Here is a 54880-nt window from a genome sequence, read left to right as displayed (position 1 = left end):
CGCTCGCCCTGGCGTGCGCTGAGGTACCGCAGCATGCGCTGGTGGTCCGTCGCCAACTTCGTGTCGAACGCCGGTACGTGGATGCAGCTCACCGTGCAGAACCTGCTGGTGCTGCAGATCACCGGGTCCGCCGCGGCGACGGGACTGTCCATGTCCGTGCAGGCGGCGCCCGCCCTGCTGATCAGTGTGCTGGGCGGGGCCGCCGTGGACCGCTGGCCCCGCAAGCTGACGGCCGCCGTGAGCCAGGCGCTGCTCGGCGTGATCGCCTTCACCACGGCCGTGCTGGTCGCGCTGGACCGGCTCGACATGACGTCGCTGCTGGTGCTGGCCGCCGTCACGGGTGTCGTCGCGACCGTGGACAACCCGGCGTGCGCGCTGCTCGGCAACGATCTCGTCCCGGCCGAGGACGTGCCCTCGGCCATCGGGGTCGGGGCGCTGGTGCACCAGGCGGGCCGGCTCGTGGGGGCGGCCCTCGCGGGCGTGGCCGTCGGGTTCCTCGGCACGGCCGCCGCGTACTTCGCGAACGGGTTGTCGTTCCTGTTCGTGGCGTCGGTCATCCCGTTCCTGCGGCCGGCGGCCGGGGCGGTGCGGCACGAGGCCGCACGGCCCGAGCGGCGTGCCCCGGACGCGGAGATGACCGTGCGGGAGGGGCTGGCCTTCTTCGCGCGCCGGCCGCGGCTGATGGCGCTCGCCGGCGTGACCGGCATCAGCGCGGTGTTCGGCCGCAACTACGGACTGACGCTGGCCGTGCTCGTCACGGGGCCGCTGGCGGGCGGCGCCGGTTCCTTCGGCACGGTGTCGACCGTGCTGGCGGTCGGAGGCATCCTCGGCGCGGTACTCGGCGCCCGGCTGCGCCGCCCGTCGGTGCGGCTCGTGGGCGCGCTGGCGGCCGCCGGCGGGCTGCTCCAGGTGGTGGCGGGCCTGTCACCGTCGCTGGTGGTGCTGATCGCGCTGGTGCTGCCGATGGCCGTGGTGGAGTCCGTCTCCGACACCGCCGGTACGGCCGTCCTGCAGACCGACCCGCCCGCCCACCTGCGGGGCCGGGTGCTCGGGGTGTGGGGCAGCATCGGCACGGTGTGGAGCCTGGGCGGCCCGCCCGCGCTCGGCCTGCTGATGGAGCTGGCCGGGGCCCGTGGCGCCCTGGTCACCGGTGGCCTGCTGATCGCGGCCGCGATCGGCACGGGCCACCTGCTGCACCGCCGCCGCGTCCCGGCACCGGTCCTGCTCCGCACGGGCGAGACGGGAGCCCCGGGCCGGCCGGCCCTGAGCACGGCGGCCTGAGCGGACCCGGGCGGGGCAGGACGTCGAGTCCCCCACCGACTCGGGGAAGCCCGGTATTCCGCCCCGCCCGCCCCGCTGTCGCCGGCGGAGTCGACGCGGGGGCTGCGACGTCAGGACCCCGAGCGGCGCGCCGCGCCCACCGCCGCCTTCGCCGCCCGGCGCGTCAGCAGGGTCGTGGAGCGGCCGTCCAGGTACGGGAGGACCACGGCCTGCCCGCCCCAGGTGCGCAGGACCTCGGCCTCCGGGAGGTCCTGGACGGAGTAGTCGCCGCCCTTGACCCACACGTCGGGCCGCAGCCGGGCCAGGACCGCCTCGGGGGTGTCCTCGTCGAAGACCACGACCGCGTCGACGCTGCCCAGCGCGGCGAGGACGCGGGCGCGGTCCGCCGCCGGGTTGAGGGGACGGCCCGGGCCCTTGCGGCGGGTGACGGAGGCGTCGGAGTTCAGGCACACGATGAGGCAGTCGCCGATGCGCCGGGCGCTCTCCAGCAGCCCGACGTGACCGGCGTGCACCAGGTCGAAGCAGCCGCCGGTGGCGACCACCGTGCCGCCCCGGGCGCGGACGCTCTCCGCGAGGGCGAACCCATCGGCCGCCGGGTCGTCCGCCGGCCCGCGCGGCGGCTCGGTGCGCCACAGGTCCGGATTGCCGGCGCCGCCCGCGGCGACGAACGCGGCCGCCTCGGCCACGGCCCGTTGCAGCGCCTCCTCGGGCAGCAGCCCGTCGGCCAGGGCGGCCGTCGCCGTCGCGGCGAAGCAGTCCCCCGCACCGCACGGGTCACCGGCGGCCCGGTAGGGCACCGGGACCAGCATCGGCGTGCCGGTGCCGGGCCGGGCCAGCAGCACCCCGCGCTCACCGAGCGTGACGGCGACGCCCGCCGCGCGCCAGCGCTCCGCGAGCCGCGCGGCCCGCTCGGCGTACGCGCCCAGGGACGTCTCCCCGGCTCCGGGGTGCAGGGCCCGCGCCTCGGCCGCGTTGGGCGTGACCAGGCGGGCTCCGGGTACGGGCGGGTCGCCCTTGGGGTGCGGGTCCCACACCAGCGGGGTGCGCCGGGCGGCGTCCTCCAGGTACTGCCGCAGCGCGCCCGCGGTGTGGCGGCCGTAGTCGGCCACGAGGATCGCGTGGGCATCGGCGAGGGCCCTGCGGACCTCGTCGTCGGGCTCGCCGGGGGTGCCGCCGCCGCGGTCGATGCGGACGACGGGCCGGCCACCGGCGAGGACGCGGGTCTTCACGGGCAGGGTGCCGTTCAGCGGGATCTCCAGCAGCCGGACCCGGCCGCGCAGGTCGCGCCGTACGGCCTCGCTGGCGTCGTCGTCGCCGAGCGCGGTCACCAGGACCACGTCCCGGCCGCCCCGGGCCGCGAGCGCCGCGGCGAGGCCGGCTCCTCCCGGATGCCGCCGGTCGGCGGTGACGTCGACGACGGGGGCGGGGGCGTCCGGCGCGAGCCGGGTGGACACGCCTTCGATGTCCTCGTCGAGGAGGACGTCCCCGACGACGGCGATCGGCTGTGGGCCGTTCATGAGGTGCTCCCCCGGGTGAGGACGGTGCGCCGTGCGAGGGGCGTGGCCACGGCCGTGTCGAAGCACTCGCAGAGCAGGTGGACCGCGACGAGATGGGTCTCCTGGACGTTGGCCGTGCTGTCCGCGTCCACGCACAGGGCCTCGTGGGCGGCCTCCGCCAGGGGGTTGGGGCCGCGCCCGGTGAGGGCCCAGACGCGCAGGCCGGCCTGCCGGGCGGTGACGGCGGCCGCGACGAGGTTGGCGCTGCGGCCGGAGGTGGACAGCAGGAGGAGGACGTCGCCGGGGCGGCCGTGGGCGGTGACCTGGCGGGCGTAGACGTGGTCGAAGCCGTAGTCGTTGCCGATGGCGGTCATGCTGGACGTTTCGGCGTGCAGGGCGATCGCGGAGTAGGCGCGGCGTTCGCGGCGGTAGCGGCCGACGAGCTCGGCGGTGAGGTGCTGGGCCTGGGCGGCGCTGCCGCCGTTGCCCGCGGCGAGCAGCCGGCCGCCGTCGGTGAGGACGTCGGCGAGCCGGGCGCCCCAGTCCGCGATCCGGTCGAGACCGTCCCGGCGGAACCGGCCGAGGGCCTCCTCCAGTGACTCGCAGTGCAGACGCGCGGCGTCGAGGGCGGGGTGCGCGGGGAGTTCGCTCATGCGGTTCGGGCGGGCCGTCGTGGGGACGGCGGGCCCACACCTCCTTCGGGCTCTGGGCGGGCCGGCCGGTTCAGCCGGCGCCGGTCGCGGCGGGCTCGGCGTCGAGGACCTCGCAGTAGGACGCCTCGGTGGCGGCGGCGACCCGGTCCCAGCCGTACCGGCTCAGCACCCGGCGGCGGCCGGCCGCGCCGCAGGCCGCGCGGGCGGCCGGGTCGGCGAGCAGCCCGGCCACGGCTCGGGCCAGTGCGTGCGGGTCGCGGGGCGGGACGAGCCGTCCGGTGCCGGGGTCGGCGACGGTGTCGAGCTGTCCGCCGACGGCGCTGGCCACGACCGGCACGCCGCAGGCCATGGCCTCCAGCGGGACGATGCCGAAGGGCTCGTAGTCGGCGGGGCACACCACCACGTCGGCGGAGCGCAGCAGCGCCGGGACGTCCTCACCGGCCACGGCGCCGGTGAAGCGGACCCGGTCGGCGACGCCCGCGTCCCGGGCGATGCCGCGCAGGCGGCGGACCTCCGGGTCCTCGTCGAGCCGGTCGGCGGGCGGCCCACCGACCACGACGAGCTCGGTGCCGGGCAGGTCGGCCAGGGCCGTGACGGTGACCGCCGCGCCCTTGCGCGGCACGAGCCGGCCCAGCTGGAGGAGCCGGTGCGGGTGCGGGCCGCGGGGTGCGGCCGGTCCCTGCGGGGTGAACCGGTCGGGGTCGACGCCGCACGGCACGATGGCGACCTTGTGGGCGGGTATGCCCATGCGGGCCAGTTCGACGACTTCGTCCCGGCAGGTGGCGATGACGAGGTCGCACCCCAGGCCGACCTCGATCTCGCCGGGTATCCGCTCGGGCGGGCTGGTGTCGGCGAGCCGCTGGTGCCGCTTCTTCACCGTGCCGAGGGCGTGGTACGTGTGCAGCAGGGGCAGCCCCCGCGCGCGGGTCGCGCGCAGCGCGGCCAGGCCCGACATCCAGTAGTGCGAGTGGACCAGGTCGGGGGCGCGGCTGCGCCAGGCGCGGGTGAGATAGCGGCCGAACTCGTCCATGTGCGGCAGGAGGGCGTCCTTGGGGAGCGGCTCGGCCGGCCCGGCGGGCACGTGGTGCACCTCGACGCCGTCGCGCAGCGCCACCCGGGCGGGCAGGCCGGGCGCGTCGCGCCGGGTGTAGACGGTGACCCGGTGACCGCGGTCGGCGAGGGCGCCGGCGAGGCAGGCGACGTGCACGTTCTGCCCGCCGGCGTCGACCCCGCCGAGGGTGGCGAGGGGGCTGGCGTGCTCGGAGACGAGCGCGATGTCCAGGACACCGGGGGCGCGCGGGTCACCGCCGAGCGGCCCGGCCGGGAAGGGGCTGAGGGACGGGGTCATGAGCACACCTCCGTGATCAGGCGCTCCCAGTCGGCCAGGAAGCGCTTGAGCCCGTAGCGTTCGAGGGCCGCCTGCCGGGCCCGGGCTCCGTCCGCGGCCGCCGCCTCGGGTTCGTGGAGGTAGCGGCGGGCCGCGCGGGCCAGGACGTCGGGGCGGGTGGAGAGGGTGCCCGCGCCCGGCGGGACGGCCTCGACCGCCTCGGTCGTGGCGAGCGCCAGCACGGGCATCCCCAGGTGCATGGCCTCCAGCAGGGACAGGCCGAGGGAGGTCCAGCGCACCGGGTGCAGGTAGACACGGCGTTCGGCCATGGCCGGGTGCAGCTCGGCCTGCGGCAGGTCGGCCGTCCGGCAGCGGTCGGACGGCAGGCCGAGGTGTCCGGCCAGCCCTTCGGTGCCCATGCCGAACACGTCGAGGGGCACGGCCTCGGCCAGGACGGGCAGCAGGTCCGTGCCGGTGTACCGGGCGCGGCGCACGGGTTCGTTGACGACGACGGCGGCCCGGGCGAGGCGGCCGGTGTAGCGGTGGCCCGGGTCGACGATGCCGTGTTCGATGACCGCGGTCCGGGTGGTTCCGCAGTCCCAGAACAGCCGGTTGAAGTGCGTGACGTGCACCAGCGTCAGATCGGCGCGGTCGGCGCACGGGTGCCGGGTGTCCGGGACGTCGCCGTCGGGTGCGTTGTGCTCCAGGTACACGGCGGGCACGTCCCGGCCCGGGCGGCGCCCGCCGAGCCAGCGCTCGGCCAGCTCCCGCTCGTGCGGCCGCTGCAGGAGCACCAGGTCGACGGGCGTGTCGCGCAGTTCCTCGGGCGTGACCTCGCGGACCGAGGCGGGCCAGGAGAAGGTGCGGGCCCGGCCGAGGCCGTCCGGGTCGCGGCCCGGGGTGACCGGGACGAGGTAGGTGTGCGGGCCCTGGACGAACGCGGTCGTCCAGGAGCCGTGCACGTGCCACAGCAGGATGTTCATACGGTCGCTCCTCGCTCCGTCTGTTCTCCCTGGTCCACCGCGTCGCCGGTGAGGGCCGCCACGGCGGCGAGCACCTCCGCGTCGCCGATGCCGTCCAGGCAGGGGTGTCCCGGCACCGGGCAGTGCCGCGCCCTGGTGTCCGCGCACGCGGCGTGCGGGTCACCGAGCAGGAGGTGCGGGACGCCGTAAGGGGCCCACCGCTCGGCCGGTACGACCGGTGCGAACAGGCTGACGACCGGGGTGCCCACGGCGGCGGCGAGATGCGCCGGGCCGGTGTTCCCCGCGACCACCGCCCGTGCCCCGGCGAGGACCCCGGCCAGCTGCGGCAGGTCGGTCGCGCCGCCGAGGTCGAGGGCGTGCCGGCCGGCGACCTGGGCGGTCAGCTCGCGTTCGGCGCGGCCGCCGGTGACGACCACCCGGTAGCCCTCGGCGGACAGCGCGGCCACCGCCCGGGCCGCCCGGGTGGGGCTCCAGGCCCGCGCGGGCACGGCGGCGCCCGGGTGGACGACGACGTACGGGCCGGGGCCGGTGAGGTGGGACGTGCGGGGTGGTGGGGTGACGCGCAGCCGACCGTCGTCACCGGGCGGCAGGGCGAAGCCCGCGGCGCGGGCCAGGTCGAGGGCCGCGCTCACCTCGTGGCGGTGCGGGAGCCTGCGGTGCCGCAGGTCCAGCAGCGCGCCCGGGTAGTCCTCGCTGTCGGCGGCGACGCGGGAGACACCGGCCAGCTTCAGCAGCAGGGCGACCGGCAGCGGGCTCTGGTGGTACGACACGAGCACCAGCGCCCGGTCGAAGCGGCCCGCGGCGAGCGACGCCATCAGCCGCCGGGTGGCCGCCCGCGTCACCGGCGTGGGCTCCAGACCGACCCAGGGGGCGTCGTAGGTCAGCACGTCGTCCACGCCGGGCAGCATCCGCCCGGCCGCCGCGCCCTGCGGCCCGCACAGCAGCGCGGTGTACGAGGACCCGGCCGCGACGGCCCGTACGGCGGGGCCCGCGAGCAGCACGTCACCGGCGCTGTCGAGACGCACGACGAGGGTGCGGGGCGGGCGGCGCCGGGACCGGAACGGATTCATCGCGCGCCTCCCTCGGGCCGGGGCACGGCGGAAGCCCGGCCCACGGCCGCGGACGCCCGTGCCGCGGCCGGGCACCGCGTGGAGCGCCACCGCGGCGCGTCCGGCACCGGCGCTTGAGCGCATAGGGCTCGCCGCCGTCCCGGGGTGTCCGGTCGCGACCGGGCTGCGGTCAGGGCACGGCACGGCAGCACGCCCCGTCGCGACCACGCCGACGGTGGCAGCGGGCGTCGCGGCGGGCCCGGCCGCATCCACTGCCCCGGCGACGACCGGCCCCGGAGGCGCGTGCCGGGGCGGGGGGCGGGGGGCGGCAGCGGTCGGCCTCGCCGCCGGGCACGGGGCGCGGTGAGGTCGATGAAGGCGGCTGCCCGGGCAGGCGGGGACGGCGGGGTGCGGTCGTCGGTTGCGCACGCCCCGAGGAGCCGGCGGGGGCCGATGGCACGGTTCATGACCGCAGCCGTTCCTTGACCGGCGGGCGGGGCGTGGCCGTGGGCTCCGTGGTCCCCGGCGCCGTGTGCGGGCGGGCCGTGCGGTGCGCCACGCGTCCGCGCAGCCAGTGCCAGGTCGCGGCGGGCGGGACGAGGGCGCTGGTGACGGCCATGGTGAGCACCTCGTCGCGGGTGCGGGGCCCCGGCAGGATGCGGGCCAGGGCGAACTCGGCGGTGCCGGCCAGCCAGGCGGCGGTGCAGGCCCCGGCGAGGCGGTGCCGGCCGAGCAGGGCGCAGCCGACGGCCGTCACGGCGGCCCCGGTGACGGCGAGGTGCGCGGGCAGGCGCCCGCGCGACGCGCCGGCCCGGCGCCACCAGTGGCGGCCGTGCAGCCGGGTCATCAGGACGTCGTCGGCGTTGCCGGCCTGGAGCCGCACGGAGATCCAGCGCCCGGCGGGCCGGACGGGATGGGTGGTGGTGCGCCGCCCGCCGGTGAGGGTCCAGCCGGCGTCGAGCATCCGCAGGGCGAGGTCGGCGTCCTCCCGGAAGGCCCGCCGGAAGCGTTCGTCGAAGCCGCCGACGGCCAGGAGCGCGGCCCGGCGGTAGGCCATGTCGGCGGTGATCCAGTGGGCACCGGCGAGCCCGGCCGTGTTGCGTTCCCAGTCGGTCGGGCGGCGGTCGGACGGCAGGGGCACCTCGATGCGGGCGGTGATGCCGGCCGTCCGCTCCGACGCCGCGGTCAGGTCGAGGATCAGGTCGTCGCCCCAGGTGGGTCCGGGCACGACGTCGTCGTCCAGGAAGACGATCCAGGGGACGTCACCGGCGGCGCGCCAGCCCAGGTTGCGCGCGGCGGCGGGCCCGCGCGCCCCGCCCGGTACGACGACGGTGCGGGCGCGCAGGGCGGGCGGGACGTCGGCGGTGAGGGCGACCCGTGCCGCCTCGGGCCGGTCGTCGACGAGGACCACCCGTACCGGCCCGGGCCCCGCCGCCTCGGCCAGGGCGTGCAGGCAGGCGCTCAGACTGGGCCGGCCGAGGGTCGGGATCACGACGGCGTACTCGGCGTCCCGTGCGGCGCCGCCCGGGGCGGTCATCGGGGACCTCCCGCGGCGTCGGAGCGCAGGCCGTCGCGGTCGCCGGTGCGGAAGAGGTCGCCGCGGCGGATCGCGTACGGGCCGATGGCCAGCAGGTCGACGGGCGAGGAGCCGAAGCACTCCAGGGCGTCGCGCGGGTCGTCCACCATGGGCCGACCGGCCGTGTTGAGGCTGGTGTTGACCACCACGGGCAGCCCCGTGAACCGCTCGAACGCGCCGAGCATGCGGGCGACCAGGGGTTCGCGGCCGGGGTCGACGGTCTGGATGCGGGCGGTGCCGTCGACGTGCACGACGGCGGGGATCCGCTCCCGCCAGGCCGGGGCCACGTCGTGCACGAACAGCATGTACGGGCTGGGCAGCGGTCCGTCGAAGATCTCGGCGGCACGGTCGGCCAGCACCATGGGCGCGACGGGCCGGAACTGCTCGCGTCCCTTGACGTCGTTGAGGCGCTCCAGGTTGCCCGCGTGCCCGGGGTGGGCGAGCAGGGAGCGGTGGCCGAGGGCGCGCGGGCCGTACTCGGAGCGGCCCTGGAACCAGGCCACGATGCCGTTGTCGGCGAGGGCCCGGGCGACGGTCTCGGCGATGTCCGGGGGCCGTTCGAAGGGGACGGCCGCCGTCTTGAGCCAGGCGCCGAGCTCCGCGTCGGACCAGTCCCGGCCGAGGTCGGCGCCGGTCATGGGCTCGGGCCGGTCGCCCTCCACCGCGGACAGCAGCAGGGCGCCGCCGAGGGCGGTGCCCGCGTCGCCTGCGGCCGGCTGCACCCACACCCGGGAGAAGGGGCCCTCGCGGGCGATACGGGAGTTGGCGACGCAGTTGAGGGCGACGCCGCCGGCCAGCGTGAGCACGCTGTCGTGGGTGCGGCCGTGCAGCCAGCGCACCAGGTCCAGCAGGGTCTCCTCCAGCACGGCCTGGGCGCTGGCGGCGACGTCGGCGTGGTCCTGCGTCCACGGCTCGTCGGCCCCGCGCGGCGCGCACAGTTCGTGCCAGGGCACCGCGTCGGCGTGGAAGCCGCCGTCACCGGTGGGGTACACGTGGCGGCGCAGTTCCGTGAGCATGCGCGGGGTGCCGTGGGAGGCGAGCGCCATCACCTTGAACTCGTCGGAGGAGCGCAGGAAGCCGAGGTGCTCGGTGAGTTCCTCGTAGACCAGGCCGAGCGAGTGCGGCAGTTCCTGGCTGTGCAGGGCCTCCAGCCGGTCGCCGACGCGGCGGGCGGCCAGGTGGGAGGCGCGTTCGCCGCGGCCGTCGAGGACCAGGACGGAGGAGTCGCCGGCGTCCGGTGCGGCGAAGGCGCCGGAGGCGGCGTGCGCCATGTGGTGCGGCACGAACCGCACGAGACCCGGGTCGAGTCCGGGCAGGGCCGCCGCCAGGAACCCGGGGGCCTCCCGGGCGTAGGTGAGCCGCAGGTGGTCCCACGGGTCGTCCAGGCCCATGGCGTCGGCGGGCCGGGCGAGCGCCGGGTCGAAGGAGTAAGTGACCGCGTCGAGGTCCTGCGGGCGCAGCCCGGCCCGCTTCAGGCACCAGGCGGCGGCCTTCTCCGGCAGCTCCCAGGCGGAGAAGGGCAGGGGCCGCTTGCCGTGCTTGCGCCGGGAGAACCGCTCTTCCTCGGCGGCGGCGACGGTCCGCCCGTCGACGACGAGGGCGGCGGCGGGGTCGTGGAAGAGGGCGTTGATTCCGAGGATGCGCATGGGGGTGGCGGGCCTTTCGGCGGTGGGGACGGGACCGGGCGAGGCGCTGCGCGCGGAGGGCCGGGGCGGGTCAGTCGTCGGTGCCGTCCTCGCGGAACCAGGCGATCGTGCGTCGCAGCCCTTCCTCGGCGCGCACCTGCGGTTCCCAGCCGAGCTTGTCGCGGGCCAGGGTGATGTCCGGGCAGCGCACGGCCGGGTCGTCCACCGGGCGTTCGATGAAGCGGATGTCCGAGGGGGATCCGGCCAGTTCGACGACGAGGCGGGCCAGGTCGAGCATGGTGATCTCGGCCGGGTTGCCGATGTTGACCGGGCCGCGCATGCCGTGGGCGGCCGCGGCGAGGATGCCGCGGACGGTGTCGTCGACGTAGCACAGCGACCGGGTCTGGCGGCCGTCACCGGTGACGGTGAGGGGTTCGCCGTCCAGGGCCTGCCGGACGAAGGTCGGCACGGCGCGCCCGTCGTGGCCGCGCATCCGGGGGCCGTAGGTGTTGAACAGCCGCACGATGCAGGTGTCGGTGCCGTGGGTCTCGGCGTGGGCGGTGGTCAGGGCCTCGCCGAAGCGTTTGGCCTCGTCGTAGACGCTGCGTGGCCCGACGGGGTTGACGTTGCCCCAGTAGCGCTCGTCCTGGGGGTTCTGCTGCGGGTCGCCGTAGACCTCGGAGGTCGAGGCCAGGACGAAGCGGGCCCGGTTGGCGTGCGCGAGTTCCAGGGCGTTGCGGGTGCCGAGGCTGCCCGCCTCCATGGTGTGCAGCGGCAGCCGCAGGTAGTCCGCCGGGGAGGCCGGGGAGGCGAAGTGCAGCACGAGGTCCGGCGGGCGCTTGATCCGCAGCGCCTCGGCGACGTTGGCCTGCACGAGCGTGAAGCCGGGCCGCTCCAGCAGGGGCGCGATGTTCTCCGGCCGGCCGGTGCTGAAGTCGTCCACGCAGGTGACGGCCGCGCCGGCGTCCAGCAGGGCGGTGCACAGATGGGAGCCGACGAACCCGGCGCCACCGGTGACGACGGCGTGTTCCCAGCTCCGCGAGAAGTCGGTGGTCATGTCGGTCTCTCCTCCGTCAGCGGCGTCACGGCACGGCACGACGGTGGGAAGAAACCCGGGCCGCCGAAGGTGGCCGGAGGCCGTCGAGCCCACGCTCAGCGTCCGCCCAGGGGGGAGACGGGGCACGGTCGCCTACGGCAAACCGGTGAGTCACGGAGAGTGAAGGACCGGGCGGAGGAGCCTCGCGGCCGGGATACCCGCAGGTCAGGCGAGCGGGGTGCGACCCGGGTGCCGACAATGCGGGGGTGCGCCCCGGCCTCGGGCCGTGAGAGGGCGGCCCGGCCTCAGGCGATGAGAGTGCGGCCCGGCCCTCAGGCGATGAGGGTGCGGCCGGGGTTCAGGCGGTCGAGGAGCTGGTGGTGGTGCAGTTCCACGACGGGGGCGAGCAGGTCCGGGTGGCGCAGGAGGGCCGCGGCGCCGCGGTCACCGGCGTCGGGCGCGACGAGCCGGCGGAACTCGGCCGGCGAGCCGGTGCCGTGACCGCTCTCGGCGAGCGCCGCCACCGCCCGGGCGGCCAGTTCCGGGTCGGTGAGCAGACTGGCCGCCCAGCTGGCCACGACCTCGTCCACCCAGGTGCGCCAGGCGTGCGCGTCCTCGTCGTCGCCCGGGACCGTGTCGGCGCCGGTGATCGTGTCGGCGCCGGTGATCCAGTCGAGCCGCGCGGATCCGCCGGGGCCCGCCATGCCGAGCAGGGCGGCGTCCATCTCCGTCGGGTACCGCAGCCACGCGGCGGCCGTCACGGCCTGCCGGGCCTGCACCTCGCAGAGGGCGGAGGCCAGGGCGCCGCCGGTGGCGGGGAAGGCGCGCGTGAGCCACTGGGCGGTCGCCGCTATGACGGGGGAGAGATCTGCGTGCACTGCCGGGCCGTCCGAGGGGAGGGGGCGGGGTCTGGTCGTAGACGGTAACCGCCGCTCGCCGGAACCGGACGTGATCGGGACCTCGTCCATGGCGTGGCCTCGGCCACATCGGCCGGGCCGCGTCACGGTCGCTCCGGGCGCCGCTCCGGCGTCCGCCACCGGCAGCGGCCGGATGCCGGAGCCGGCCCAGGATCGTTTCGCGGGCGGGCCGGCCGGGCACCCGGCCCGCGTGTCGCGTCAAGGACCCGGGGGCACCGGCCGGGACCGGACCCCGAGGTTCCGGCCCTCGGCGCGTGTCCTGCGCTTCGACGGGTGGATCGCGGGGGTCGGCACGGCGTCCGGCACCCGGGTCGTGCTCGGGCACTGGCCCGGCTCGCCGTTCGGCCCGTTCAGCGACCTGATGGTCGAGGAGGCCGACGGGCACCGCCTGCTGCTGGCGCCCTCGCGGGAGACGGCGGACTTCGTCGCCGGTACCTACCTCTTCGACGAGGTGCGGGTCGTGCCGGTCCGGGTGCGGATCACCGGCCGCCGCCACTGGACGGTCAGCGCACCACCCCTCGACCTGCGGTTCAGCACCGGCCGGAGGGCGCTGGCCGGTCTCGCGCTGCGGGCCGTGCCCGGCCGGGTCGCCACCAGCCCGGGGTGGCTCGCGCTGTGGGACCGGCCCGCCCGGCTGCTGCTCGGGGCAGGCACGCACGGCGGCGTCCGGTCCGGCCGGCACCAGTGGTACGGCGCCCGCGACCTGCACCCGGTCGTCTCGGCCACCGTCGCGCGTGAGGGCCGCGACCTCGGCGCCCTCGCCCCGGTCGAGCCGCCCGTGCGGTTCGGGTCCGGTTCGACCCCCCGCCGGCCGTCCCTGGTCCGCATCACCACCCACGTGGCCGTGGCACGGGACGGAAGCAGCGCCTGAGGAACCCGTCGCGGGCGTGGCGGCCGGACTGCCGCCGTGACCGGGCCCGGCGGCTGCTCACCAGAAGCGGCTGCTGAGGGCGGGCTGGTGCGCCAGCTCCACGGCGTCGCGCAGCCGCAGGGCGACGCTGATGGTGGCGCGCAGCGCGGAGGGACGGACGGTCTGGGCCGTCTCGGTGGCGAGGACCAGCAGGCAGGCCGCCGCCTGCTCGACCACGGACAGCGGCAGGGTGAAGTCGCTGTCGGCGGCCGCGCGGAACGCCTTCAGAGGGACGGCGGCCCCGTCGATGGCCCGGTGCGCGGCCTGCTCCAGATGCTGTGCGGCCTGTTCGCACACCGGGGCCGGCAGGGCGATGGTGCGCTGGAACGGTGAAGTCGTCATGACCCGACTGCTCCCCCGGCGGCGGCCGGTTCTGTCGACGCGGAAGGGGATTTCACCGTCCCGCGTGACGCGGCAGCCGGACGGGCAGGCGGGTGGCCGTAGCCTGAGGGGTCATCGCGTGTGGCCTGGAGAGGGAGGACGGATGACCGCCCGTTCGGATGTCGTGACCCGGCTGACCGGGCGGCCGGTCAGCCGGGAACGGGAGCTGTCCGGGTCCCTCGCCGAGGTCACGCTCGACGACGGGCGGGTCGTGGTCGTCAAGCGGACCGAGGCGCCGGGCGCGGCGCGGGCCGAGGCCGCCGGGCTGCGGTGGCTGGCCGCGGCCGGGACCGTGCGGGTGCCGGCCGTCCACGGCGACGAGGGGGCCTGGCTGGTCATCGACCGGGTGCCACGGGGGCGGCCGGGGCGGGAGGCGGCGGTTCGGTTCGGCCGGGACCTGGCCGGGTTGCACGCCGCCGGGGCGCCCGCGTTCGGGGCACCGCCGCCCGGCGGTCCCGCCGAGGCGTACATCGGGCTCGCCCCCCTGCGCAACGAGCCCGCCGGCGACTGGCCCGGGTGGTACGCCGGGCAGCGCGTGCTGCCGTATCTGCGGCGCGCGGTCGACCAGGGCACGCTGCGGCCGGGCGAGGCGGCCGTCGTGGAACGGCTCTGTGACCGGCTGCCCGAACTGGCCGGGCCGGCCGAGCCGCCCGCGCGGCTGCACGGCGACCTCTGGAACGGCAACGTGCTGTGGGCGGCGGACGGGGACGTCCGGCTCATCGACCCGGCCGCGCACGGCGGGCACCGCGAGACCGACCTGGCGATGCTGCGGCTCTTCGGCTGCCCCCACCTGGAGGCGGTGCTGGACGGCTACCGGCAGGTGGCGCCGCTCGCCGACGGCTGGACGGAACGCGTCGGCGTGCACCAGCTGTTCCCGCTGCTGGTGCACGCCGTGCTGTTCGGGCGGAGCTACGCCGAGCAGGCCCTGTCCGTGGCCCGCTCGGCCGTGACGCGCTGACCGGTCAGCGCGTCACCACGTGCCGCTCGTCGGGGACGCAGTGGGTCATGGTGAGGCCCTCGACGTCGCGCGGCTGGTTCTTGCCCAGCCGGGACAGGCGCTCCCGGTCCTCGTCCGTGAGGTCCTGGCTCGCCAGCGGCTCCAGGCCGGTCACGTCCTCCGGGCCGATGCCGAGCCCTTCGCCGACCCTGAGGCCCAGGTCGTTCTCGACCAGCAGGAAGTGCCAGACCATGCGCTCCTGGATGGCCCGGTCGCACTGGGACAGCTGACCGATGAAGTTCTTCACCAGGTCGTCGCGCTCCCAGTCCTCCATCAGCAGGTACCGCTGGCCGGCCTGGAGGTAGTCGTTGGTCCGGGGGATGCGCTTGCGGGTGAGCCGGCCGGTGATCTCGGGACCCTGCTCGTCGTGCGTCGGGTACTGGGCCTCACGCAGGCCGCCGGTGATCGACGGCTCGTAGTTGACCTGCGGGTTCTCTCCGCCACCGTCCTGGTGGTAGGCCATCTGCCCGTCGCGCTGGTTGGTGCGCACGTCGGCGTTCCTGGCCTGGTTGACGGGGAGCTGCAGGTAGTTCGGGCCGACCCGGTAGCGCTGGGTGTCGCTGTAGGAGAAGGTCCGGCCGACGAGCATCTTGTCGTCGGAGAAGTCCAGGCCGTCGACGAGGACACCGGTGCCGAAGGAGATCTGCTCGTTCTCGGCGAAGAAGTTCTCCGGCATGCGGTCGAGCACCATCCGGCCCACCGGCTTCGGCGGGAACTCCTGCTCGGGCCAGGTCTTGGTGTCGTCCAGCGGGTCGAAGTCGAGCTCGGGGTGGTCGTGGTCGTCCATCATCTGGACGAGCAGCTCCCACTCCGGGTGGTCACCGCGGGCGACCGCCTCGTACAGGTCCTTCGTGGCGTGGCCGAGGGTGTCGGCCTGGACGTTGGCCGCGTCCTCCTCGGTCATGCTGCGCACGCCCTGCTTGGGCATCCAGTGGTACTTGACCAGCTTGGTCTCGCCCTCGGCGTTGACCCATTTGTAGGTGTTGACGCCGAAGCCCTGCATGTGGCGGTAGTCGGCGGGGATGCCGCGCGGGCTGAACAGGTTGACCAGCATGTGCATGGCCTCGGGCGTCTGCGACATGAAGTCGAAGATGCGGTTCGGCTGCTGCTCGAAGGTCACCGGGTCGGGCTTGAGGGCGTGGATGACGTCCGGGAACTTGATGGCGTCGCGGATGAAGAAGACGCCGAGGTTGTTGCCGACCAGGTCCCAGTTGCCGTCCTCGGTGTAGAACTTCACGGCGAAACCACGCGGGTCACGGGCGGCCTCGGAGGAGTCCCGGCCACCGATGACGGTGGAGAAGCGGACCGCCACGTCGGTGCGCTTGCCGCGCTCCTGGAACAGTTTGGCCCGGGTGTAGCGGCTGATCGGCTCGTCTCCCCAGGTGCCGTACGCCTCGAAGTGGCCGTAGGCGGTGACGCCACGGGCGTGCACGACGCGCTCGGGGATGCGTTCCCGGTCGAAGTGGCTGATCTTCTCCAGGAACTGGTAGTTCTCCAGCGTGGCCGGGCCGCGGGCGCCGACCGTGCGCTGGTTCTGGTTGTCGTAGACCGGATGGCCCTGGCGGTTGGTGAGGACCTTGCGGTCGTCGCCCGGAGCGGGACCGGTGCCGGATACGTCCGTCATAAGCAGGGACTCCTTCGGCTCGGGGCCGGCGGCCGGCCGGGGCGGCGCCGCGAGCGGCCGCCCGGCCGGTCATGGCGGAACGCCCGGGTACCCGGCGGGCGGGGATCACTCACACGAGCCGGGCCGGGACCTCGCGCCCGTCCGGCCGGGTCCGTGCCCGCGCACGAACGGCTGCTCCCCGCCGTCGGCGCATGCCATGGTGACGACTCCACGGCTCCGGCATCGCGGTTTCGGGCACCGTGGCATCGGCCCCCGGCCGTCGGCTCGCGCGGGCACCGGCCGTCGGCTCGGGAGGAGAGGGAGGAGAGGGCATGCGGCACGTCCACTGGATCGGGGGCGGGAGCGGAGCGGGCAAGTCCACGGTCGCCCGCCGTCTCGCCGAGCGGCACGGCTTGCGCCTGTACTCGACCGACGACGCCATGGCGGACCACGCGCGCCGCACGACCGCCGAGGAGGCGCCGCTGCTGCACGCGTTCCTGGCGATGGACATGGACGAGCGGTGGGTGCACCGCTCCCCCGAGGAGATGCTGGAGACGTTCCACTGGTTCCGGGGCGAGGGATTCGGCCTGATCGTCGAGGACCTGCGGCGCATGCCGGCCGAGCCGTGTGTCCTGGTCGAGGGGTTCCGGCTGCTGCCGCACCTCGTAAAACCCCTGCTCCCGGAGCCGGGGCACGCGGTCTGGCTGCTGCCGACAGCCGCATTCCGCCGGGCCGCGTTCCGGAGCCGGGCGGCGACCGTGGGGAGCTTCACGGAGCGGACCGGCGATCCGGGACGAGCGGAACGCAACCTCGCCGCGCGGGACGACCTGTTCACCCGGCACCTGCGCGACGAGACCGCACGGCTCGGGCTGCCTTCCCTCGTCGTCGACGGCACGCTGACGGAGGACGAGCTCACCGAGCGGGTCGGTGACGTGTTCGGGCTGTGAGCCGGTACAACCCCCGCCCGCCGTGAGGTGTCTTCTCCACCGTGGGGACAAACCCCTTCAACTCGTTCCGACGGGGGAACACATGAGCCTGACCCGCAAGCCGACCCGCCGCGGAGTGACCGCGGCCCTCACCGTCGCCATGGCGACCGCCCTGGGCGCCGCCGGCGCCGGCGCGTCGAGCGCCGGCACCAGCGCGCCGCAGACCCGCCAGATCGCCTCGTCCACCCTCGGATCCGACTACCGGATCACGCTCACCGCGCTGCGTTCCACGGAGGACGAGTACGCCGCCTCCGTGCGGCTGCAGGTCTTCACGCAGTCCGGCGGCGCCTGGCAGGAGTCGGACCGCGTGACCGTGGGCGACGTGGACGGCTGGTTCTGGTACCCGCTCACCGGCAAGGGCGCCGTCTGCGAGTTCTCCACCGCGAGCACCGAGCCCGCCCCGCTGACGGTGAGCCTGCTGCTCACCCCGTCCCTGGGCTGCTCGGAGCCGGCGCACTACACGGTCAAGGAAGGCAGGGTGTACGCCGGCTGAACAGCCCCGGCACAGGAAGCGGCCCGGACCCCGCCGGGGTCCGGGCCGCTCGCGCGGTGGGTTCAGCCCTCGCTGAGGCGTGCGCGCAGCAGGTTCTTGCCCAGCTCGGCACCCTTGCGGCTGTCCGCCTGGGCCTTGCGGAACAGATCCGCGACCTCGGTGTCCTTCGCGCGCTCCGCGTCCTGGATGTAACCCTCCAGTCGCAGGGCGTTGCTCAGGCACGCCTCGACGTACCAGATCAGGTTGTAGTCCTTGTCCTGCGTACCGGTTGCGCCACCGGTCTCCGTCTCGCTGGTCATTCGGACCTCCTTCTCCGTGGAGCGGACCTCTTCAGGCGCCGGACGGGTACCCGGCCTCCGACGGGACACACAGCCCGTAGTCGTGACGTTCGCTGATTTTCCGGCCATCGTCGGCCGGTCAGACCGGCACGCACCGCCAACTCCCCTCCCCCGTACGGCAATCCCGGACAGTTGCCGCAGATGCGAACAGTCACCGATCAGTTTCGTAGAGAAGTGGCGCTCCACCGTGCGAGACCGGTCGATGACGGTGTGTACTGTGCTGCGGGTGGTTCGCCAGAGCGCCATGAGCACCGCCCTGCCCGGCTCCCTACTGGAATCGACTCGATGATCGACATACCGGACCTGGCCGTCGGCGGTCTCGCCTTCGGCACACTGTCCGCGTTCGCCCTCGGCGGCGGACTGCTGCGCGCACGGCGGCAACTGGCCCTGCAACGGGCGAAGACGGCCGCCCTGCGCGCCCGACTCGACGGGACGTCGAGGGCGTTCACGGCGGAGGTGGAGCATCTGGCGGCCCGCCGCGTGCCGGCGGCGGCCCGGCAGGCGGCCCATCCGCACGTCACCGTGCCCGGCCCGCTCAACCCGCAGCTGACCGAGTCGCCGCTGGGGCTCGCGCTGGAGCAGGTGCTCAAGGGGGTGCACGCCGAACTCGCCGCGCAGCGCACCCGGATCGACGCGGCCGCGCAGGCCGGGATGCGGGGCGCCACCCGGGAGATCCAGGCGGCGCTGTACCGGCTGCAGGACGCCTTGCGCGGACTGCAACAGCGTTACGACGACCCGGAGTTGGCCCAGACCCTGTTCGAACTGGACCACGAGAACGAGCAGTCGCTGCGCCGGGCGCAGGTCGCCGCGGTGGTGTGCGGGGCCTGGGTCGGGCTCGCCCGCGAGGAGTCCCATCTCGTGGACGCGGTGACGGGTGGTCAGGCCCGGCTCGCGGGTTACCGGCGCGTCCGGGTCCACAACCATCTGGAGGCCGGGACGGCCCTGGTATCCCACGCCGTCGAGCCCGTCGCCATCATCGTCGCCGAGCTCCTCGACAACGCGCTGCGGCACTCCGCGCCCGACACCGAGGTCGTGGTCAACCTGGAGGCCGTCCACCACGGGGTCTGCATCACCGTCGACGACGCCGGCCTCGGCATGTCGCAGGACGAACGGGCCCGTGCCCAGCGGATGGTGGCCGGTGACGAGCCGATCCTGCTGACCGAGCTGGGCGACCCGCCGCGCATGGGGCTCGCCGCCGTCGGCCAGCTCACCCGGCAGTTCGATTTGAGCGTGGACCTGTCCTCTCCGTCGCCGTACGGCGGGGTGCGGGCGGTGCTGCGCGTCGACAGCCACCTGCTGACCCGGATCGACCCCGAGGAACTGCCGCCCGCGGCGAGCGCCCCCCGCTCGACCCGCGCGGCCCGGGACACCGGGGGCGGTGCGCGCCCCGCGGCCCCGGCCACACGGGCCCCCGCCCCACGGGCCGCGGCCACCCCGGACCCGGCCGGACCGGCCCGGGCGGCAGCGCCGGAGCCCCCGGCCGCCACCCCCGACCACGCCCACGGCACCCTGCGTGACGACCCCGTCCCGGGCCACGACCACGACGGCCACCACGACGCCTCGCGGGAGGCAAACGCAGGCCTGCCCCAACGGCGGCGCCGCGGCCGGGCGGCGGCACCGGCCGGTCACGCCGTCGAGGTCCCCGCTCCCGGCGCACCGCAACGCAGGCCGCGTCGGCCCGAGGAGGCCGCGGCGGCCCTCGGCGCCCTCCAGTCCGGCACGGCGGCCGCGCGGCGATCCGCCGCCCGGTCGAACACCGGGCCCGTCCCGGCCGTACCCGAGAACGACCAGGCGGCGGCCACGGCCGGCACAGCGGCCCACGACGCCACCGGCCACGACCGCACCGGCCCGGCCGACCGGACCAACCCGAAGGACCGGAGCGACCGTACCGGCCGGATCGACCGGTACGACCAGCCCGACCGGAACGACCGGAACGACCACGAAGGGGGAACGGCTCGATGAGCGGCCGCGCGACGGGGGACACGGCATGGGTGCTCGAACCGGTTCTGGAGGTGCCGCACGTCGTGGCCGCCGTCCTGCTCACCCGGGACGGGCTGGTGACCGGCTGGACCGACGCGCTGTCACAGCCGTCGGCCGAGCGGGTCGCGGCGATCACCAGCACGGTGCAGGGCGCCTGCCGCACCGCGGCGGCGGCGTTCGCGGACACCGACCGGGCCGACATCCGGCAGGTCGTCATCGAGTCGGACCACGGCTATGTCCTCGTCGTGCCGACGGACCACGGCACCTGCGTGGCCGCGTACGGCGATCCCGAGGTGCGCCTGGACCTGCTCGCCCACCGGGTGCACTCGCAGGTGGCGCGGCTCGGCGAGAAGGCGATGGCCGCCGGGCCACGGGGTGCCGACGGCGACGCGCCGGCATGACCGGCCGCCGCGGCGGCCGTCCCCTGGTTCCCGCGTACCTGTCCACCGGCGGGGTGGCGCGGCCCAGCCGTTCCCACCTGGAACGGCTGTCGGTCCTCACCCGCGGCGGTGGGCCGGCTCCCGCCGATCTGCCCGCCGCCCAGGCGGCCCTCCTGGAGGAGCTGGGGCACGGGTCGCTGACGGTGGTGGAGGCCGCGGCCCTGCTGCGGCTGCCCGTCTCCGCGGTGCTGGTGCTGGCCGCCGACCTCCTCGACCGCGACCTGGTACTGGCCCGCGCGCCGATCCCGCCCGCCCGGCGCTTCGACCCCGACCTGCTGAAGAGAGTGGCCGATGGCCTCCGCGACCTCAAGCACCATTGACGACCGGCCCGCAGGGGCGGACGTCCATCTCCCGGACACCGCACGGGACCTGGTGAAGATCCTGGTCACCGGGCCCTTCGGGGTGGGCAAGACCACCCTGATCCGCTCCGTGTCCGAGATCCGCCCGCTGCACACGGAAGAGGTCCTCACCGAGGCCTCGGCGCAGGTGGACGATCTCGCCGGGGTGCGCGACAAGTCGACCACCACGGTCGCCATCGACTTCGGCCGGATCAGCCTGCCCGGCGGCATCGTGCTGTACCTCTTCGGCACCCCCGGCCAGGAGCGCTTCCGGGAGCTGTGGGACGACATCGCCTACGGGGCCCTCGGCGCGCTCGTCCTGGTCGACGCCCGCCGCATCGACGCCTCCTTCGACGTGCTCGGACTGGTGGAGGAGTCGGGACTGCCGTACGCGGTCGCCCTCAACTCCTTCCCGGACGCGCCCCGGCACCACACGCCCGAACAACTGCGCGCCGCCCTGGACCTGGAGCCCACGACCCCCATGGTGACCTGCGACGCGCGGGAGGCGGACTCCTCGGTCGACGCCCTGCTCGCGCTGGTGCAGCACCTGATCGACCACCACCCCCCGGAGCCCCGGTGACCCACCCGTCCCCCGCCGAGCGGGCGTTCTCCCTGGCGGCACCCGTCCGTCTGTGGGAGGACGGCTTCGCCCGCGACCCCTACTCCTGCTACGCCGCCCTGCGCGCCCAGGGCCCGGTCGGCTGGGCCGAACTCGCGCCCGGGGTACCGGCGTACGTCGTCACGGACCGGCGGGCGGCGCTGGACCTGCTGCACGACACCGAGACGTTCTCGCACGACCCGCGGCCGTGGGAGGCGACCGTCCCGGACGACTCTCCGGTGCTCGGCATGATGCGCTGGCGGCCCAACACCCTGTTCGCCGACGGCACCGCCCATCTGCGCTACCGCACCTCGCTGATCGACGCCTTCGACCTGGTGGAGCCGCACGACCTGCGGGCCCGGGTGCACCGGGCGGTGCACCTGCTGGTGAGCCGGTTCGGGCCGCGTGGCGAGGCCGACCTGGTGGGCGAGTTCACCCGGCCGCTGATGGCGCTCGTCTTCAACAGCCTGTTCGGGCTGCCGGACAGCGCCGGCGACCGGCTCGACGCCGCCCTCGGCAAACTCATCGAGGGCGGCGCCCAGGCGGCGGCGGGCGAGGCCGAGTACGGCGGGTACGTGCTGGAGCTGATCGCGGCCAAGACCGAGCGGCGCGGCGACGACCTGACGAGCTGGCTGCTGGACCATCCGGCGGGGCTGACCCCCGAGGAGGTCACCTGGCAGGTGTTCCTCACCCTCGGCGCGGGCCACGAGCCGACGGCGAACCTGGTGTCCAACGCGCTGTCGCGGATCCTCGGCAACCCGGCGTTCTACTCGACCCTCACCAGCGGCGCCCGCCCCGTGACGGACGCGGTGCTGGAGGTCCTGCGCCACGAGACGCCCCTCGCCAACTACGGCATCCACTACGCCCGCAGGCCGGTCACCTTCCACGGCGTGTGGATCCGGGCGGCGGTGCCGGTGGTGATCTCCTACGGTGCGCTCGCGCACGCCGCCGAGCAGGAGCGCGGCGCGGAGCGGCATCCGTCCGACGCGTCCCACCTGTCCTGGTCGGCGGGACCGCACGCCTGCCCGGTCAAGCAGCACACCCTGCTCATCGCCACCGAGGCGATCGAACGGCTCACCCAGTGGCTGCCCGACCTCGAACCGGTGCTGCCCCGTGAGCGCCTGAGCTGGCGGCCCGGGCCGTTCCACCGTTCGCTGACGGCGCTCCCCGTCCGTTTCAGCCCTCGCTCCCCCGACCAGCCTGGAGGACGACCGTGACCGACCGCATCGCTCTCGACCCCTTGGGCGCCGACATCGCCGCCGAGAGCGCCCGGCTGCGCGCCCTCGGCCCGATCGTGCCCGTGGAGCTGCCGGGCGGCATCCCCGCCTGGGCGCCCACGCGGTACGACACGCTGAAGGAACTCATCCTCGACCCGAGGGTCAGCAAGGACCCGCGGCTGCACTGGCGACTGTGGCCCGAGCTCGCCGCCCGTCCCTCCTGGGCCTGGATCCTGGGCTGGGTGGGCGTGGTCAACATGCTCTCCACGTACGGCTCCGACCACGCACGGCTGCGCCGGCTCGTGGCATCGAGCTTCACCCACCGGCGCACCGAGGCGATGCGGCCCCGGGTGGAGGCCGTCACGGCGGAGCTGCTGGACGCGCTCGGCACGGCCGGCGACGAGGCCGTGGACCTCAAGGAGAGGTTCGCCCACCCGCTGCCGATGCGGATCATCTGCGAACTGTTCGGTGTGCCCGACGCGTTGCGGGAGGACACGGTCCGGCTGGTCGCGGCCATCATGGACACCTCCGACCCGACGCCGGAGCACGCGGCGTCCGTGCAGAAGCAGATCGGCACGGTGCTGCCCGCGCTGATCGCGCACAAGAGCGCGCATCCCGGCGACGACCTGACGACCGAGCTGATCCGGGTCCGGGACGAGGACGGCGACCGGCTCAGCGAGGAGGAACTGCTGTACACGCTGCTGCTGGTGATCGGGGCCGGTTTCGAGACCACCGTGAACCTCATCGGCAACGCCGTCGTCGCCCTGCTGCGCCGCCCGGAGCAACTGGCGGCGGTGCGGTCAGGGGCGATCGGCTGGGACGCGGTCGTCGACGAGACGCTGCGCGCCCACCCGTCGATCGCCTCGCTGCCCCTGCGGTTCGCGGTCGGTGACCTCACTGTCGGCGACGTGCGGATCCCGGCCGGTGACGCCATCATCACCACGTACGCCGCCGCGGGACTCGATCCCGACCACTACGGGCCGGACGCCGGCACCTTCGACGCGACGCGCGGCGCCGACGACCACCTCTCCTTCGGGATCGGCGTCCATCGCTGCATCGGGGCGCCGCTGGCCCGGCTGGAAGCCCTCACCGCGCTGCCCGCGCTCTTCGACCGCTTCCCGGACCTGCGCCTGGCCGCCGGCGACGAGGGGCTGCGGCAGGTGCCGTCGTTCATCGCGTTCGGCTGGCAGGAGATCCCGGTCCGGCTGCGCGGCTGACGCGGCCGGACGCCCGGGCGGTGCGCGGGAGCGCGACCGGTCCCCCGTTCCGGTCGTGCCCCCGCGATGCGTCGAACCTACGTGCAGGTCCGACGCCTTGTGAACCGTGTCGATGCCCGTTGCGCGCTCAGCAGGGCTCACCCGTGCACAGCCGAGTCCGAAAGGCACTGTTTCGTCCCGCCGGAACCAGGTCGACCGGTTGCCCGGGAGGCAAGGCCGCTCAGATGCACGGGTGCAGGCGCGGCAGATCGAGGTCGCCCACGGCGAGGTGCGCCAGCACCACCTCGTACAGGTCGCTCCCGGCGGCCAGCAGCCTGCGCTCCAGGAGCGGTTCGGCGCCGCGGACGTGTTCGCGCACGGTCTGCGCGTGCACGCCCAGCGCCAGCGCGGCCCGTTCGGCGTTGCCACCGGCGGCGATCCAGGCGCGCAGCGTCCGGCGCGGGTTCCTGGCGTCCGCGTCCAGGCGGCCCAGCAGGTCCCGGGCCCAGGTGCGCAGGGCGGGCCCGGACAGCAGGTCGGCGAGGTGCGGTCCGGGGGCGCGGGTGTCGCTCGCGGGCGGGACGTCGGCCAGCCCGATCTGCGTGTTCAGCGCCAGCAGGACCACGGCCCGGACGGTGAGGTCGGTGAAGTCGGTGCCGAGCAGGCTCTCGACGCGTTCCATGCGGGCACGGACGGTGTTGCGGCTGACGCCGAGGACCTTGGCGGCGGCGACCGCGGTGAACTCCAGGCCGAGGCGGCTGGTCGCGAGGAGCTCGGCACGCGTGTGGTGCGGCAGGGTGTCGAGCGGGCGCAGCAGACGGGCCGTCCAGGCGCGCAGCGCCGCCGGGTCCATCAGGCGTTCGGGGTGGGTGCGCTCGGTGTACACGGCCGTCTTGTCGGGCCGGACGTGCGCGACGGCGAGGGCGCTGACGGCCTGCCCGTAGGCGGTGGCGGTCCGGGCGAGGCTCTGCCGGACGCTGCCGCCGAGATAGGTGTCCCGGTGCCGTCCGACCAGGGCCTTCAGCGCGTCGCCGGTGGTCTCGCGGGGGCCGACGACGATCACGTGCCCGTCCATCGCCGGGCAGCGCACGACCAGGGCGTTCTCCCGGGTGTGGTCGAGGCAGTCCTCGACGATGCGGTCGCGGGCGGCGGGGTCGGACTCGACGACGTACACGCACGCGGTGTCGGCGTCGAGGAGGCCGGGCCACAGCCCGGCGGCGACGCGGCGGGCGGCCACGGTGTCCTCGACCATCAGCAGTTGCAGGATGGCCAGGCGCAGGTCGGAGGTGGCGCGCCGGAGGCGGTGCCCGGCGGCGGCCGACTCGTGGGCCGTCAGCAGCAGCTCGATCACCTGGGCGGTGTGTGTGACGACCTCGGAGGCCCGCCGGTCGAAGGGAGCGGGCCGGGAGACGGCCAGCACACAGGCGTCCGAGGGGTGTTCCACCCGCACCAGGCGCAGGTGCTCCTCCCGGGTCTGCCAGGCGGCGGAGGCGATCCGGCCGGCGGCGATGTCCGTGACCAGGTCCTCGTCGAGGGGGAGCCGGGTGCCGGCGACGAGGTTCCCGGCGGCGTCCCGCAGGGCCACCGAGCCCTCCACGGCATCGGCGAGCCACGCGACGACCCTGCGCACGTCCCGTCCGGCCGGCCGCAGATGCTCCAGGAGCTCCTGCGCCCACGCCGGACCCGCTCCGGGCCGCGTCCGGTCTCCGTCCTCTCGGCCAGCCATGTCGGCCTTCCCCTCCCTCCTCGCACCGCCTCCGGCGCACCGGTCGGGGACGTTACCCCAGCCGTCGCCGCATCCCCGCCCGCGGGCCCGGCACCCCGCCCTGCGCCACCGGCCCGCCCGGGCGGCATAAGCTCGGCGGATGGCGAAGTACTACGACGTGCACCCCGACAACCCCCAGCCGCGCACCATCGGCCAGGTCGCCGACAGCATCCGCGCGGACGCCCTTGTCGCCTACCCCACGGACTCGTGTTACGCACTGGGCTGCCGCCTGGGCAGCCGGGACGGCATCGACCGGATCCGCGCGATCCGCAAGCTGGACGACCGGCACCACTTCACCCTCGTGTGCCAGGACTTCGCGCAGCTCGGCCAGTTCGTGCGTATCGACAACGACGTGTTCCGCGCGATCAAGGCGTCGACGCCCGGCAGTTACACGTTCATCCTGCCGGCGACCCGTGAGGTGCCGCGCATGCTGCAGCACCCCAAGAAGAAGACGGTCGGGGTGCGGATCCCCGACCACGTCGTCACCCAGGCCCTGCTCGCCGAGCTCGGCGAGCCGCTGCTGTCCAGCACTCTGCTGCTGCCCGGCCAGGACGAGCCGATGACGCAGGGCTGGGAGATCAAGGACGAACTGGACCACGTCCTGGACGCGGTGGTCGACTCCGGTGAGTGCGGCACCGAGCCGACGACGGTCGTCGACTTCTCCGGTGGGGAGGCCGAGATCGTGCGGCGGGGCGCGGGCGACACCTCGCGGTTCGAGTAAAGGGCGCCCCACGGGCCGTTCAGGCCCGGACCGTCGGGCGGGGGGCGGGCGGAATGCCCCGGATACGCCGTGCCACGATGACCGGGATCCGCCCGGTCACGCGGACGGGTTCCCCGCCCCCCACCCCCGCAGAGAGGCAGCCCAGCCATGACCGCCGTACAGGGAACCGACGTCGACATCCCCACCCGGGACGGCACCGCCGACGCCTATCTGGCCCACCCGGCCGACGGGGCCGCCCACCCGGCGGTCCTGGTCTTCATGGACGCCTTCGGCCTGCGCCCGCAGCTGCGGTCCATGGCGGACCGGCTGGCCGGCGAGGGGTACACGGTGCTGGTGCCCAACCTGTTCCACCGTGCCGGACGGGCCCCGCTGTTCGACCTGCCCGAGTTCATCGATCCCGGGGCGCGTCCGGACCTGTTCGAGCGGATCACGCCGGTCATGCGGACCCTGACGAACGACCTGGCGATGCGGGACGCCGACGCGTATCTGCGCTGGCTGGCCGAGTCGCCCGTGGCGGCCGGCGGTCCGGTGGCGCTGACCGGCTACTGCATGGGCGCCCGGCTGTCGCTGCTCACCGCGGGCACCCATCCGGAGCGGGTCGCGGCCGCGGCCGGTTTCCACGGCGGGCGGCTGGCGACGGACGCGCCGGACAGTCCGCACCTGGTGGCGGGCAAGGTCACCGCCGAGCTGTACTTCGGCCACGCCGACCAGGACCCGTCGCTGCCGCCCGAGCAGATCGAGCGCCTGGAGGAGGCCCTGACCGCGGCGGGCGTGCGGCACCGCTGCGAGGTGTACACCGGCGCGCCGCACGGTTTCACCCAGGCCGACACGGCGGCCTACCACGAGGAGGGCGACCGGCGGCACTGGGCGGCGCTGCTGGACCTGCTGAAGCGCACCTTCTGACCCCTCTCGCGGGCGGGACGTGGGCCGGTGAGTCGCCGACGTCGTTGCTGCCGATGCTGCTGGGGCCCGTCGTCTTCCCGCTGGCGGCCGGTGTCGTGGTGCTGTTCGATCCGCTGCTCGTCCTCGGGAAGCGTCCGGCCGCACCCGGGCCCGGCGGCCCGGCCGTCGTCTCCGCCCCGCCGTCGTGCCCTGCGCGGCACCGGACGGCCCCACCGTCCCGCGGACGGTGCGAACCCGCCCGACTGCGGTGCCCCGCACGGTTGTTACGGTGCACCGGTGCCCGACTCCTCACGTGACACCCCCGAAGGCGCCGGCTGGGGATCCGCCCGACGCGGCGCGTATCAGCGGCTGTTGCCGCACCGGACCGAGAAGATCTCCTGGCTGGATCCCCGCATGCTGTGGGCGGCCCGCAACGGTGTGCTGGCCTCCTGGTTCGGGGACCCCACCGGCCGGACCCGGGCCCGCTGGGTGGCGCAGCGCGAGGCCGCCGGGGCACCGGCCGACAAGGTCGTCCGCCGCGAGGACCCGGACCGGTTCTCCTTCCTGGTCATCGGCGACACCGGCGAGGGCGACGACCCCCAGTACGCCGTCGTGCCGGGCCTGCTGAAAGCAGGTCAGGACACCCGCTTCGCCGTCCTCGCCAGTGACGTGATCTACCCGGTGGGCAGCGCCGACGACTACGGCCCCAAGTTCTTCCGCCCGTACCGCGACTACCCGGCGCCGATCTACGCGATACCGGGCAACCACGACTGGTACGAGGACCTCGGCGGTTTCATGCGGGTCTTCTGCGGCGACACCCCGCCCCTGCCTCCCGAGCCCCGGCCGCGCCCGCTGACCCGGGCCTGGCTGCGGTCGCTGCTGTGGCACCGGCCGCGTCCCGACGACGGAGAGCGCCTGGCCGAGGCCCGCGCGCTGCGTCCGGCCCCCGGCCAGCAGGCCGTCCAGCCTGGCCCGTACTGGGCGATCGACGCCGGGCCGGTCCGGATCGTCGGCATCGACACCGGTCTGCTCGGCACGGTCGACGCCGCGCAGGGCGCCTGGCTGCGCGAGGTCTCCGCGGGGCCGCGCCCGAAGATCCTGGTCACCGGTTCGCCCCTGTACGTGGACGGCCGGCACGAGCCGTGCGCCATCGAGGGCGGCGGCACGGTCGACGCCATCGTCCGCGACCCGGCGCACCACTACGTGGCGGCGATCGGCGGCGACATCCACAACTACCAGCGCTATCCCGTCCGGCTGGACGACGGGCGCACGCTCCAGTACGTCGTCGCGGGCGGCGGCGGGGCGTTCATGCACGCCACCCACACCATCCCGCGCGTCGCCGTGGCCGGCGTCACCGAGGACGACTTCCGCTGCTACCCGCTGCGCGGCGACTCCCTGGCCTTCTACAGCCGCCTCTACGGCCGCCGCCTGCGGCTGCGCCGCTTCTTCACGCTCACCGAGGCGGAGGCGACGGCCGTGATCGCCGAGCGGCTCGGCATCCGGCCCGCGCGCGCCCCGGGCACACCGACCCGCGTCACCCGGCGGGCCCGGCTGGTCGCGGGGCTGCTCGGCACCGGCAGCCGTCCCGACAAGGCCCGGCGGTTCCGGCTGCCCGTGCGGAAGATCTACACGTCGTTGTTCTCGCCCAGTTCGGCCACGTACAGCCCACCGTTCTTCAAGTCCTTCCTGCGGCTGGACGTCTCGCCGGAGTCGGTCCGGCTGCGCTGCTACGCGGCCACCGGCAACCGCGCCCAGGAGGTCGACCCGCCGGTCGAGGACGAGGTGACGATCCCGCTGCGCTGACGTCGCGGGAACAGCCGGGGCCCCCCTCGGGTTGGCACAGCCATATGCCATTGAAGGTTCAATGATGGAGGGCCCGTGCCACCGACTCCGCGACCGCTGCGCAAGCTGGGTTTCCTGACCATCGGCCTGTTCGACGAGCGGGATCCGCGCCGGGGGCACGAGTCGACGCTGGAGATCATCGAGCTGGGCGAGCGGCTCGGCTTCGACAGCGCGTGGGTGCGCCACCGCCATCTCCAGTACGGCGTCTCCTCCCCGGTCGCCGTCCTGGCCGCGGCCTCGCAGCGCACCCGCCGCATCGAGCTGGGCACCGCGGTCATCCCCCTCGGCTGGGAGAACCCGCTGCGGCTGGCGGAGGACCTGGCCACCGTCGACCTGCTGTCCGGCGGCCGTCTCAACCCGGGCGTGAGCGTGGGCCCGCCGATGCACTTCGACCAGGTCAAGGGCGCCCTCTACCCCGACACGGCCGACGCCGAGGACTTCGGCTACGGCCGGGTGGAGCGGCTGCTGGACTTCGTGCGGGGCGAACCGGTGACGGACTTCAGCGGTGTGGAGGGGTTCGAGGTCTTCTCGGACCGGGTGCAGCCGCACTCCCCCGGTCTCGGGCGGCGCCTGTGGTACGGCGGCGGCAGCCTGCGCTCGGCCCGGTGGGCGGGCGAGCACGGCATGAACCTCCTCACCAGCAGCGTCGTGAAAGCGGAGGCGCCCGAGGGGCCCTACGACTTCGCGGAGATCCAGGCGGCCCAGATCCGCGCCTTCCGGGCCGCTCACCCCGACGGCGAGGCCGCCCGGGTCTCGCAGGGCCTGGTCGTGATCCCGACGGACTCCGCCTCGGCCGGGCAGCGGGCCCGGTACGAGGAGTACGCCGCGCGCCGCACCCCACGCACCGCCGAACCGCAGGGCCCGGCGCGGCTGTTGTTCGCGCCGGATCTGGTGGGCACCTCGGCGGAGATCGCCGAGCGGTTGCACGCGCACGCCGGGTTCCGTGAGGTGGACGAGGTGGCGTTCGCGCTGCCGTTCACCTTCGCGCACGAGGACTACGTGCAGATCCTCACCGACATGGCGACGAAGCTGGGCCCGGCGCTGGGCCGGCGGCCTGCCGCCTGACAGGTCACCACCGCCCCGGCTCGCTCCCGGTGATGGCCTCCGACGGGGTGCCGTCCACCCCGGCCGGCACGTCCCCGGCGAGCATCACGCGGTGCATGATCCGCGGATGGTCGAGGTGGGCCGTGTCGCCGGGGGCCAGGTGCATGGTGGCGCGGTTGTCCCAGAACGCCACACTGCCCGGCTCCCAGCGGAACCGGACGGTGTACTCGGGCCGGACCGCCTGCTCCAGCAGCAGCTCCAGGATCGCGCCGCTCTCGGGCCGGGAGAGGCCGGCGATCTGCTCGACGTAGTAGCCGTTGACGTACAGGATCCGCTCGCCCGTCTCGGGGTGGACGCGCACCAGGGGGTGCAGCGAGGCGACCTGGCGGTCCAGCAGGTGACGGACGTAGGCGTCGTCGCCGGGCCGGGGCTGGTAGCCGACGCCGAGCCGGTGCTCGGCCCGCAGCCCGTCGACGAAAGCCCGCAGGGGCGCGGAGAGCCCGGCGTACGCGGCCGCCAGGTTCGCCCAGGTGGTGTCACCGCCGTAGGGCGGGACGGTCTCGGCGCGCAGGATCGTCGCGGCGGGCGGGTCGACACGGGCGCCGTGGTCGCAGTGCCAGCCGCGCAGCAGGGTGTGGCGACGGCGCCGCAGCCACTCGTCGTGCTCCATGCCGAACCGTCCGCCCAGCTCCAGCCGGTCGGCGGTCGTCTCGATCTCCGGGAAGTCCGGCGGCGAGGCCGTGCCCCGGCGCGGCAGCACCACCGGCTCCCCGAACCGCCGCGCGAACGCCACGTGCCCGGCGTGGTCCAACCGCTGGCCGCGGAAGAACACGACCTTCCACCGCAGCACCGCCGCCCTGATCGCGGCGACGACGGTGTCGTCGAGCTCGCCGGCCAGGTCGACGCCGTGGATCTCGGCGCCGATGTACCCGGCGACCGGCCGCACCTCCACCCCGGCCTCCCGCGCCGCCTCGTCCGTCGTCCGGCTGTCCGTCGTCATGCGCACTCCGCTGGTCGTGGTCCGGGTCCGTCCCGAAGATCGTGACAGCGATCCCCGCCGGTGGCGACACCGCCTCAGACGGTGAACTCCCGGATCACGACGTCCCGGAACACCGCCCTGCCCTCCATGGTGAACAGCGCGAGCCCGGTGTCCACCAGGTAGGGGAAGGCCGCCGTCGAGTGCGTGTACCGGCCGTCGTCCACGAACATCTCCACGGACGTGCGGTCCACCAGGATCCGCAGCCGCACCGCGCGCCGGGCCGGGTCGAAGGGGCTGCGGCTCTCCTGGAAGCGGCCGGTCATGTCGGGTGACACCGAGGGGCGGCGGTTGAGGAACGCGTAGTCCCGGTGGACACCCGCGTCGATGTGCCGTACCCCGTCCGGGGAGCGCCTCAGCTGCAGCCCGGCGCCCGCGAGCTGGTCCCAGGTGATCTCGCAGGTCACTTCGTAGGCCGTGCCGCGGTGGTCGAGGAGCCGGGTGCCCTCCACCTCCAGGTCGCCGAGCCGCACCGTGCGCGTCACGTACCGGTCGAGCGCGGCGACCGGCCGGGACGCCAGGTGGTAGGTGCCGTCGCCTCCGCGCCGCAGCGTCACCTCCCGGACGATCGAGTCCGTGCCGTTGAAGCCGTCGCTGTCGATGGTGGGTGCGATGTGGGCGTAGTCCCAGTTGTTGAGCCAGCCGATCGCGTACCGGGTCCCTTCGTCCACCGTGCCGTCGGCGGCGTGCCGGTCGAAGGTGACGGCCCCGTACCAGTCCCAGCCGTGGTCGAGCCACTGGGGATCGGCCGCGTCGGCGGTGAAGGCGGTGCCGTCGAAGGAGCCCGTCCAGTAGGCGTAGGTGTTCGGCAGCCCGGCGCCCTTGCCGTTGGCGCTCACGCCCAGCACCCACTTCGCCGTGCCGTCCGCGGCGCGGATGCGGAACAGGTCGGGGCACTCCAGCACCCCGATGCCCTGCCGCACGAAACCGCTCACGTACGTCCACGACCTGAGGTCGGCGGAGTGGTAGAAGCCCACCTTGTCGTTCTCGGCGAGGGCCATCACCCACCGGCCGCGTTCCTCGTCGCGGATCACCTTCGGGTCGCGGAAGTCGCGCACGCCGGGGTTGGGCAGCACCGGGTCGGTGCCGTGCGGGGCGAAGGTGCGGCCGCCGTCGGTGGAGTAGTACAGGTACTGGGCCTGGTCGGTCGGTCCGTCCTGCGGGGACATGGTCGCCAGGACCACCACCGCCCCCGCCCCGAAGCCCGCCGTGTTGCCGCTGTCGACCACCGCCGAGCCCGACCAGACGTCGCCGTTGGGGGTCGTGTCCTTGGGCACGGCGATCCCCCGGTCGGTGAAGGAGACCAGGTCACGGCTGGTGGCCAGCCGCCAGGCGGTGCCGATCTCACCGGCGAGGTAGTCGGCGTTGTGCAGGTAGTAGTAGTGGTACTCCCCGTCGATCCACACCGGGCGCTGCGGGTCGTTCTTCCACTGCCCGGGCACGGTGAAGTGGTAGGCGGCGCGGTAGCTCGCGACGGCCGTGCGCGGTTTGGCCACGGCCGGGTCCGCCGCGGGCAGCAGGGCTCCGGCGGCCCCCACGGCCGACCCGGCGAACAGTGCTCTCCTGGTGATCCCGCCCATCACAGACCTCGTCCCTCTCGTCGGAAACGGTGGCTCATGGGTTCAGGACTTTCGGACCTAACTCGTTAAAGGTCAAGCGGCCGCACGCCTTGACAGCTCCCCTCCACCCTCACATCATCTGGGGCATCAACCCACGGCTAACACGAGTTAGGCCCCTGACACGATGACCGACTCGCACCTCACCCGCCGGGCCCTGCTGCGGTACGGCGCCTACGGCGCGGGGGCCGCCGCCCTGGCCGGCACCGCCGCGAGCTGGGACCGGCTCACCGGAGCCGACATCCCCGGCCGGGACGACGGCTCCCTCGTCGTCGCCACGCTGGGCCCCGCCTACGGGCCGGAGGCCATCCGCACGCTCCAGGAGGGCTTCGCAGAGCTGCACCCCGACATCAGGCTGCGGATCAACGCGGTGCAGGCCGTCGACTGGTCGGACTTCTTCGCGAAGATCCTCACCCAGGTCGCCGCCGGCACCGCCCCCGACCTCGTCTACGTCGCCACCGAGGGCGTGCAGCTGTTCGCCCGGCGCCTCGGTGTCGCGCTGGACAAGTGGGTGCAGCGGGACGCGGCCGAGCTGAAGGAGTACTTCGCGGACGTCCACCCCTCGCTGGTGGAGTCGATGATGTACGAGGGCAGCCTGTACCAGCTGCCGGTGGAGTTCAACGCGGCCGACATGTACTTCAACCGGCAGGTCCTGAAGCGGGCGGGCGCCGCGTTCCCCCCGGCCGACTGGACCCGCGACGACTTCACGGCGCTGCTGCGGAACATGAAGAGGACGGGCGGCGCGCGCTTCACGCCGTACTTCTGGACCAACCGGCTCTGGGGCGGCGTCGTGCCCTGGCTGTTCGCCAACGACACCAATCTGCTCGCCGAGTCCAAGGCCCCCGGCGGCCGGTGGCTCTGGGACGGCTTCTACCCGGCCGGGCAGCGCACGGGCCGCGGCGGCGGCTTCCGCTGGACGACACCGCAGGCCACACACGACCGGGTGGAGGAGGTCTACGACTATCTGGCTTCCCTGATCCAGGACGGTCTGTGCACCCGCCCCGAGGGCGGCAACGGCCAGAACCTCATCGGCGTGTTCTCCACGGGCCGGGTCGGCGTCACCCCGGCGGGCGGCTTCTGGGCGGGCGGCCTGCACCTGGCCGGCATGGACCGCGACGGGTTCGACGTGCAGTACTTCCCGCGCTGGCGCACCCAGCGCATGCAGTACGGCGCGGCCGGCTACGCGCTGCTGCGCACCTCGACGATGCAGGACGAGGCGTGGGAGTTCATCAAGTACGCCGCCCGCAGGGACACCCTGGAGCGGCTGTTCGCCACGAACCAGACGACCCCGGCCCGCCGCTCGCTGCTCACCGCCGACCGGTACGAGAAGACCGGCCCGGCGCACTGGCCGGTCTTCTACGACACCCTCGACCGCTTCCCCGACACCGGGCCGATCCCGGCGCCGCCGCAGGTGGCCGAGGTCGAGCAGGTGCTGCTGAAGCACACGGGCACGGCGCTGGCCTCGCCGCGCTCGGTGCGCCCGGCGCTGCGCCGGATGCAGGGCGATCTGGAGAAGGCCATGGAGCGTGAGGTATGACGAACACCCGGACAACCCCGGCGCGGACCACACGTCCCGAGGCCTGTTCCCCCCCGGAGCCGGAGCGGCCCCCGGCCCGTGACCACGGCACCCGGCTGCTCGCCACGCTGTTCCTGGCCCCGACGATCGTCGGCATCGTCGTCTTCACGGTCGTGCCGATCGCCGGCTCGGTGGTGCTGAGCCTCTTCCACTGGAACGTGATCGACTCCCCGTCCTACGCGGGACTCTCCAACTACGGCGACGTGTTCGGCGACGAGACCGTGCTGGTGTCCTTCCGCAACACGCTGGTGTTCATGGTGCTCGCCGTGGCGCTGCAACTGCTCGTCGCGCTCACGCTCGCGCTGGCCGTGAACGGGCGCATGCCGGTGTGGCTGCGGTCGGTGTTCCGCTCGGCGTTCTTCTTCCCGCTGGTGCTGTCCGCGGCGTCGATCTCGGTGGTGATGAAGTACCTGTTCAACCAGGACTTCGGGGTGATCAACTGGCTGCTCGGCTTCGTCGGGATCGCCCCGGTGCCCTGGCTGACGTCGGAGAACGCGGCCATGGCGACCGTGGTCCTGGTCTACGTCTGGCAGCAGTTCGGCTTCTCGTTCCTGCTGTTCGTCGGCGGCCTGAACAACATTCCGAAGGAGATCCACGAGGCGGCCGCCCTGGACGGCGCGACGGGCCTGCGCAAGCACCTGAGCGTCACCCTGCCGCTGCTGTCGCCGACCCTGCTGGTCGCCTCCGTCGTCGGCATCATCAACGCGCTCCAGGTCTTCGAACAGCCCTACGTCCTCACCGACGGCGGCCCGGGCGACTCCACCCGCACGGTCGTGATGGTCATCTACGAGACGGCGTTCGAGCAGCTTCGCTTCGGTGAGGCGTCCGCGGTGGGTGTGCTGCTGTTCGTCCTGATCATGGCGGTCACCGCCCTCCAGTTCCGGCTCAGCCGGCGTTTCGTCCACTACCAGTGAGCCGGGTGAGTCCTGTCATGAGTCAAGCAACCCTGTCCTCCGGCCGCCTGCGGCACGGGCTGGCGCCCTGGGCGCGGATCGCCGGGCTGGCCGTGTGCGCGCTGCTCACCCTGGGCCCGGTGGTGTGGACGGTCTCCACGTCGCTGCGCACGCCGGCCGAGGCGTTCGACCTGCCGCCGAGCCTGATCCCGGCGAACCCCTCCACCGAGGCCTACCGCGGGGTGTTCGACCAGATCGACGTCTGGCTGCTCGCGCTGAACTCCACGCTGGTCACGGGCCTGATCGCGGTCGGCCAGATGGTCACCGCGGGCCTGGCCGGATACGCCTTCGCGCGGCTGGAGTTCCGCTTCAAGAAGCCGCTGTTCGGCCTCGTCCTGGCGACGATGATGGTGCCGTTGCAGGTCACTGTCGTGCCGGTGTTCCTGGTGCTGAAGTCGATGAGCCTGACCGACACCCTGCTCGGTCTGATCGTCCCGGCGTTCCCGACCGCCTTCGGCACGTTCCTGATGCGGCAGTACTTCCTCGGCATGCCCAAGGACCTGGGCGAGGCGGCGATGCTGGACGGGGCCGGGCCCTGGCGGACCTTCCGGTCCGTGTACGCCCCGCTGGCCGCGCCCGGCCTCGCGATCGTCGGCGTCCTGGCCTTCAACTACCACTGGAACGAGTTCTTCCGGCCGCTGATCCTGGAGACGTCGGGCCAGAACTACACCTTGCCGCTGGGGCTGGTCTCCCTCCAGGGCAACCTCGGCACCGGCTCCATCTCGGTGGTGCTCGCCGGTGTCGTCCTGTCCATGATCCCCGCCGTCGCCGTGTTCGTCGTCGGCCAGCGCCCTCTGCGTGAGGGCATCACCTCCGCTGGAGTCAACCGTTGAGCCTCGCCGCTCTGCCGCAGGACCCGCACGCCCCGCGCTTCCGGGTCCGCCCGCCCGCCCACTGGATGAACGACCCCAACGGTCCGTTCCGCTGGCGCGGCCGCTACCACCTCTTCTACCAGCACAACCCGGACGCCCCGGTGCACGCCAACGTCCACTGGGGCCATGCCTCCAGCCCCGACCTCGCGCACTGGGAGCACCATCCGATCGCGCTCACCCCGACGCCGGGCGGCCCGGACGAGGCGGGCTGCTGGTCGGGCTGCACGGTCGACGACGGGGGCGTGCCGACGGCCGTCTACACCGGGGTCGACCGGCACCACACCGGGCTCGGCACGATCTGCCTGGCCCGGGCGGCCGACCCGGACGACCCGCTGCTGACCGACTGGATCACGCTGCCCACGCCGGTGGTCACGGGCCCGCCGGAGGGCCTGGACGTGGTGATGTTCCGCGACCCGTTCGTCTTCCGGCACGCGGGGCGGCGCCGGGCGCTGGTGGGCGCGGGGCACGCCGACGGCACCCCGTCGGTGCTGCTGTACGACTGCGACGACCTGACCGACTGGCGGTTCGCCGGGGTGCTCCTGGACGGGCGCGACCCGGCCGCCCGGGCGGCGTTCGGGGACCGGGCCACCGGCTGGGAGTGCCCGCAGCTGTACGCGGGGAGCGACGGCTCGTGGGTGCTGGTGCTGTCGCTGTGGGACGGCCGTCCGTGGACCACCGGGTATCTGACGGGCCATCTGGACGCTCAGCCGCGCTTCTCGGCACGCGCGGGCGGCCGGCTGGACCACGGCCGTGACTTCTACGCCCCGGCCGTGCTCCAGGAGCCGGACCGCGCCCTGATGTGGGGGTGGTCCTGGGAGGCCCGGGAGCAGGGCGACACGGCCTGGGCGGGCGTGCTGACCGCTCCCCGTGTCGTCGACGTCCACCCGGACGGCTCGTTGCGGGTGAGCCCGGCCCCGGAACTGGACCGGCTGCGCGCCGGCGAGCCGTTCGTCACCGCGCCGGGCCGGACCCCGCTGCCCGCGGCCTACGACCTGACCGTCTCCGCACGCGGACGGACCACCGTGAGCCTGCTGCGCTCCGCCTCGGGCGCCGAGCTGACGGTCCGGCTGGACCCGGTCGCGGGCACGGTGACGCTGGACCGGGACGCCTGGCCCCGCCCGGACACCGCAGCGCCGGTCGTCGTCCCCGTGCCGCGGGGCGAGGAGCTGACGGTACGCGTCCTGGTCGACGGCTCCCTGTACGAGCTGTTCCTCGGCGACCGGGCCACGGTCACCGAGCGCGTCTACCAACGGGCCGACGACGTCAGGCAGTTGGAGGTGACGGGACCCGGCGCGGCCGTCACCGGATGGGAGCTGGTCCCACCGACGCGCGGCTGATGACCGGGCAGGCCAGGCGCCGCACGGTGGCGGGCGGCGTCCGGCCGGTGGCGATCGCGTCCAGCAGGAGCCGCGCGGCGGTCTCCCCCATCGCCCGGTGGGGCAGGGCGACGGTGGTCAGGGGCGGCGCGAGGTGGGCGGCCATGTGCTCCTGGTCGTCGTAACCCACCACCGACAGCTCCCCCGGGACGGAGATCCCGAGCCGGGTCGCGGCGTGCAGGACACCGGCCGCGACCCGGTCGTTGTACGCGAAGATCCCGGTGGGCCGCCGCTCGGCCGGTGTCCCGTCGAGCAGCCGTGTGGCGCCCTCGTGGCCGCTGGAGATCTCCCCGCCCGTGCGGACCACCCAGTCCCTCGGCACGGTGATGCCCTCGGCGCGCAGCGCGTCGCGGAAGCCGCGCAGCCGCTCCACCGAGGCGATGTCGTCCTGTCCGCCGACGAGCGCGACCCGCCGGTGCCCCTGTTCCAGCAGCAGCCGGGCCGCCGTCCGGCCGCCGGCCCGCTCGGCGGGGACGACGGCGGGCAGCGAGTCGTCCCCGGGCAGGCAGTTGGCCAGCACGGAGTGGGTGCGGTGCAGGCCTTCGGGGACGCGGACGCGGCGCAGGGACATGGCCGCGTAGATGATGCCGTCGACCCGCCGGTCGAGGAGTTCGGCGACCGCCGCGTCCTCCTTGGCCGGGTCGCCGCCCGAGTCGACGGTGAGGACCAGGTGCTCGCCGGCCCAGGCGGTGTCCATGGCGCCGCGCAGCAGCCGCCCGGCGAAGGGCGAGGAGGCGATCTCGTCGGTGACCAGGCCGATCACGGCCGTACGGCGGCTGCGCAGGCCGCGCGCGACGGGGTCGGGCCGGTAGCCGAGCCGGGCCGCGGCCTCGCGGATGCGTTCCTGGGTGGCGGGTGAGAGGTTGCCGTCGGCCCGGCCGTTGAACACGAACGACACCGCGGTGTGCGACACACCGGCGAGCCGGGCGACGTCCCGTGAGGTGGGTCGTCCCGGTCCCGTCGCCGTCTTCTCCTCGGCACCGCCCATGCCGTCCGCCGCCCTCGTCCCCCAGCCGTCCGGTTGATCATTGCTCACCCTATCCGTGACGCTGGAGGGACGACACAGTCAACGGGAAGGTCCGACGGTGATCAGCATCCCGACGCACACGCTCGACGACGGTACGACGCTCCCCGCCCTCGGCCTGGGCACCTGGCCGCTCGGCGACGACGAGGCGCAGCAGGCCGTCCTCACGGCCCTGGAGGCGGGCTACCGCCTGATCGACACGGCGACGAACTACCGCAACGAGACGGGGGTCGGCCGGGCCGTGACCGCCGGTGTGGTGCCGCGCGAGGAGATCGTCGTGACGACGAAGCTCCCGGGCCGCCACCACGGCTACGCGGAGACCCTGGCGTCCTTCGAGGAGTCCCGGGCCCGCCTCGGTCTGGAGTACGTCGACCTGTACCTCATCCACTGGCCGCTGCCCCGCGTGGACCGCTACGTCGACTCCTGGAAGGCCATGATCAAGCTGCGTGAGGACGGACTCGTGCGGTCGATCGGCGTCTCGAACTTCACGGCCGCGCACATCGAGCGGCTGGAGAAGGAGACCGGGGTGCTGCCCTCCGTGAACCAGATCGAGCTGCACCCGTTCCTGCCGCAGGAGGAGCTGCGTGCCTTCCACGCGGGCAAGGGCATCGTCACCGAGAGCTGGAGCCCGCTGGGGCGGGGCACGCCCCTGCTCCGGGACCCGGCCGTGGCGCGCATCGCCGAGGCGCACGGGGTGAGCGCCGGTCAGGTCGTGCTGCGCTGGCACACCCAGCTCGGCGCGGTTCCGATCCCGAAGTCGGCGAGCCCCGAGCGGCAGCGCGCCAACCTCGACGTGTTCGGCTTCGAGCTGGGCGAGGAGGAGATGACCGCGATCGCGGACCGGGAGCGGCGGCGGGTCGGCGGTGACCCCGAGGTGCACGAGGAGTTCTGACGGGTACCCGGGGCGCGCCCGGGCAGGAAGGAGCCGCACGTGGCCGACCGGGACCGGCTGCGGGACTACCGCAGCAAGCGCGACTTCGGGCGGACCGGGGAGCCCCGGGGCAGCGGGACCTCCGCCGGGGACCGGCCCCGGTTCGTGGTGCAGATCCACGACGCGAGCACGATGCACTTCGACTTCCGGCTCCAGGTCGGCGACGTGCTGAAGTCCTGGTCGGTTCCCAAGGGCCCCTCGGCGGACCCGAAGGACAAGCGGCTGGCCGTGCCCACGGAGGACCATCCGCTGGAGTACGAGGAGTTCGAGGGCGTGATCCCCCGCGGCGAGTACGGCGGCGGCACCGTCATCGTGTGGGACCACGGCACGTACGAGCCGCTCAGCCACGACCGCGAGGGGCGGCCGGTCGACTTCGCGGAGTCGCTGGAGCGGGGACACGCCACGTTCCGGCTGCACGGGTCGAAACTGCACGGCGCGTACGCCCTGACCCGGTTCCGCAGCGACCGGGACGGCGCCGGCGGGGAGGCGTGGCTGCTGGTGCGGCGCGCCGGTGATGGCGGCGGACGCGGCGCCCCCGATCCGCGCCGGGCCCGGTCCGCGACGTCCGGCCGCACCCTCGCCCAGGTCGCCGCGGAGGCCGGAGGAGCGGGGTGAGCGGTCAGGGGAGCGGGGGCAGTGGCTGTTCGCACCAGATGGTCTTGCCGCGCGTGGTCTGCCGGCTGCCCCATCGCTGCGTGAGCTGGGCGACCAGCAGCAGGCCGCGCCCGCCCTCGTCGTCCTGGTGGGCCCGGCGCAGATGCGGAGAGGTCGAACTGCCGTCGGAGACCTCGCAGATGAGGGTCCGGTCGCGGATCAGCCGCAGCTGAACGGGCGGTGCGCCGTACCGGATCGCGTTGGTGACCAGTTCGCTGACGACGAGCTCGGTGACGAAGGCCGCCTCGTCCAGGCCCCACGCGGTGAGCTGCTCGGTCGCGGCCTGCCGGGCGGCGGCCACCTGCGCGGGATCCGGTGCCACGTCCCAGGTGGCGACCTCGCCCGTGCCGAGCGCCCGGGTGCGGGCCAGCAGCAGGGCCACGTCGTCGCCTGGCTCCTCCGGCAGGACGGACTTCAGCACGGTGTCGCACAGCGCGTCCAGCGAGTCGGCGGGGACGGTCAGGGCGCGGCACAGCTCGGCGGTGGCGTGGTCGACGTCGCGGTCGCGGTCCTCGACGAGCCCGTCGGTGTAGAGGGCGACGACGGAGCCCTCGGGCAGCTGGAGCTCCGTCGCCTCGAACGGCAGCCCACCGACGCCCAGCGGGGGCCCCGCGCTCATGGGGATCAGCCGGGCGGAGCCGTCGGGCAGCACCAGGGCGGGGGCGGGGTGCCCGGCCGCGGCCAGGTTCAGCCGGCGTGCGACCGGGTCGTAGACGGCGTAGAGGCAGGTGGCGCCGAGCTCCGGGACGTCGTCGCCGTCGGAGGCGAGGTGGGTGACCAGGTCGTCGAGGTGGGTGAGGAGTTCGTCCGGCGGCAGGTCCACGTCGGCGAGGGTGCGCACGGCCGTGACGAGCCGGCCCATGGTCGCCGTGGAGGGGATGCCGTGACCGACGACGTCACCCACCACCAGCGCCACGCGGCTGCCGGACAGCGGGATCACGTCGAACCAGTCGCCGCCGATGCCTGCCGCGGAGCCGGAGGGCAGGTAGCGGTGGGCGACCTCGACGGCGGCCTGGCCCGGCAGGCCCTTCGGGAGGAGGCTGTGCTGGAGGGCCAGGGCGGTGGTGCGCTCGCGGGCGAAGCGGCGGGCGTTGTCGACGCAGACGGCGGCCCGGCTGGCGAGTTCCTCGGCGAAGACGGCGTCGTCCTCGCCGTAGTCGTCCGGCTGGTGGATGCGCACGGCGACGGCGACGCCGAGGGTGGTGCCGCGGGCGCGCAGCGGCACCGCCATCATCGAGTGCGCGCCCAGCCGGTAGGGGCGTCCGCCGGGGGCGCGCGCGTTGCGCTCGGCGACCCAGCGCATGAAGGACGGCTCCCCCGCCTGGGCGACGACGGCCCGGCCCTCCCGCATGGCCCGGGCGATGGGTGAGAAGGACGGGTACACGTCGGCGTCCCCCAGGTGGACGGCGGCTTCCGGGGTGCCCTCGGTGACCGAGCCGTGGGCGACGCGGCGCAGGGAGATCGCCTCGGCGGGCACCGCCGGCGCCTCGTCCGCGCCGAGGACCCAGTCGGACAGGTCGACGCTCGCGAAGTCGGCGAACCCGGGCACGACGACCCCGATCACCTCCTCGGCGGTCCGCACCACGTCCAGGGTGGTGCCGATGGCGGCAGCGGCCTCGTTCAGCAGGGCCAGCCGCTGCCTCGCCCAGTACTGGTCGGTGCTGTCGAACGCGGCCAGCGCGGTGCCGACGAGCTCACCGGCGGCGTCCCGGACCGGCCACATCTCGGTGACCCAGGCGTGCTCCCGGTTCAGGGCCGGTGCGCCGGTGTAGCTCTCGTAGCGCAGAGGCCGGCCCGTCTCGACGACGTGGCGGAGATGCCAGTCGAAGCCCCGGTTGTGGTCCGCCTCCTCCACCGTCTCGGGGAAGTGGCGTCCGAGCAGGGCCTCCTCGGACACGCCCATCACGTGGCAGGCGGCCTCGTTCAGCCGCAGGTAGCGCTGGCCGGTGTCGAAGACCGACATCGACACGGAGGCCTGCTGGAACGCGCGCCCCGCGAGCGAGGTCTCCGCCCGGCCGGGCGGCGCGGCGGTGATCACGTAACCGCCGGGTTCTCCGTCGGGCCCCGTCACGGCGCAGCCGCTGACCCGGATTCCGACCAGGTAGCCGTCGCGGTGGCGCACCATGACGGTGCCCGACCGCGCCGTCACCGCCGCGGGCGGCACGTCCTCGGCGAGCAGTTCCCGTGCGGCCCGGCCGACGGCTTCCGCGGACGGATAGCCCGTCAGCCGCCGGGCACCCTCGCTCCACCCCGTCACGATGCCGCGGGCGTCGATGATCGCAGCGGCGGAGGCGTCCTCCATTCGTCCAGGATTGTCCGTTTGCCGCTCGGTATCAACCGCGCGGCCGCCCGCGCGAGGGGGTCAGCCCCGTGCGGCCCGGAGGGCGGCGAGCGCCCGGTCGGCGTGCGCGTTCATCCGCAGCTCGCTGCGGACGACGTCCAGGACGGTGAAGTCCTGCGCTATGACGAAGGTGGTGCGCTTGGTGGGGGCGAGGGAGAAACCGCGCTTCACGCCGAACCGCTCACGGACCGCACCGTCGGCGTCGGAGAGCAGCGGCATGCCGAGGCCGTGCCGCCCGGCGAACTCCTGCTGCCGTTCGACGGCGTCGCCGCTGATACCGACGGGCCGCGCGCCGGCGGCGGCGAACTCGGCGGCGAGGTCGCGGAAGTGGCAGGCCTGGGCGGTGCAGCCGGGAGTGAGGGCGGCCGGGTAGAAGAAGAGCACGACGGGCCCTTCGGCGAGCAGGGCGGACAGGCTGCGTACCGTGCCGGTCTCGTCGGGCAGGGCGAAGTCCTCGACCTTGTCCCCGGCCTCCACGCGCGCGGTCACGACCGGCCCTCCGCGTTCCGGGCGACACCGCGCGCCCAGAGCACCAGGGGCACCTGCAGGGGCAGCCGGCCGAAGGCCACGGCCCTCTGCGGGGCGGGGCGGTGGCGCCAGTCGGCGGCCATCTTCACGTTGGCGGGGAACACCCCGGCGAAGAACGCCGCCGAGGCCAGCGCGGCCGCCTTGCGGGTCCGGGGCACCGCGAGGCCGGCGGCCAGGGCGAGCTCCACGGCGCCGCTGGCGTACGTCCAGGTCCTGGGCTTGCCCGGCAGGGCGTCCGGGACGATCGCGTCGAAGGGACGCGGCGCGGCGAAGTGGGCGACGCCCGCGGTGGCCAGCAGGCCGGCGAGCAGCAGGGGCGAGCGGTCGGACCAGGGCACGGTTCCTCCTCTGGGGGGGCCTGCCGCGCGATATTACTGGACGGTAGTCAGGACACTGCCCGCGGCCCTGCGAGCCACGGCGACGGGCGCCGGTCGAGGCCGGCCGACCGAGCGGTACGAGCGTCATCCTGGGCCACTCGCCTCACACCGCACTCGCCTCCCACCGCACTCGGCTCACTCCGGCCGAGGGCCCCTCCCGGCCGACGGCGGCTGCGGCTCCGGCTCCTCTCGGCCCCTCGTGCGCCAGGAAGTCGCCCACCCTGCGGTGGAACAGCGTGGCGAGGTGCCGCAGCTCCTCGGGCGACCACTCCGGCAGGGCCACCCGCATGCCGCGCCCTCCGGCCTCGCGAACCCACGCCCGGCCGCGCCACGAGCTCGCCCGGCCGCAGCGGCCCGGAGCCGGCGACCTGCCGCAGCGGCGAGCGCCCGATCTCGACGACCTCGGCCGACGGGCGTCCGGGCAGCGGTGGTGTGGGGATGCTGCCGATCCGCGCTCCTCGCCGGGGCACGCCGCGACGGTCAGCGCCGTTCAGGGGAAAGACACGGCATCGGGGCGTGACGCCGCCCCGGCCCGTCGACAACTCAACCCGTGGACCTGCCGCTGATCCCGCCCATGCTCGCCACGTCCGGCTCCCTGCCGCCCGCCGCGCAGGACACCCGCTGGGCCTACGAGACCAAGCAGGACGGCCAGCGCGTGGTGGTCTATCTCCCCGGCGACGGCAGCGTGCTGCTGCGGGCCCGCTCGGGCGACGAGATCACCGGCGCCTACCCCGAGCTGCGGCCACTGGGCACCGCCCTCGGGGACACGCCCGCCGTCCTGGACGGCGAGATCCTGGCTCTGGACGCGCAGGGCCGTGCGAGCTTCCAGTTGCTGCAGTCCCGGATGGGCCTGGCCCACGCCCCCGCCCGGGCCGCACGGCGGGCGGCGGAGGTACCGGCCCATCTCGTGCTGTTCGACGTGATGCACCTGGCGGGCCGGTCGCTGCTCCGGCTCCCCTACGCGCGGCGCCGCTCGGCGCTGGAGGGCCTCGGCCTGGCCGGGCCTTCCTGGTCGACTCCGTCCGCGATCGTCGGCCACGGCGCGGAGGCGTTGCGCGCCACCCGCGAGCACGGCATGGAGGGTCTGGTCTGCAAACGGCTGGACTCGGTGTACGAACCGGGGGTGCGCTCCCGGGCCTGGATCAAGATCCGCAACATGCTCACCGAGGACGTCCTGGTCGGCGGGTGGCAGCCGGGCAAGGGGCGGCTCACCGGCCTGCCGGGCGCGGTACTGGTCGGGCAGCGCGCCGCGGGACGGCTGCGCTACGTCGGCAGCGTGGGCACCGGCTGGAGCGAGGCGGAGCGCACGGAACTGGCCGGGCTGCTGGCGGCGGCCGCGACGGACACCTGCCCCTTCGACCCGGCTCCGCGCGCTCCGGGCGCGCACTGGGTCCTCCCCCGGCTGGTCGGCGAGGTCCGCTACAGCACCCGCACCCGGGAGGGGTTGCTGCGCCAGCCGTCGTGGCTGCGGCTGCGGCCGGACCTCGCGCCCGAGGAGGCGGCGGCCGACATCCCGGACGACCTGGTCTGAACCGGCAGTCGGGCGCCGACTGTTGGGCGGGGATTCACCCGTGAGACCTTCCACCCCTCTTGGCATGGACGCGTTCAGCCTGGAAGCTGAACTTCCCTTTTCCCCACAGCCGTTGGGCTGCGCCCAAGAGGAGGACGCAGTGTCGTCACGCCCGTTCGCATCGCGCAGGAGATGGCTCACCGCGGCAGCCGGTGCCGCCGTCCTGGTCCTCGCCTTCCCCGCCACGGCCTTCGCCGCCCCGCCGCCGGCCCTGCCCGCCGACGCGGAGGCACTGGAGCGGACGTACCAGCCCGCCTACGACTACGACACCGACGGCTGTTACTCCTCGGCCGCGATCGGCCCCGACGGCTCCGTCAACGGCGGGCTGAACCCGACCGGCGCCCTGAACGGCAACTGCCGGGACGCCTCCGACCTGGACAACACCAACGGCTACTCGCGCTACAAGTGCAACAACGGCTGGTGCGCGATCCTGTACGCGCTGTACTTCGAGAAGGACCAGGCCCTGCCGGGCAGCAGCATCGGCGGTCACCGGCACGACTTCGAGCACGTCGCCGTGTGGGTGCAGGACGACCAGGTCAAGTACGTCTCGACGTCCAACCACGGCTCGTTCACCGTGCACGCGGCGTCCTCGGTCCGCTTCGACGGCACGCACCCGAAGATCGTCTACCACAAGGACGGCATCAGCACGCACTGCTTCCGGCTGGCCAACTCCAACGACGAGCCGCCGGAGAACCACAAGGGCACCTGGCAGTACCCGCCGCTGGTCGGCTGGAACGGCTACCCGGCCGGCGTGCGCGACAAGCTCACGTCGTACAACTTCGGCAGCGCCAACTTCGGCCTGAAGGACGCCAGTTTCGCAAGTCACCTGGCCACGGCCAAGCCGTCGGGCATCGCCTTCGACCCGTACGCGTGACGCCGCCGGCCCGGCCGGAGGGCGTAGGCCTTCCGGCCGGGTCCCGGTTCCGCCCCGCGGCCGATCCGCCGCCCCAGGCGGCCCCGTAGCGTCCGGGCATGGACACGCACGACACGACAGGGACGCTCGAAGAGGCCCTCGAACGCCTCCACGCCTCGGGCCCCGAGCGGCTCGGCAGGCTCACCAACCACGCCCCCATGGTCGTGGAGGCGCTCACGGCGCACGGCAGGGCGGACGCCGTGCACCGCTGGCTGGACCTGTACCGGCCCAAGCTGGAGGACTTCCCCCGGCCCTTCGCGGCCGTGACGGACGACAACTGGCGTGCGGCGCTGGGCGATCCCCGCCGGGCCGCGGACTGGATCGCCCACTTCCGCCGCGCACTGGCCGAACACCCCTGGCGGGACGTCCTCGCCGCCTGGTGGCCCCGCCTGCTGCCCGGGCTCTACGGCGGCTCCACGCACCCCGTCATCCGCGTCGGGCACGCCGTGCGGGCCCTGGAGGCCGCGGAGAACGCGCCGCGGCTGGCCGAACTCGCCCACGGCCTGGGCTACTGGGCGGCCCGGCACCACCCCGTGTCCGGCATCGTCCCGCTGCCCGCGGCGCCGGACGCCGCGCGGTCACTGGACGCCGTGCCACCGGTCGACGACCCCCGGGGCGGCTTCCCCGACCGGCTGGCCGCCGTCCGGCGGCTGCCGCGGTGGGCGGGCGACGTGACCGGCCCGGACACGGCCCGGGCCCGGCTGACCGAACTGGTCCGGGCCGCGACCCACCGGTACGCCACCCACGGCCACGGCGAGGAGACCATGCTCGTGCACGCGGCGACGGCACCCAACGCCGTGCTGCGCACCCTGCCTTCCCTGCCCCGTGAGCTGTGGGCGCCGAGTCTGCACGCCGCGTGGACCGCGTCCGCCGCGGTCACCGCCATGTACGCCCCGGCTGAGCCCGCCGCCTTCGTCCCCGCGCCCGGACACACGGCCCAGGAGGTGCTGGACCTGGCCCTCGCCCACGGCGACGAGCACGTCGTCAAGCTCACCGACACCGCTCTCGACGTCGGCGACGAGCGGGCCCTGGCCGCGGCACTGCGGGCGATCGAACTCAGCCGGCCGCTCACCCCGAACTGACGTGCGCCGGCGGGCGGTCGGGGGAGGTACGGCACGGACGCACCCGCGGGAGGGTCTATCGTGTCGGCATGTCCGTCCCCGAACTGATCCGCATCGTCTCCCGCGATTCCCCCATGGCCCTGGCCCAGGTGGAGCGCGTCCGGACCGAGCTGGCGGCCGCCCGTCCCGGAGTGCGCACCGAGGTCGTCCCGGTGAAGACCACCGGCGACAAGTGGATGGGCGATCTGTCCCAGGTCGAGGGCAAGGGCGCGTTCACCAAGGAGGTCGACGCGGCACTGCTGGCCGGTGAGGCCGACCTCGCCGTGCACTGCGTGAAGGACATCCCCGCCGACCGGCCGCTCCCGGCGGGCACGGTGTTCGCCGCGTTCCTCAAGCGGGACGACATCCGGGACGCCCTGATCCACCCGGACGGACTCACCCTGGACGAGCTGCCGGCCGGCACCCGGATCGGCACCTCCTCGGTGCGGCGGGTCGCGCAACTGGCCGCCACGCACCCGCATCTGGAGTGCGTGCCGTTCCGGGGCAACGCCAACCGGCGGCTGGCGAAGCTCGCGGCGGGAGAGGCCGACGCCCTGCTGCTCGCCGTCTCCGGGCTGGAGCGCATCGGCCGGACGGACGTGATCAGCGAGATCCTCTCGACCGAGACGATGATGCCGCCGATCGGAGCGGGTGTCCTGGCGCTCCAGTGCCGTGAGGACGACGCGGCCCTGATCGACGCGGTCAGCGACCTGGGCGACCCGGACACCTACCGGGAGACCACCGCCGAGCGCATGTTCCTGCACGTGCTGCAGGGGCACTGCAACAGCCCGATCGCCGGGTTCGCGCAGGTGGACCGCAGCGGTGAACTGTCCCTTCGGGCCTGCGTGTTCACCCCGGACGGCAAGACCAGGCTGAACGCCCACGAGTGGGCGGGACGGCTCGACCCGGCCACGCTCGGCACCTCCGTCGCCGTGGCCCTGCTGCGCCAGGGCGCCCGCGAGATCATCGACGGCATCCCGCACTGACCTCGGCGGCGCCCGGCCGCTGACGCCGGATCAGGCGGTGCCTTCCTCCGCCTGGTCCCGCAGGAACACGCTCACCTGGTGCGCCAGGCTGTCCCGCACCGCGCCCTGCTGGGCCTCGGTGGTCCCCCCGGGCGCGCCGATGCAGCCCGACCACAGCCGCCTGCCGGTCCACTCCTCCTCGACGCGCAGCTGGACCTGGACGTCCACCAGCCCCAGGGACGCCTCGGGGCCGGCGGCGTAGAGCACGGCGGTGACCCGGCGCAGCGGATAGACGTCGAAGCCCTCGATGAACTGGGAGTTGCGCCAGTCGAGGAAGGCGCTCTCGCCGTCGGGGCCGAGCCGGACGTCGATCTGACCGTCCTCCAGGTGGATGCCGAGGTGCCGGCTGCCCCGGTTCTCGACCGTGACGCGCAGGGAGAAGTACGTCAGCCCGTCGGCGGCGTCGTCGCGGCCTCGGGGCGGCTCGGACAGTTCCAGACGGTGGACGCGGACACGCAGACCGGCATGCTCGTCGTACTCCTGCCAGTCCCCGACCACGTTCGGCTCGTACACACTGCACCTCTCGACCTCTGGAAGCTGCTTCCTATCTGTGGTCTCAGCGCACTGTCAAATGAGCAGAATGCGCTGTGGCCAGGCAGTTCATCCCATTTGATCGGTGATCAAGCCGTGCCCAGCGGTTATCCGGCAGCAAAAGGAGAAAGCGCTTGCCCGGGCGTGCCGCACATCACTTCCACGAGTGAAGATCACAGGTCGGCCGACCCGTGCCGCCGGGGCGGTCCGGGGAGGGGTGCGTCGAGGTTTCCGGTCGCCGTGGCGGCGCCAAGGAGCACCGAATGCCGTATTGTCGGAATTGTTTCTTGTGTCGCTGCCCGGCCTTGGGCAGTGAAGTGCTTCGGACAGGAGGCACGTCCGTGGGAGCCGGCCGACCGGGCCCCGGGTGCCCCGTGAGGTCCGCGTCCGCGCCTCCCATGGTGACCGTCCCTTCCGCACCTGCTCAGGGAGGTGCGCACCATGCGTATCGCCGGCAGCACCCGAACGCACCCCCACGACGACGCCCCCGACACCGCCGAGGCGTTCGCCCGTCTCGTGCGGCTGCCCGACGGGCCCGAGCGCAAGGCACTGCGCGACGAGCTCGTCGAGGCCTGGCTCCCGATGGCCGAGCGGATCGCCGTCCGCTTCCGCGGCCGCGGCGAGGCCCTGGAGGACCTGTACCAGGTCGCGGCCCTCGGCCTGGTCAAGGCCGTCGACCACTACGACCCGGCGCGCGGCAACGCCTTCGAGGCCTACGCCGTGCCGACGGTCACGGGCGAGATCAAACGCCACTTCCGCGACCACATGTGGACGCTGCACGTCCCGCGCCGGGTCCAGGACCTGCGCAACCGGGTGCGCCACGCCGTGAAGGACCTGTCGCAGACCACCTCCGGCCGCTCCCCCACGATCGCCGAGATCGCCGAGTACGCCCAGCTCACCGAGGGCGAGGTGCGCACCGGCATGGAGGCGCTGGAGTGCTTCTCGGCGCTGTCGCTGGAGGCGGAGATGCCCGGCACCGACGGCTACGCCCTCGGCGACGCGATCGGCGGGCCCGACCCGGCCTTCGACACCGTCGTCAACCGCGTCGCCGTCAAGCCCTGCCTCATGGCGCTGCCCGAACGCGAGCGGGTCATCCTCTACCTGCGGTTCTTCAAGGGCATGACACAGAGCCGCATCGCCGAGCAGCTCGGGATCTCGCAGATGCACGTCTCCCGGCTGCTGAGCAGCTGCTTCGCCCATCTGCGTGAGGAACTGCTCGCCGAGAACCGCTGAGCGGGCGACCGGACGGGCCGGACGCCGCCGGAGGTCATGCCTCCGGCGGCGTCCCCGGCGCCTGCGGCGCCCCCGGGATCTGGGTCGGTCCGGCGCGGTCCAGGGCGTCCTCCAGCGCGGCCCTGATCTCCTCGGGCATCAGACCGGTGCGGCCCCAGACGAGGATCAGCTCCGCGACGTTGCGCAGCTTGATGTTGGTGTGCTGGGAGACCTCCTTCAGCACGTCCCAGCCCTGGTCGGGCGAGACCCGCCCGAGCGCCACGACCATCCCGATCGCCTGGTCCACGACAGCGTGGGAGACGACCGCCTCCTTCAGCTGCTGGACCTCCTCCTGCAGTGCGAGGATCCGCTCCGAGCCCCCGTCCGTGGGCATGGTCACCTCCCGGTCCGGTGCGCCGCTGTCCCGATGGCCTCACGGAGTGCTTGAGTGCCTTGACGCAGTGTCCGACCCCTCCATGGTCGTCACTCGGCCCGCCCGGTGCCACCGGGGCGGAGCAGCCGGTTCCGGACACCGTTTCGGCACTGTCGCCGGGGTACTCGGCAGGCGCCCACCGCGGTTCCGGTTGGACACTGGTGTCATCCCTCCGGTGGCTGCCAGGCCGACGAGATCAGGACGCGACTGCCATGAACCACGACATGCCCACCTCCTCCGGCACCAAGGACGTGCTGTCCTCGCACTCCGTGTTCGGGGCACCCTGCTGGGTGAGTCTGACCAGCCGCGACGTCAAGGCGACCGAGGAGTTCTACGGGGCCGTGCTGGGCTGGCAGTGGCGGCCCGCCAAGCTCGGCGACCGGTTCCGCATCGCGCTGGTGGACGGCTCTCCGGTGGCCGGCATCGCCGGGGTGGCGACGATGTGGCAGATGGCGGTGGCGTGGACGCCCTACTTCGCCGTGCGCAGCGCGGACGAGGCGGCGGCACGGGTGCAGGAGCGCATGGGCACGACCGCGGTCGGCCCGATCTCCCTGCCGCCCGGGCGTGCGGCCCTGCTCGCCGACCGGGACGGGGCGACCTTCGGGATCTGGGAGGGCGACCTCTTCACCGACTGGGAGACCTGGCGCAACGCCCAGCCGGCCTTCATCACGCTGCACACCCGGGACGCCTTCGACGCGGCCATCTTCTACGGCGAGGTCCTCGACTGGGCGTCGGGGCGTCCCGGCTGCTGCGAGGTCCACTACGAGGGCGGCGAGGTCGTGCTGCGCAGCCGCGGTGACGTGGTGGCGCGGATCGAGTCGGGCGCGCTGGAGGCGGCCCCCGATCCCACGATCCGGCCGCACTGGCAGGTCCACTTCTTCGTCGAGGACGTGGAGGCCTGTGCCCGGGCCGCGGAACTGCACGGCGGCAGCGTGCTGTCCAAGGGCGGTGACGAGGCGGTGCTGCGCGACCACGACGGCGCCCAGTTCACCGTGACGGCGCGCCGCGACACCTAGCTGATCCGCGGGCGCAGAGAGAGGGCCCGGGAGCAGGGAGAGGGCCCGGGAGCAGGGAGAGGGCCCGGGAGCAGGGAGAGGGCCCCGCGCACCGGGCGGTGCGCGGGGCCCTCTCCTCGACCGACGGGCCGGTCAGCCGGCCGTGCCGGCGCCCGCGGCCCGGGACGGCCGGGACATCAGCACCAGGCTGCGGGCTTCGACGGTCAGGCCGGTGCCCGCCTTGTGCTCCGACTCGTCGGGCGTGCCCTCGGGGTCGGCGGTGTCGATCAGGGTCGTCCAGCGCTCGCCGTAGGCCGCGTCCGGGAGGCGGAAGTCGACCGGCTCCCAGTGGCTGTTGAGCAGCAGCAGGAAGGAGTCGTCCACCACCGGGCGCCCGCGCGGGTCGGGCTCGGCGATGGCGTCGCCGTTGAGGAAGACGCCGACGGAGTGCGCGTCGCCGCGCTGCCAGTCGTCGTCGGTCATCTCTGAGGCGTCCGGCGCCAGCCACACCAGGTCGGGCAGCGGCTGATCGGCGCGGGTGAGGGTCTCCCCCAGGAAGAAGCGGCGTCGGCGCAGCACGGGGTGGCCGGTGCGCAGCCGGATGACGTACCGGGTGAACTCCAGCAGGGCGCGCTGTTCCTCGGTGAGCCGCCAGTCGATCCAGGAGATCTCGTTGTCCTGGCAGTAGGCGTTGTTGTTGCCGCGCTGGGTGCGCCCGAGTTCGTCGCCGTGGCAGAGCATCGGGATGCCCTGGGACAGCAGGAGCGTGGCGAGGAAGTTGCGCTGTTGGCGGCCGCGCAGGTCGAGGACGGCCGGGTCGCGGGTCGGGCCCTCGGCGCCGCAGTTCCACGACCGGTTGGTGCTCTCGCCGTCCTGGTTGTCCTCGCCGTTGTCCTCGTTGTGCTTGTCGTTGTAGGAGACGAGGTCGCGCAGCGTGAAGCCGTCGTGCGCGGTGACGAAGTTGACGCTGGCGCGCGGGCGGCGCCGGCTGTGCTGGTACAGGTCGGAGGAGCCGGTCAGCCGGGAGGCGAACTCGCCGAGGGTGTGGTCCTCGCCCCGCCAGAAGTCCCGGACCGCGTCGCGGTACATGCCGTTCCACTCCGACCACAGCGGCGGGAAGTTGCCCACCTGGTAGCCGCCCTCGCCGACGTCCCACGGCTCGGCGATCAGCTTGACGCGGCTGATCACCGGGTCCTGCTGGATGAGGTCGAAGAACGCCGACAGCCGGTCCACCTCGTGGAACTGCCGGGCCAGCGTCGCCGCCAGGTCGAAGCGGAAGCCGTCGACGTGCATCTCGGTGACCCAGTACCGCAGCGAGTCCATGATCAGCTGCAGCACGTAGGGGTGGCGCATCAGCAGGCTGTTGCCGGTGCCGGTGGTGTCGTAGTAGTGCTCCCAGTCGCCGTCGACCAGGCGGTAGTACGAGGAGTTGTCGATGCCGCGGAAGGACAGGGTGGGGCCCAGCTCGTTGCCCTCGGCGGTGTGGTTGTAGACCACGTCGAGGATCACTTCGAGCCCGGCCGCGTGCAGGGTCTTCACCATCTGCTTGAACTCGGTGACCTGTTGGCCCCGGGTGCCGTGGGCGGCGTAGCCGTTGTGCGGCGCGAAGAAGCCGATGGTGTTGTAACCCCAGTAGTTCGCCAGGCCCCGGTCGTGCAGCACGCCGTCGTGGACGAACTGGTGGACCGGCATCAGTTCCACCGCCGTGACGCCCAGCGAGGTGAGGTGCTCGACCACGGCGGGGTGGGCCAGCCCGGCGTAGGTGCCCCGCAGGTCGTCGGGCACCTCGGGGTGGGTGCGGGTCAGGCCCTTGACGTGCGCCTCGTAGATCACCGTGTCGGCGTACGCCCGGCCCGGCCGGGTGTCGTCACCCCAGTCGAAGGCGGGGTCGGTCACCACGCCCAGCATGGTGTGCCCGGCGCTGTCGGCCGGGTCGGGGCCGTCCGGGTTCCGCTCGTAGAGGGAGGGGTGGTTGTCGATCTGCCCGTCCACCGCCTGGGCGTACGGGTCCAGGAGCAGCTTGGCCGGGTTGCAGCGGTGGCCCGCGGCCGGAGCCCACGGCCCGTGCACGCGGTAGCCGTAGCGCTGGCCGGGGCCGACTCCGGGCAGGTAGCCGTGCCAGACGAACCCGTCGACCTCGTTCAGCGGCACCGTCGTGTGGGTGCCGTCGTCGTCGACGAGGACCAGCTCGACCCGTTCGGCGACCTCGCTGAAGAGCGCGAAGTTGGTGCCCTCTCCGTCGTGGGCCGCACCCAGCGGGTAGGGGCGCCCGCTCCACGCGGACACCCCTTTCCGTGTCTGCCGCCGGGTCACCGGGCGTCCTCCAGGACCTCGTCCGGGAGGACCGCCGGGGCGGCCAGCTGGGTGACGCGTTCTTCTCGGGGCACTTCGAGGCCTTCGCTCTCCTGCGGGGCGGGCGCGGTCGGCACCAGCGGGACGCGTTCGCCGGCCCGGGCGCGCTGCGAGAACCAGATGACCTTGCTGCCGGTCTCGGTGGCGCAGCAGCCCCAGCCGTCGCTCACGGCGGCGAGGTGCTCCAGGCAGCCGCGCAGCTCCTGGTCCGGGCGCAGCGCCCGGTCGTTGTCCCCGATGGCGGTGATCAGGTGCTGCCCGTTCCACCACATCTCGATCGACGTGTTCTTGTCCGTGGCGTGTTCGTCGATGGCCTTGAGCAGCATCTCGGCACCGCCGCAGACGGGCTGGACCAGGTTGTCCAGATCCCAGAACTTCAGGTGAGCGGCCAGAATACGGCTGACCTGTCCCACCCGGTCCGGGCTGACTTCCACGTCGAGGTGGTAGTAGCAGGGCACTGCGGTCTTCATCGGTCGGCTCCTCACCGCGAAGCTCAGCTCCTCCTCGTTCCCGCGGTCCTGCGGGACGAGCCCCGAACACGGAACGTGAGCGCGTATCGCTTCTGAGTCACCCTCAGCCTGAGGGTGCTAGCCCGTTCGTGCAACACGAGCGCACCTTTGAGTCGGCGGAGCACACAAGTGAGCGGGTCGTGATGCCCTGATCGGCGCAGCGGAACGGCCATTGGTTGAACCTCCAACAAGACGCTGCGTCATCACCCGTGCACCATGTGTGAAGAACTCGATCGCCGTCACGGGTCCGTGCCGCTGTGCGCACGGCACGCCGTCCGACCGTCGGGAGACCGTGCCCCTCGAGCCCGAAAGGTGATCGGCGCCATGCTGCTACCCGCCAAAGCCGAAGTCGCCCGGCAGTTGCGGCGTTACCGGGCCTGGGAACGCGTGATGCTCGCGGCACCGAACGACCGCACGGTGCGGGCCACGTTCGAGGACTCGGGCTACACCCTGTGCGTGCTGATGGGCAAGCGCTGTGCGCGGGAGGCGGCGGACGCGGCCGAGCGGTACCTGCGCGCGCATCAGGTCGCCCCCGCCCAGGAGCTGAGCGAACGGCCCCGTCCGGTCGCCGCGGTCGGGCGAGGACCGCAGGCCGTGGAGTGCCGCACGCCGGCGGCCGAGCGGCGATCCCCGGCGGGAAGGTGACGGCCTTCCCGCACAGCTGTCCCCCGACCGGGCCCCGGCCCGGCTGTCGAGCACGGTGGAGGTGAGGACCATGAGCAAGACCCGGCCCATCGGCCGTATCCCGGTACGGGACGTCCGGCCTGCGGTGGAGAACGGCAACCGGCCTGCCAAGGCGGTCGTGGGCGAGACGTTCCAGGTCACCGCCACCGTGTTCCGGGAGGGGCACGACGCGGTCGCCGCCAATGTCGTCCTCAAGGATCCCGAGGGCCGCCCCGGACCGTGGACCCCGATGCGCGAGCTCGCCCCCGGCAGCGACCGCTGGGGTGCCGAGGTCACCGCGGGCGCCGAGGGCCGCTGGACGTACCGGGTGGAGGCATGGAGCGACCCGGTGGCCACCTGGCGCCACGCGGCGGGGATAAAGGTCCCTGCGGGCATCGACCCGGGCCTGGTCCTGGAGGAGGGTGCCGACCTGTACGAGCGGGCGGCGGCCGGTGTGCCGAAGGACGCCGGCCGCGCCGTGCTGCTCGACGCGGTGCGCACCCTGCGCGACGACACGCTCTCCCCGGCGTCCCGGCTGGCGGCGGCGCTGACGCCCGAGGTGGACGCGGTGCTGGACCGCCATCCGCTGCGGGACCTGGTCACGAGCAGTGAGCCGCTG

The 54880-nt window shown here is 74.1% G+C and carries 53 protein-coding genes; 29 read left to right on the top strand and 24 right to left on the bottom strand.

Annotated elements, in window-relative coordinates; translation table 11 throughout:
* Nucleotides 1-33 precede the first annotated feature (33 nt).
* Nucleotides 34-1281 carry an MFS transporter gene (locus ACIGAQ_RS27595; protein WP_399787289.1) on the top strand — a complete coding sequence of 416 codons (1248 nt, stop codon included), beginning with the start codon at nucleotides 34-36 and terminating at the stop codon, nucleotides 1279-1281.
* A 110-nt stretch (nucleotides 1282-1391) separates the two neighbouring features.
* On the opposite strand, the gene rfaE2 is transcribed toward ACIGAQ_RS27595, so the two are convergent.
* From rfaE2 to ACIGAQ_RS27550, 9 genes are all read right to left on the bottom strand, one after another.
* The gene (rfaE2, locus tag ACIGAQ_RS27590; protein ID WP_399787286.1) at nucleotides 1392-2798 is read right to left on the bottom strand and encodes a D-glycero-beta-D-manno-heptose 1-phosphate adenylyltransferase; all 1407 of its coding nucleotides are present in this window, start codon (nucleotides 2796-2798) and stop codon (nucleotides 1392-1394) included.
* Nucleotides 2795-3430, bottom strand: coding sequence for an SIS domain-containing protein (locus tag ACIGAQ_RS27585; RefSeq protein WP_362279886.1), 636 nt, complete (start codon nucleotides 3428-3430; stop codon nucleotides 2795-2797). The genes rfaE2 and ACIGAQ_RS27585 overlap by 4 nt, the downstream gene beginning before the upstream one ends.
* Before the next feature lie 70 nt (nucleotides 3431-3500).
* The gene (locus ACIGAQ_RS27580; protein WP_399787282.1) at nucleotides 3501-4778 is read right to left on the bottom strand and encodes a glycosyltransferase; all 1278 of its coding nucleotides are present in this window, start codon (nucleotides 4776-4778) and stop codon (nucleotides 3501-3503) included.
* Nucleotides 4775-5740, bottom strand: coding sequence for a glycosyltransferase (locus ACIGAQ_RS27575; RefSeq protein WP_399787279.1), 966 nt, complete (start codon nucleotides 5738-5740; stop codon nucleotides 4775-4777). Before ACIGAQ_RS27575 ends, ACIGAQ_RS27580 begins: the two co-directional genes overlap by 4 nt.
* Nucleotides 5737-6810, bottom strand: coding sequence for a glycosyltransferase family 9 protein (locus ACIGAQ_RS27570; RefSeq protein ID WP_399787276.1), 1074 nt, complete (start codon nucleotides 6808-6810; stop codon nucleotides 5737-5739). The genes ACIGAQ_RS27575 and ACIGAQ_RS27570 overlap by 4 nt, the downstream gene beginning before the upstream one ends.
* Before the next feature lie 442 nt (nucleotides 6811-7252).
* A complete protein-coding gene (locus tag ACIGAQ_RS27565) occupies nucleotides 7253-8326 on the bottom strand; it encodes a glycosyltransferase (RefSeq protein WP_362279876.1) in 1074 nt (357 codons plus the stop codon).
* Entirely contained in the window at nucleotides 8323-10011 is a 1689-nt protein-coding gene (locus tag ACIGAQ_RS27560; RefSeq protein WP_399787273.1) for a carbamoyltransferase, read from the bottom strand. Before ACIGAQ_RS27560 ends, ACIGAQ_RS27565 begins: the two co-directional genes overlap by 4 nt.
* A 70-nt stretch (nucleotides 10012-10081) precedes the next feature.
* Entirely contained in the window at nucleotides 10082-11047 is a 966-nt protein-coding gene (locus ACIGAQ_RS27555; protein ID WP_362279872.1) for an NAD-dependent epimerase/dehydratase family protein, read from the bottom strand.
* 311 nt (nucleotides 11048-11358) lie between these two features.
* Complete coding sequence (locus tag ACIGAQ_RS27550; RefSeq protein ID WP_399787270.1) at nucleotides 11359-11904, bottom strand: hypothetical protein; 546 nt, start codon at nucleotides 11902-11904, stop codon at nucleotides 11359-11361.
* Nucleotides 11905-12133: 229 nt separating this feature from the next.
* Between ACIGAQ_RS27550 and ACIGAQ_RS27545 the strand changes: the two genes are divergently transcribed.
* Nucleotides 12134-12814: a hypothetical protein gene (locus tag ACIGAQ_RS27545; protein ID WP_399787267.1), complete on the top strand. Its 681-nt coding sequence runs from the start codon at nucleotides 12134-12136 to the stop codon at nucleotides 12812-12814.
* 57 nt (nucleotides 12815-12871) lie between these two features.
* On the opposite strand, the gene ACIGAQ_RS27540 is transcribed toward ACIGAQ_RS27545, so the two are convergent.
* Nucleotides 12872-13195 (bottom strand): hypothetical protein, encoded by a 324-nt coding sequence (locus tag ACIGAQ_RS27540; protein ID WP_311678787.1) that lies wholly within the window; start codon nucleotides 13193-13195, stop codon nucleotides 12872-12874.
* 142 nt (nucleotides 13196-13337) lie between these two features.
* On the opposite strand from ACIGAQ_RS27540, the gene ACIGAQ_RS27535 reads away from it, so the two are divergent.
* Entirely contained in the window at nucleotides 13338-14192 is an 855-nt protein-coding gene (locus tag ACIGAQ_RS27535) for a fructosamine kinase family protein (protein ID WP_399787264.1), read from the top strand.
* Nucleotides 14193-14196: 4 nt separating this feature from the next.
* Here the strand turns inward: ACIGAQ_RS27535 and ACIGAQ_RS27530 are convergent, their stop codons facing one another.
* Nucleotides 14197-15855 (bottom strand): catalase, encoded by a 1659-nt coding sequence (locus ACIGAQ_RS27530; RefSeq protein ID WP_311678789.1) that lies wholly within the window; start codon nucleotides 15853-15855, stop codon nucleotides 14197-14199.
* A gap of 311 nt (nucleotides 15856-16166) precedes the next feature.
* Here ACIGAQ_RS27530 and ACIGAQ_RS27525 point away from each other — a divergent pair, with 311 nt between their 5' ends.
* Entirely contained in the window at nucleotides 16167-16781 is a 615-nt protein-coding gene (locus ACIGAQ_RS27525; protein ID WP_399787260.1) for an AAA family ATPase, read from the top strand.
* An 82-nt stretch (nucleotides 16782-16863) separates the two neighbouring features.
* Nucleotides 16864-17313, top strand: a complete 450-nt coding sequence (locus ACIGAQ_RS27520) for a hypothetical protein (RefSeq protein WP_399787258.1) — start codon at nucleotides 16864-16866, stop codon at nucleotides 17311-17313.
* 62 nt (nucleotides 17314-17375) lie between these two features.
* On the opposite strand, the gene ACIGAQ_RS27515 is transcribed toward ACIGAQ_RS27520, so the two are convergent.
* Nucleotides 17376-17612, bottom strand: coding sequence for a hypothetical protein (locus ACIGAQ_RS27515; RefSeq protein WP_311678792.1), 237 nt, complete (start codon nucleotides 17610-17612; stop codon nucleotides 17376-17378).
* 324 nt (nucleotides 17613-17936) lie between these two features.
* Between ACIGAQ_RS27515 and ACIGAQ_RS27510 the strand changes: the two genes are divergently transcribed.
* From ACIGAQ_RS27510 to ACIGAQ_RS27485, 6 genes are read left to right on the top strand one after another with little or no spacing between them, the layout of a single operon-like run.
* Nucleotides 17937-19613 carry an ATP-binding protein gene (locus tag ACIGAQ_RS27510; RefSeq protein WP_399787255.1) on the top strand — a complete coding sequence of 559 codons (1677 nt, stop codon included), beginning with the start codon at nucleotides 17937-17939 and terminating at the stop codon, nucleotides 19611-19613.
* On the top strand, nucleotides 19610-20032 hold the full coding sequence (locus ACIGAQ_RS27505) for a roadblock/LC7 domain-containing protein (RefSeq protein ID WP_311678795.1): 423 nt from the start codon (nucleotides 19610-19612) through the stop codon (nucleotides 20030-20032). The genes ACIGAQ_RS27510 and ACIGAQ_RS27505 overlap by 4 nt, the downstream gene beginning before the upstream one ends.
* Nucleotides 20029-20391, top strand: coding sequence for a DUF742 domain-containing protein (locus ACIGAQ_RS27500; protein ID WP_399787251.1), 363 nt, complete (start codon nucleotides 20029-20031; stop codon nucleotides 20389-20391). Before ACIGAQ_RS27505 ends, ACIGAQ_RS27500 begins: the two co-directional genes overlap by 4 nt.
* Nucleotides 20363-20989 (top strand): GTP-binding protein, encoded by a 627-nt coding sequence (locus ACIGAQ_RS27495; RefSeq protein ID WP_399787248.1) that lies wholly within the window; start codon nucleotides 20363-20365, stop codon nucleotides 20987-20989. The genes ACIGAQ_RS27500 and ACIGAQ_RS27495 overlap by 29 nt, the downstream gene beginning before the upstream one ends.
* The gene (locus ACIGAQ_RS27490; protein ID WP_362279859.1) at nucleotides 20986-22224 is read left to right on the top strand and encodes a cytochrome P450; all 1239 of its coding nucleotides are present in this window, start codon (nucleotides 20986-20988) and stop codon (nucleotides 22222-22224) included. The genes ACIGAQ_RS27495 and ACIGAQ_RS27490 overlap by 4 nt, the downstream gene beginning before the upstream one ends.
* Nucleotides 22221-23441, top strand: a complete 1221-nt coding sequence (locus tag ACIGAQ_RS27485; protein WP_399787244.1) for a cytochrome P450 — start codon at nucleotides 22221-22223, stop codon at nucleotides 23439-23441. Before ACIGAQ_RS27490 ends, ACIGAQ_RS27485 begins: the two co-directional genes overlap by 4 nt.
* A gap of 220 nt (nucleotides 23442-23661) precedes the next feature.
* Here the strand turns inward: ACIGAQ_RS27485 and ACIGAQ_RS27480 are convergent, their stop codons facing one another.
* Nucleotides 23662-25146 carry a helix-turn-helix domain-containing protein gene (locus tag ACIGAQ_RS27480; RefSeq protein ID WP_311678804.1) on the bottom strand — a complete coding sequence of 495 codons (1485 nt, stop codon included), beginning with the start codon at nucleotides 25144-25146 and terminating at the stop codon, nucleotides 23662-23664.
* Nucleotides 25147-25285: 139 nt separating this feature from the next.
* On the opposite strand from ACIGAQ_RS27480, the gene ACIGAQ_RS27475 reads away from it, so the two are divergent.
* From ACIGAQ_RS27475 to ACIGAQ_RS27460, 4 genes are all read left to right on the top strand, one after another.
* A complete protein-coding gene (locus ACIGAQ_RS27475) occupies nucleotides 25286-25906 on the top strand; it encodes an L-threonylcarbamoyladenylate synthase (RefSeq protein WP_399787241.1) in 621 nt (206 codons plus the stop codon).
* Between the two features lie 147 nt (nucleotides 25907-26053).
* Nucleotides 26054-26809 carry a dienelactone hydrolase family protein gene (locus ACIGAQ_RS27470; RefSeq protein WP_362279853.1) on the top strand — a complete coding sequence of 252 codons (756 nt, stop codon included), beginning with the start codon at nucleotides 26054-26056 and terminating at the stop codon, nucleotides 26807-26809.
* A 276-nt stretch (nucleotides 26810-27085) separates the two neighbouring features.
* On the top strand, nucleotides 27086-28591 hold the full coding sequence (locus tag ACIGAQ_RS27465) for a metallophosphoesterase family protein (RefSeq protein ID WP_399787236.1): 1506 nt from the start codon (nucleotides 27086-27088) through the stop codon (nucleotides 28589-28591).
* A 75-nt stretch (nucleotides 28592-28666) separates the two neighbouring features.
* Nucleotides 28667-29695 carry an LLM class flavin-dependent oxidoreductase gene (locus ACIGAQ_RS27460; RefSeq protein ID WP_399787233.1) on the top strand — a complete coding sequence of 343 codons (1029 nt, stop codon included), beginning with the start codon at nucleotides 28667-28669 and terminating at the stop codon, nucleotides 29693-29695.
* Between the two features lie 4 nt (nucleotides 29696-29699).
* On the opposite strand, the gene ACIGAQ_RS27455 is transcribed toward ACIGAQ_RS27460, so the two are convergent.
* Nucleotides 29700-30674 carry a TauD/TfdA dioxygenase family protein gene (locus tag ACIGAQ_RS27455; RefSeq protein ID WP_399787231.1) on the bottom strand — a complete coding sequence of 325 codons (975 nt, stop codon included), beginning with the start codon at nucleotides 30672-30674 and terminating at the stop codon, nucleotides 29700-29702.
* A gap of 74 nt (nucleotides 30675-30748) precedes the next feature.
* Nucleotides 30749-32290 carry a glycoside hydrolase family 32 protein gene (locus ACIGAQ_RS27450; protein WP_399787228.1) on the bottom strand — a complete coding sequence of 514 codons (1542 nt, stop codon included), beginning with the start codon at nucleotides 32288-32290 and terminating at the stop codon, nucleotides 30749-30751.
* A gap of 163 nt (nucleotides 32291-32453) precedes the next feature.
* On the opposite strand from ACIGAQ_RS27450, the gene ACIGAQ_RS27445 reads away from it, so the two are divergent.
* The 4 genes from ACIGAQ_RS27445 to ACIGAQ_RS27430 are packed head-to-tail and all read left to right on the top strand — an operon-like array spanning nucleotide 32454 to nucleotide 37064.
* Nucleotides 32454-33863, top strand: coding sequence for an extracellular solute-binding protein (locus tag ACIGAQ_RS27445; RefSeq protein WP_399787225.1), 1410 nt, complete (start codon nucleotides 32454-32456; stop codon nucleotides 33861-33863).
* On the top strand, nucleotides 33860-34816 hold the full coding sequence (locus tag ACIGAQ_RS27440) for a carbohydrate ABC transporter permease (RefSeq protein ID WP_399787222.1): 957 nt from the start codon (nucleotides 33860-33862) through the stop codon (nucleotides 34814-34816). The genes ACIGAQ_RS27445 and ACIGAQ_RS27440 overlap by 4 nt, the downstream gene beginning before the upstream one ends.
* A 17-nt stretch (nucleotides 34817-34833) precedes the next feature.
* A complete protein-coding gene (locus ACIGAQ_RS27435; RefSeq protein ID WP_399787219.1) occupies nucleotides 34834-35688 on the top strand; it encodes a carbohydrate ABC transporter permease in 855 nt (284 codons plus the stop codon).
* Nucleotides 35685-37064, top strand: coding sequence for a glycoside hydrolase family 32 protein (locus tag ACIGAQ_RS27430; protein ID WP_399787216.1), 1380 nt, complete (start codon nucleotides 35685-35687; stop codon nucleotides 37062-37064). The genes ACIGAQ_RS27435 and ACIGAQ_RS27430 overlap by 4 nt, the downstream gene beginning before the upstream one ends.
* Here the strand turns inward: ACIGAQ_RS27430 and ACIGAQ_RS27425 are convergent.
* On the bottom strand, nucleotides 37027-38091 hold the full coding sequence (locus tag ACIGAQ_RS27425; RefSeq protein WP_311679277.1) for a LacI family DNA-binding transcriptional regulator: 1065 nt from the start codon (nucleotides 38089-38091) through the stop codon (nucleotides 37027-37029). The genes ACIGAQ_RS27430 and ACIGAQ_RS27425 overlap by 38 nt on opposite strands.
* Before the next feature lie 97 nt (nucleotides 38092-38188).
* Here ACIGAQ_RS27425 and ACIGAQ_RS27420 point away from each other — a divergent pair, with 97 nt between their 5' ends.
* The gene (locus ACIGAQ_RS27420; RefSeq protein ID WP_311678821.1) at nucleotides 38189-39019 is read left to right on the top strand and encodes an aldo/keto reductase; all 831 of its coding nucleotides are present in this window, start codon (nucleotides 38189-38191) and stop codon (nucleotides 39017-39019) included.
* Nucleotides 39020-39058: 39 nt separating this feature from the next.
* Entirely contained in the window at nucleotides 39059-39673 is a 615-nt protein-coding gene (locus ACIGAQ_RS27415) for a DNA polymerase ligase N-terminal domain-containing protein (RefSeq protein ID WP_399787213.1), read from the top strand.
* A 4-nt stretch (nucleotides 39674-39677) separates the two neighbouring features.
* On the opposite strand, the gene ACIGAQ_RS27410 is transcribed toward ACIGAQ_RS27415, so the two are convergent.
* The 4 genes from ACIGAQ_RS27410 to ACIGAQ_RS27395 form a co-directional block, all read right to left on the bottom strand.
* Nucleotides 39678-42014, bottom strand: a complete 2337-nt coding sequence (locus ACIGAQ_RS27410; RefSeq protein WP_399787210.1) for a SpoIIE family protein phosphatase — start codon at nucleotides 42012-42014, stop codon at nucleotides 39678-39680.
* 60 nt (nucleotides 42015-42074) lie between these two features.
* A complete protein-coding gene (locus tag ACIGAQ_RS27405; protein ID WP_311678825.1) occupies nucleotides 42075-42542 on the bottom strand; it encodes a peroxiredoxin in 468 nt (155 codons plus the stop codon).
* Nucleotides 42539-42919, bottom strand: coding sequence for a MauE/DoxX family redox-associated membrane protein (locus tag ACIGAQ_RS27400; protein ID WP_399787207.1), 381 nt, complete (start codon nucleotides 42917-42919; stop codon nucleotides 42539-42541). The genes ACIGAQ_RS27405 and ACIGAQ_RS27400 overlap by 4 nt, the downstream gene beginning before the upstream one ends.
* Before the next feature lie 142 nt (nucleotides 42920-43061).
* Nucleotides 43062-43247, bottom strand: a complete 186-nt coding sequence (locus ACIGAQ_RS27395; RefSeq protein WP_399787204.1) for a hypothetical protein — start codon at nucleotides 43245-43247, stop codon at nucleotides 43062-43064.
* Between the two features lie 261 nt (nucleotides 43248-43508).
* Between ACIGAQ_RS27395 and ACIGAQ_RS27390 the strand changes: the two genes are divergently transcribed.
* The 4 genes from ACIGAQ_RS27390 (at nucleotide 43509) to hemC (ending at nucleotide 47527) form a co-directional block, all read left to right on the top strand.
* Nucleotides 43509-44489, top strand: coding sequence for an RNA ligase family protein (locus ACIGAQ_RS27390; RefSeq protein WP_311678828.1), 981 nt, complete (start codon nucleotides 43509-43511; stop codon nucleotides 44487-44489).
* Nucleotides 44490-44628: 139 nt separating this feature from the next.
* A complete protein-coding gene (locus ACIGAQ_RS27385) occupies nucleotides 44629-45402 on the top strand; it encodes an NPP1 family protein (protein WP_399787200.1) in 774 nt (257 codons plus the stop codon).
* Nucleotides 45403-45500: 98 nt separating this feature from the next.
* Nucleotides 45501-46523: a questin oxidase family protein gene (locus ACIGAQ_RS27380; protein ID WP_399787197.1), complete on the top strand. Its 1023-nt coding sequence runs from the start codon at nucleotides 45501-45503 to the stop codon at nucleotides 46521-46523.
* A 68-nt stretch (nucleotides 46524-46591) separates the two neighbouring features.
* A complete protein-coding gene (gene hemC / locus ACIGAQ_RS27375; RefSeq protein ID WP_399787194.1) occupies nucleotides 46592-47527 on the top strand; it encodes a hydroxymethylbilane synthase in 936 nt (311 codons plus the stop codon).
* A 30-nt stretch (nucleotides 47528-47557) separates the two neighbouring features.
* Here hemC and ACIGAQ_RS27370 read toward each other — a convergent pair whose 3' ends face one another.
* The gene (locus ACIGAQ_RS27370; RefSeq protein WP_311678835.1) at nucleotides 47558-48079 is read right to left on the bottom strand and encodes a hypothetical protein; all 522 of its coding nucleotides are present in this window, start codon (nucleotides 48077-48079) and stop codon (nucleotides 47558-47560) included.
* A 459-nt stretch (nucleotides 48080-48538) separates the two neighbouring features.
* Between ACIGAQ_RS27370 and ACIGAQ_RS27365 the strand changes: the two genes are divergently transcribed.
* Entirely contained in the window at nucleotides 48539-49330 is a 792-nt protein-coding gene (locus ACIGAQ_RS27365; RefSeq protein ID WP_311678837.1) for an RNA polymerase sigma factor SigF, read from the top strand.
* Between the two features lie 34 nt (nucleotides 49331-49364).
* Here the strand turns inward: ACIGAQ_RS27365 and ACIGAQ_RS27360 are convergent, their stop codons facing one another.
* The gene (locus ACIGAQ_RS27360; protein ID WP_311678838.1) at nucleotides 49365-49703 is read right to left on the bottom strand and encodes an ANTAR domain-containing protein; all 339 of its coding nucleotides are present in this window, start codon (nucleotides 49701-49703) and stop codon (nucleotides 49365-49367) included.
* Between the two features lie 251 nt (nucleotides 49704-49954).
* On the opposite strand from ACIGAQ_RS27360, the gene ACIGAQ_RS27355 reads away from it, so the two are divergent.
* On the top strand, nucleotides 49955-50758 hold the full coding sequence (locus tag ACIGAQ_RS27355; RefSeq protein WP_311678839.1) for a VOC family protein: 804 nt from the start codon (nucleotides 49955-49957) through the stop codon (nucleotides 50756-50758).
* Nucleotides 50759-50890: 132 nt separating this feature from the next.
* Here ACIGAQ_RS27355 and glgX read toward each other — a convergent pair whose 3' ends face one another.
* Together glgX and ACIGAQ_RS27345 are read right to left on the bottom strand one after the other, a co-directional pair.
* Complete coding sequence (gene glgX / locus ACIGAQ_RS27350; RefSeq protein ID WP_399787189.1) at nucleotides 50891-53050, bottom strand: glycogen debranching protein GlgX; 2160 nt, start codon at nucleotides 53048-53050, stop codon at nucleotides 50891-50893.
* Nucleotides 53047-53559 carry a pep a2 gene (locus ACIGAQ_RS27345; RefSeq protein WP_311678842.1) on the bottom strand — a complete coding sequence of 171 codons (513 nt, stop codon included), beginning with the start codon at nucleotides 53557-53559 and terminating at the stop codon, nucleotides 53047-53049. Before ACIGAQ_RS27345 ends, glgX begins: the two co-directional genes overlap by 4 nt.
* Before the next feature lie 363 nt (nucleotides 53560-53922).
* On the opposite strand from ACIGAQ_RS27345, the gene ACIGAQ_RS27340 reads away from it, so the two are divergent.
* Both ACIGAQ_RS27340 and ACIGAQ_RS27335 read left to right on the top strand, forming a co-directional pair.
* Nucleotides 53923-54243 carry a DUF5133 domain-containing protein gene (locus ACIGAQ_RS27340; protein WP_362279821.1) on the top strand — a complete coding sequence of 107 codons (321 nt, stop codon included), beginning with the start codon at nucleotides 53923-53925 and terminating at the stop codon, nucleotides 54241-54243.
* A 70-nt stretch (nucleotides 54244-54313) separates the two neighbouring features.
* A partial coding sequence (locus ACIGAQ_RS27335; protein ID WP_399787184.1) for a maltotransferase domain-containing protein occupies nucleotides 54314-54880 on the top strand: 567 nt, incomplete at its 3' end.

It is taken from the genome of Streptomyces sp. NPDC085932, from assembly GCF_044540525.1.
In the GTDB taxonomy this organism is placed as follows: domain Bacteria; phylum Actinomycetota; class Actinomycetes; order Streptomycetales; family Streptomycetaceae; genus Streptomyces; species Streptomyces levis.
The sequence above is the reverse complement of the archived record's forward strand: the minus strand, read 5'-3'. Positions and strand labels throughout refer to the sequence as shown.

What these genes read in the sequence shown, in the direction of transcription:
- ACIGAQ_RS27595 (WP_399787289.1), top strand. Translation starts at nt 34, where the DNA reads ATGCGCTGGTGGTCCGTCGCCAACTTCGTGTCGAACGCCGGTACGTGG.
- rfaE2 (WP_399787286.1), bottom strand. Translation starts at nt 2,798, where the DNA reads ATGAACGGCCCACAGCCGATCGCCGTCGTCGGGGACGTCCTCCTCGAC.
- ACIGAQ_RS27585 (WP_362279886.1), bottom strand. Translation starts at nt 3,430, where the DNA reads ATGAGCGAACTCCCCGCGCACCCCGCCCTCGACGCCGCGCGTCTGCAC.
- ACIGAQ_RS27580 (WP_399787282.1), bottom strand. Translation starts at nt 4,778, where the DNA reads ATGACCCCGTCCCTCAGCCCCTTCCCGGCCGGGCCGCTCGGCGGTGAC.
- ACIGAQ_RS27575 (WP_399787279.1), bottom strand. Translation starts at nt 5,740, where the DNA reads ATGAACATCCTGCTGTGGCACGTGCACGGCTCCTGGACGACCGCGTTC.
- ACIGAQ_RS27570 (WP_399787276.1), bottom strand. Translation starts at nt 6,810, where the DNA reads ATGAATCCGTTCCGGTCCCGGCGCCGCCCGCCCCGCACCCTCGTCGTG.
- ACIGAQ_RS27565 (WP_362279876.1), bottom strand. Translation starts at nt 8,326, where the DNA reads ATGACCGCCCCGGGCGGCGCCGCACGGGACGCCGAGTACGCCGTCGTG.
- ACIGAQ_RS27560 (WP_399787273.1), bottom strand. Translation starts at nt 10,011, where the DNA reads ATGCGCATCCTCGGAATCAACGCCCTCTTCCACGACCCCGCCGCCGCC.
- ACIGAQ_RS27555 (WP_362279872.1), bottom strand. Translation starts at nt 11,047, where the DNA reads ATGACCACCGACTTCTCGCGGAGCTGGGAACACGCCGTCGTCACCGGT.
- ACIGAQ_RS27540 (WP_311678787.1), bottom strand. Translation starts at nt 13,195, where the DNA reads ATGACGACTTCACCGTTCCAGCGCACCATCGCCCTGCCGGCCCCGGTG.
- ACIGAQ_RS27535 (WP_399787264.1), top strand. Translation starts at nt 13,338, where the DNA reads ATGACCGCCCGTTCGGATGTCGTGACCCGGCTGACCGGGCGGCCGGTC.
- ACIGAQ_RS27530 (WP_311678789.1), bottom strand. Translation starts at nt 15,855, where the DNA reads ATGACGGACGTATCCGGCACCGGTCCCGCTCCGGGCGACGACCGCAAG.
- ACIGAQ_RS27525 (WP_399787260.1), top strand. Translation starts at nt 16,167, where the DNA reads ATGCGGCACGTCCACTGGATCGGGGGCGGGAGCGGAGCGGGCAAGTCC.
- ACIGAQ_RS27520 (WP_399787258.1), top strand. Translation starts at nt 16,864, where the DNA reads ATGAGCCTGACCCGCAAGCCGACCCGCCGCGGAGTGACCGCGGCCCTC.
- ACIGAQ_RS27515 (WP_311678792.1), bottom strand. Translation starts at nt 17,612, where the DNA reads ATGACCAGCGAGACGGAGACCGGTGGCGCAACCGGTACGCAGGACAAG.
- ACIGAQ_RS27510 (WP_399787255.1), top strand. Translation starts at nt 17,937, where the DNA reads ATGATCGACATACCGGACCTGGCCGTCGGCGGTCTCGCCTTCGGCACA.
- ACIGAQ_RS27505 (WP_311678795.1), top strand. Translation starts at nt 19,610, where the DNA reads ATGAGCGGCCGCGCGACGGGGGACACGGCATGGGTGCTCGAACCGGTT.
- ACIGAQ_RS27500 (WP_399787251.1), top strand. Translation starts at nt 20,029, where the DNA reads ATGACCGGCCGCCGCGGCGGCCGTCCCCTGGTTCCCGCGTACCTGTCC.
- ACIGAQ_RS27495 (WP_399787248.1), top strand. Translation starts at nt 20,363, where the DNA reads ATGGCCTCCGCGACCTCAAGCACCATTGACGACCGGCCCGCAGGGGCG.
- ACIGAQ_RS27480 (WP_311678804.1), bottom strand. Translation starts at nt 25,146, where the DNA reads ATGGCTGGCCGAGAGGACGGAGACCGGACGCGGCCCGGAGCGGGTCCG.
- ACIGAQ_RS27475 (WP_399787241.1), top strand. Translation starts at nt 25,286, where the DNA reads ATGGCGAAGTACTACGACGTGCACCCCGACAACCCCCAGCCGCGCACC.
- ACIGAQ_RS27470 (WP_362279853.1), top strand. Translation starts at nt 26,054, where the DNA reads ATGACCGCCGTACAGGGAACCGACGTCGACATCCCCACCCGGGACGGC.
- ACIGAQ_RS27455 (WP_399787231.1), bottom strand. Translation starts at nt 30,674, where the DNA reads ATGACGACGGACAGCCGGACGACGGACGAGGCGGCGCGGGAGGCCGGG.
- ACIGAQ_RS27450 (WP_399787228.1), bottom strand. Translation starts at nt 32,290, where the DNA reads ATGGGCGGGATCACCAGGAGAGCACTGTTCGCCGGGTCGGCCGTGGGG.
- ACIGAQ_RS27445 (WP_399787225.1), top strand. Translation starts at nt 32,454, where the DNA reads ATGACCGACTCGCACCTCACCCGCCGGGCCCTGCTGCGGTACGGCGCC.
- ACIGAQ_RS27440 (WP_399787222.1), top strand. Translation starts at nt 33,860, where the DNA reads ATGACGAACACCCGGACAACCCCGGCGCGGACCACACGTCCCGAGGCC.
- ACIGAQ_RS27435 (WP_399787219.1), top strand. Translation starts at nt 34,834, where the DNA reads ATGAGTCAAGCAACCCTGTCCTCCGGCCGCCTGCGGCACGGGCTGGCG.
- ACIGAQ_RS27425 (WP_311679277.1), bottom strand. Translation starts at nt 38,091, where the DNA reads ATGGGCGGTGCCGAGGAGAAGACGGCGACGGGACCGGGACGACCCACC.
- ACIGAQ_RS27410 (WP_399787210.1), bottom strand. Translation starts at nt 42,014, where the DNA reads ATGGAGGACGCCTCCGCCGCTGCGATCATCGACGCCCGCGGCATCGTG.
- ACIGAQ_RS27395 (WP_399787204.1), bottom strand. Translation starts at nt 43,247, where the DNA reads ATGCGGGTGGCCCTGCCGGAGTGGTCGCCCGAGGAGCTGCGGCACCTC.
- ACIGAQ_RS27380 (WP_399787197.1), top strand. Translation starts at nt 45,501, where the DNA reads ATGGACACGCACGACACGACAGGGACGCTCGAAGAGGCCCTCGAACGC.
- hemC (WP_399787194.1), top strand. Translation starts at nt 46,592, where the DNA reads ATGTCCGTCCCCGAACTGATCCGCATCGTCTCCCGCGATTCCCCCATG.
- ACIGAQ_RS27365 (WP_311678837.1), top strand. Translation starts at nt 48,539, where the DNA reads ATGCGTATCGCCGGCAGCACCCGAACGCACCCCCACGACGACGCCCCC.
- ACIGAQ_RS27360 (WP_311678838.1), bottom strand. Translation starts at nt 49,703, where the DNA reads ATGCCCACGGACGGGGGCTCGGAGCGGATCCTCGCACTGCAGGAGGAG.
- ACIGAQ_RS27355 (WP_311678839.1), top strand. Translation starts at nt 49,955, where the DNA reads ATGAACCACGACATGCCCACCTCCTCCGGCACCAAGGACGTGCTGTCC.
- ACIGAQ_RS27345 (WP_311678842.1), bottom strand. Translation starts at nt 53,559, where the DNA reads ATGAAGACCGCAGTGCCCTGCTACTACCACCTCGACGTGGAAGTCAGC.
- ACIGAQ_RS27340 (WP_362279821.1), top strand. Translation starts at nt 53,923, where the DNA reads ATGCTGCTACCCGCCAAAGCCGAAGTCGCCCGGCAGTTGCGGCGTTAC.